At 60.7% G+C, this 57,671-nt stretch carries 34 protein-coding genes (1 of these 34 running past the window's edge); 15 read left to right on the top strand and 19 right to left on the bottom strand.

Features of this window, described 5'->3' with window-relative positions; genetic code table 11:
- The 11 genes from AC6R19_RS09825 to AC6R19_RS09775 all read left to right on the top strand — a co-directional run.
- Window positions 1–441, top strand: partial view of a glycoside hydrolase family 97 protein gene (locus tag AC6R19_RS09825; protein WP_500579629.1) — the end only. Its footprint begins 1,533 nt before the window's first position; only the last 441 of its 1,974 coding nucleotides appear in the window; the start codon falls outside the window, past its left edge; it ends in the stop codon at window positions 439–441.
- Window positions 442–467: 26 nt separating this feature from the next.
- Window positions 468–3,632 (top strand): glycoside hydrolase family 3 N-terminal domain-containing protein, encoded by a 3,165-nt coding sequence (locus tag AC6R19_RS09820; RefSeq protein ID WP_500579627.1) that lies wholly within the window; start codon window positions 468–470, stop codon window positions 3,630–3,632.
- A 10-nt stretch (window positions 3,633–3,642) separates the two neighbouring features.
- On the top strand, window positions 3,643–6,111 hold the full coding sequence (locus tag AC6R19_RS09815) for a glycoside hydrolase family 2 TIM barrel-domain containing protein (RefSeq protein WP_500579625.1): 2,469 nt from the start codon (window positions 3,643–3,645) through the stop codon (window positions 6,109–6,111).
- 53 nt (window positions 6,112–6,164) lie between these two features.
- Window positions 6,165–7,253: a glycoside hydrolase family 62 protein gene (locus AC6R19_RS09810; protein ID WP_500579624.1), complete on the top strand. Its 1,089-nt coding sequence runs from the start codon at window positions 6,165–6,167 to the stop codon at window positions 7,251–7,253.
- Window positions 7,254–7,298: 45 nt separating this feature from the next.
- The gene (locus tag AC6R19_RS09805) at window positions 7,299–8,348 is read left to right on the top strand and encodes an alpha/beta hydrolase (RefSeq protein ID WP_500579623.1); all 1,050 of its coding nucleotides are present in this window, start codon (window positions 7,299–7,301) and stop codon (window positions 8,346–8,348) included.
- Between the two features lie 22 nt (window positions 8,349–8,370).
- Entirely contained in the window at window positions 8,371–9,963 is a 1,593-nt protein-coding gene (locus tag AC6R19_RS09800) for an alpha-L-fucosidase (protein ID WP_500579622.1), read from the top strand.
- Between the two features lie 262 nt (window positions 9,964–10,225).
- Window positions 10,226–11,758: a hypothetical protein gene (locus AC6R19_RS09795; protein ID WP_500579621.1), complete on the top strand. Its 1,533-nt coding sequence runs from the start codon at window positions 10,226–10,228 to the stop codon at window positions 11,756–11,758.
- A 194-nt stretch (window positions 11,759–11,952) separates the two neighbouring features.
- On the top strand, window positions 11,953–12,471 hold the full coding sequence (locus tag AC6R19_RS09790) for a WD40/YVTN/BNR-like repeat-containing protein (protein ID WP_500579620.1): 519 nt from the start codon (window positions 11,953–11,955) through the stop codon (window positions 12,469–12,471).
- A gap of 40 nt (window positions 12,472–12,511) precedes the next feature.
- Complete coding sequence (locus AC6R19_RS09785) at window positions 12,512–14,929, top strand: dockerin (RefSeq protein ID WP_500579619.1); 2,418 nt, start codon at window positions 12,512–12,514, stop codon at window positions 14,927–14,929.
- A 334-nt stretch (window positions 14,930–15,263) separates the two neighbouring features.
- The gene (locus tag AC6R19_RS09780) at window positions 15,264–16,037 is read left to right on the top strand and encodes a polysaccharide deacetylase family protein (RefSeq protein WP_500579695.1); all 774 of its coding nucleotides are present in this window, start codon (window positions 15,264–15,266) and stop codon (window positions 16,035–16,037) included.
- 149 nt (window positions 16,038–16,186) lie between these two features.
- Window positions 16,187–18,100: a glycoside hydrolase family 97 protein gene (locus tag AC6R19_RS09775; RefSeq protein WP_500579618.1), complete on the top strand. Its 1,914-nt coding sequence runs from the start codon at window positions 16,187–16,189 to the stop codon at window positions 18,098–18,100.
- Window positions 18,101–18,201: 101 nt separating this feature from the next.
- Here AC6R19_RS09775 and AC6R19_RS09770 read toward each other — a convergent pair whose 3' ends face one another.
- The 14 genes from AC6R19_RS09770 to AC6R19_RS09705 form a co-directional block, all read right to left on the bottom strand.
- Window positions 18,202–19,164: an alpha/beta hydrolase gene (locus tag AC6R19_RS09770; RefSeq protein ID WP_500579617.1), complete on the bottom strand. Its 963-nt coding sequence runs from the start codon at window positions 19,162–19,164 to the stop codon at window positions 18,202–18,204.
- A gap of 175 nt (window positions 19,165–19,339) precedes the next feature.
- Window positions 19,340–22,684 carry an endo-1,4-beta-xylanase gene (locus AC6R19_RS09765; RefSeq protein WP_500579616.1) on the bottom strand — a complete coding sequence of 1,115 codons (3,345 nt, stop codon included), beginning with the start codon at window positions 22,682–22,684 and terminating at the stop codon, window positions 19,340–19,342.
- A 228-nt stretch (window positions 22,685–22,912) separates the two neighbouring features.
- The gene (locus AC6R19_RS09760) at window positions 22,913–24,580 is read right to left on the bottom strand and encodes a glycoside hydrolase family 43 protein (protein ID WP_500579615.1); all 1,668 of its coding nucleotides are present in this window, start codon (window positions 24,578–24,580) and stop codon (window positions 22,913–22,915) included.
- 109 nt (window positions 24,581–24,689) lie between these two features.
- The gene (locus AC6R19_RS09755; protein WP_500579614.1) at window positions 24,690–25,814 is read right to left on the bottom strand and encodes a family 16 glycosylhydrolase; all 1,125 of its coding nucleotides are present in this window, start codon (window positions 25,812–25,814) and stop codon (window positions 24,690–24,692) included.
- A gap of 240 nt (window positions 25,815–26,054) precedes the next feature.
- Entirely contained in the window at window positions 26,055–27,218 is a 1,164-nt protein-coding gene (locus AC6R19_RS09750; RefSeq protein ID WP_500579613.1) for a helix-turn-helix domain-containing protein, read from the bottom strand.
- Window positions 27,219–27,286: 68 nt separating this feature from the next.
- Window positions 27,287–27,484: a hypothetical protein gene (locus AC6R19_RS09745; RefSeq protein WP_500579612.1), complete on the bottom strand. Its 198-nt coding sequence runs from the start codon at window positions 27,482–27,484 to the stop codon at window positions 27,287–27,289.
- Window positions 27,441–27,779, bottom strand: a complete 339-nt coding sequence (locus AC6R19_RS09740) for a hypothetical protein (protein WP_500579611.1) — start codon at window positions 27,777–27,779, stop codon at window positions 27,441–27,443. The genes AC6R19_RS09745 and AC6R19_RS09740 overlap by 44 nt, the downstream gene beginning before the upstream one ends.
- Before the next feature lie 83 nt (window positions 27,780–27,862).
- The gene (locus tag AC6R19_RS09735; RefSeq protein WP_500579610.1) at window positions 27,863–30,436 is read right to left on the bottom strand and encodes a glycoside hydrolase family 3 protein; all 2,574 of its coding nucleotides are present in this window, start codon (window positions 30,434–30,436) and stop codon (window positions 27,863–27,865) included.
- 196 nt (window positions 30,437–30,632) lie between these two features.
- Window positions 30,633–33,839 (bottom strand): glycoside hydrolase family 3 N-terminal domain-containing protein, encoded by a 3,207-nt coding sequence (locus AC6R19_RS09730; RefSeq protein ID WP_500579609.1) that lies wholly within the window; start codon window positions 33,837–33,839, stop codon window positions 30,633–30,635.
- Between the two features lie 73 nt (window positions 33,840–33,912).
- Window positions 33,913–35,703, bottom strand: a complete 1,791-nt coding sequence (locus AC6R19_RS09725; RefSeq protein WP_500579608.1) for an IlvD/Edd family dehydratase — start codon at window positions 35,701–35,703, stop codon at window positions 33,913–33,915.
- Between the two features lie 224 nt (window positions 35,704–35,927).
- A complete protein-coding gene (locus AC6R19_RS09720; RefSeq protein WP_500579607.1) occupies window positions 35,928–37,130 on the bottom strand; it encodes a fumarylacetoacetate hydrolase family protein in 1,203 nt (400 codons plus the stop codon).
- Window positions 37,131–37,221: 91 nt separating this feature from the next.
- Window positions 37,222–38,118 (bottom strand): SMP-30/gluconolactonase/LRE family protein, encoded by an 897-nt coding sequence (locus AC6R19_RS09715; RefSeq protein WP_500579606.1) that lies wholly within the window; start codon window positions 38,116–38,118, stop codon window positions 37,222–37,224.
- A gap of 3 nt (window positions 38,119–38,121) precedes the next feature.
- Entirely contained in the window at window positions 38,122–39,558 is a 1,437-nt protein-coding gene (locus tag AC6R19_RS09710) for a sugar porter family MFS transporter (protein WP_500579605.1), read from the bottom strand.
- Between the two features lie 221 nt (window positions 39,559–39,779).
- On the bottom strand, window positions 39,780–40,805 hold the full coding sequence (locus AC6R19_RS09705; protein ID WP_500579604.1) for a LacI family DNA-binding transcriptional regulator: 1,026 nt from the start codon (window positions 40,803–40,805) through the stop codon (window positions 39,780–39,782).
- Between the two features lie 192 nt (window positions 40,806–40,997).
- Between AC6R19_RS09705 and AC6R19_RS09700 the strand changes: the two genes are divergently transcribed.
- Entirely contained in the window at window positions 40,998–41,822 is an 825-nt protein-coding gene (locus AC6R19_RS09700) for an SDR family NAD(P)-dependent oxidoreductase (protein ID WP_500579603.1), read from the top strand.
- A gap of 129 nt (window positions 41,823–41,951) precedes the next feature.
- On the opposite strand, the gene AC6R19_RS09695 is transcribed toward AC6R19_RS09700, so the two are convergent.
- Both AC6R19_RS09695 and AC6R19_RS09690 read right to left on the bottom strand, forming a co-directional pair.
- On the bottom strand, window positions 41,952–43,469 hold the full coding sequence (locus AC6R19_RS09695) for an MFS transporter (RefSeq protein ID WP_500579602.1): 1,518 nt from the start codon (window positions 43,467–43,469) through the stop codon (window positions 41,952–41,954).
- A gap of 317 nt (window positions 43,470–43,786) precedes the next feature.
- Window positions 43,787–45,937, bottom strand: coding sequence for an alpha-amylase family glycosyl hydrolase (locus AC6R19_RS09690; protein WP_500579601.1), 2,151 nt, complete (start codon window positions 45,935–45,937; stop codon window positions 43,787–43,789).
- Between the two features lie 247 nt (window positions 45,938–46,184).
- Between AC6R19_RS09690 and AC6R19_RS09685 the strand changes: the two genes are divergently transcribed.
- The 3 genes from AC6R19_RS09685 to AC6R19_RS09675 all read left to right on the top strand — a co-directional run bounded on the left by AC6R19_RS09685 (window position 46,185) and on the right by AC6R19_RS09675 (window position 52,560).
- The gene (locus tag AC6R19_RS09685; RefSeq protein WP_500579600.1) at window positions 46,185–48,047 is read left to right on the top strand and encodes a glycoside hydrolase family 13 protein; all 1,863 of its coding nucleotides are present in this window, start codon (window positions 46,185–46,187) and stop codon (window positions 48,045–48,047) included.
- Between the two features lie 157 nt (window positions 48,048–48,204).
- Complete coding sequence (locus AC6R19_RS09680) at window positions 48,205–50,640, top strand: glycoside hydrolase family 31 protein (protein WP_500579599.1); 2,436 nt, start codon at window positions 48,205–48,207, stop codon at window positions 50,638–50,640.
- Between the two features lie 78 nt (window positions 50,641–50,718).
- A complete protein-coding gene (locus tag AC6R19_RS09675) occupies window positions 50,719–52,560 on the top strand; it encodes an alpha-amylase family protein (protein ID WP_500579598.1) in 1,842 nt (613 codons plus the stop codon).
- Between the two features lie 94 nt (window positions 52,561–52,654).
- On the opposite strand, the gene AC6R19_RS09670 is transcribed toward AC6R19_RS09675, so the two are convergent.
- The 3 genes from AC6R19_RS09670 to AC6R19_RS09660 form a co-directional block, all read right to left on the bottom strand.
- Window positions 52,655–53,074 (bottom strand): hypothetical protein, encoded by a 420-nt coding sequence (locus AC6R19_RS09670; protein ID WP_500579694.1) that lies wholly within the window; start codon window positions 53,072–53,074, stop codon window positions 52,655–52,657.
- A gap of 466 nt (window positions 53,075–53,540) precedes the next feature.
- Window positions 53,541–54,815, bottom strand: a complete 1,275-nt coding sequence (locus AC6R19_RS09665) for an alpha-amylase family glycosyl hydrolase (RefSeq protein WP_500579597.1) — start codon at window positions 54,813–54,815, stop codon at window positions 53,541–53,543.
- Window positions 54,816–54,895: 80 nt separating this feature from the next.
- Window positions 54,896–57,307, bottom strand: coding sequence for an alpha-amylase family glycosyl hydrolase (locus AC6R19_RS09660; RefSeq protein WP_500579596.1), 2,412 nt, complete (start codon window positions 57,305–57,307; stop codon window positions 54,896–54,898).
- Window positions 57,308–57,671: the final 364 nt, after the last annotated feature.

The raw sequence follows: 57,671 nt of genomic DNA, 5'->3' as shown, positions 1-57,671 counted from the left end.
ATCTTTTCCCAGCCACCTGCCGGGCGCCACACCACCAATGCCCACGAAGCGGCACTGGCGGTGGTATTCGAATCCGGCATCCAGCATATCGCCGACAGTGTGGAATCCATTCGCGCCCTGCCGGCGGAATACCGCGAATACCTGCAACAGCTGCCCTCCGCCTGGGACGAAACCCGACTGCTCGCCGGCTTTCCCGGTGAACACGCGGTGCTGGCCCGGCGCAGCGGCAAGCGCTGGTTTATCGCCGGAATCAATGGCGAGGCAAAGGAAAAGACACTGCAATTAAATGTCAGTCAACTGGATGGCCTCGGCAACAGTGCCCTGCACCTGTACGACGACAGCGAGCGCCCCTTCGCCGCGGGCCAGGTGCAATTGAAATCCAGCGAGATGCTGCAGATTTCCATGGCAGCCAACGGCGGCTTTGTAATGATGGTCGATTGAGCAGAAGTTTTTGTAAGGAAGTTCCCATGAAGAAATCAACCATATCCGCCCGTCTTCTCTGCGCAGCGCTGCTGCTCCCGGCGAGCTGGGGACTGGCGCAGGCGGATAAAAGCCCGGGGCTTTGGCCACAGGTCGCAAGCCCGGCTGGCGACGAGAAGATCGAAATCCAGGTGGAAAAACTGCTCGCAAAAATGAACCTGGAGGAGAAAGTCGGGCAGATAATGCAGGCGGAAATCCAGTCGATCACCCCGGAAGAGGTAAAAAAATATCACATCGGCTCGGTCCTGAATGGCGGCGGCTCCATGCCCAACCGCGTGGACGGCGCCGGGCCGGACGACTGGGTGGCGCTGGCGGATGCCTTCTGGGACGCGTCCATGGACACCTCAGACGGCGGCACCGCCATCCCGGTTTTCTGGGGCACCGACGCGGTGCACGGCAACGGCAACCTGGTGGGCGCCACCCTGTTTCCCCACAATATCGGCCTCGGCGCCGCACGCAATCCGCACCTGGTGCGCGCCATCGGCGAGGCCACCGCCCGCGAAGTGCGCACCACCGGCGTGGAGTGGGTCTTTGCCCCCACCCTGGCGGTGGCCCAGAACGATTTATGGGGACGCACCTACGAGAGCTATTCGGAAAATCCCGAGGTGGTGCGCCAGTATGCGGCGGCCCTGGTGCAGGGACTGCAGGGTACAGCCGGCGCAAAGAGTTTCCTCAATGAGGACCGGGTCATCGCCACCGCCAAGCACTTCCTCGCCGACGGCGGCACCTACGGCGGCGACGACCAGGGCGATGCGCGTATCGGCGAAAAAGAACTGGTGCAAATCCACAACGCCGGCTACCCCGCCGCCATCCAGGCCGGCGTACAGACGGTAATGGCCAGCTTCTCCTCCTGGAACGGCGAGAAGAACCACGGCAACCGCTACCTGCTCACCGACGTGCTGAAAGAGCGTATGGGCTTCGACGGCCTGGTGGTGGGCGACTGGAATGGCCACGGCCAGGTGCCCGGCTGCACCAACGACAGCTGCCCGCAGGCGATCAACGCCGGCATCGACCTGCTGATGGTCACCTACGACTGGAAAAAAATGATCGAAAACACCCTGGCCCAGGTGCACGGTGGGGAAATTTCCCAGGAGCGGCTGGACGACGCGGTGCGTCGCATCCTGCGGGTCAAGCTGCGCGCCGGCCTGTTTGACAAAAAGCCCTCCGAGCGGGCGCTGGCCGGACGCGAGGATATCGTCGGCTCGCCGGAGCATCGGGCGCTCGCCCGGCGCGCAGTGCGCGAGAGCCTGGTGCTGTTGAAAAACAGCAACAATACCCTTCCTCTGAATCCGAAACAGAAAATCCTGGTGGCCGGCGACGGCGCCGACAGCATCGCCATGCAGTCCGGCGGCTGGAGCGTCAGCTGGCAGGGTGCTGGCATTCCCAACGAAAAATTCCCCGGGGCCACCTCGATTTATGCCGGCATCAAATCGGCGGCGGAAAAGGCCGGCGGCAGCGCCCTGCTGTCCGCCGACGGCAGCTTCGAACAGAAGCCCGACGTGGCGATAGTCGTGTTCGGCGAGCGGCCCTATGCCGAGGGCCAGGGCGACCTCAATACGCTGGAGTTCGAGGCGGGCAAAAAGCGGAGCCTGGAGTTGCTGAAATCCCTTAAATCCGAGGGCATTCCGGTGGTCTCGGTATTCCTCTCCGGCCGTCCGCTGTGGGTCAATCCGGAACTGAACGCCTCCGACGCCTTCGTCGCCGCCTGGCTGCCGGGTACCGAAGGGGCCGGCGTCGCCGATGTGATTCTCGCCAAGGAAAACGGCGAGCCCAAATTCGACTTCAAGGGAAAGCTGCCGTTTTCCTGGCCGAAACTGCCGTTGCAGGCGCGGCTGAACCCCCACCACCCGGACTACGATCCGCTGTTCGCCTACGGCTACGGCCTCGATTACGAATCTGCGGAACAGGGGCCTGAGAAGCTCGCGGAAAAGGTTCCCGGCCTTACCAGCGGCGAAAGCGACAGCATCGCCCTGTACGTCGGTCGCCCGCTGCAGCCCTGGGGAGTGCAGATCAAAGAGTACGAACAGACCCAGATGCTCAGCGGCGCCTTTGCCAAGCTGCCCAGCGGCCACGTCACCGTGGTGACCAGCGATAAGGACGTGCAGGAGGATGCCCTCACCCTCACCTGGCGGGATACGTGGAGTGCCGATCTCAGCTTGCGCCACGGCGATCCGCTGGATCTGTCCGGCTATGTTCCGGAAGGCGTGCTGTCCTTCGACCTCAAGGTGGACGATCTCGACAAGGGCGACCTGGAACTGGTACTGAGATGTGGCAACGAGTGCGAGCGGAAGCTCGATCTCTCCAGTGAGGGCCGGGCCACGGCCGGTCAGGGATGGCGGCATATCAGCGTCGGGCTCAGCTGCCTGGCCCAAGGCGACGATTTCTCTGTGGTATCCGTGCCTTTCGAACTGCGCGTCGCCGGCGCCGGCCAGGCGGCCGTGGCCAATGTCCGCCTGGACCGCAAAGGCGAGGCGAATCAGGCCTGCCCCGACTACCGCAAGCTCTCCGTCACCCCGGCGATACTCGATCACTACTGGTCGCGGGACTGGTGGCTGCCCCGCCACGAGGAAAAGCTGGCGCGCATCGGGCAGGGCAATGTGGACCTGTTGATGATCGGCGACTCCATCACCCAGGGCTGGGAAAACGAAGGCAAGGCCGTATGGGAGAAATTCTACGGCGGGCGCAACGCGGTCAACCTCGGCTTCAGTGGCGACAGGACTGAAAACCTGCTCTGGCGTTTGCATCACGGCGAAGTGGACGGCATAAACCCCAAGGCCGCAGTGCTGATGATCGGCACCAACAACACCGGCCACCGCCGGGAGCAACCGGAACTCACCGCCGCCGGCATCCGCGCCGTTCTGGACGAACTGCGCAGCCGGCTGCCGGAGACCAAAATCCTGCTGCTGGGCGTCTTCCCCCGGGATGCGGAACCCGGCACCCCGATGCGCAAGATCAACCGCAAAATCAACGGGATCATCTCCGGCTACGCCGACAACGAGACCATCTTCTATCAGGAAATCTATAACGAATTCCTGACCCGGGACGGCAAGTTGAGCAAGGAAATCATGCCCGATCTCCTGCACCCGAACGTAAGGGGATACGAGATCTGGGCCGAGGCGATGGAGCCGAAGCTCGCGGAACTCCTGCAATGAGGGAAGGATCATGATGTCTACCGAATTGAGGTCTTGCCGTCCCTACTCCGCTGTCTGCGTTGTGATTGTCACTGGACTTCTTTCGATCCTTGCACCTCGAAATGTGGTCGCGGAAGAGCGGGTACTGTCCCATGGCTGGCGGTTCTTCAATGGAGATGCCGCAGGTGCCGAGAGGACGGATTTTGACGATCGCAAGTGGAAAACGGTTGTCGTTCCCCACGACTGGTCGATCATGGATCGGGCGGGAACGGAATCCCCCTTCGATCCCGAGGCGGAGAGCGGCCAGGATTCCGGCTACCTGCCGGGTGGAACGGGCTGGTACCGCCGGCAGTTCACGCTGACCGGGGAGGAGGCTGCGAAGAGCATAAGGCTTAATTTCGGCGCCGTGTATATGGATGCCGATATCTGGGTCAACGGTCGGCACCTGGCATCCCATCACTATGGCTACACCGCCTTCACGGTTGACTTGGCGAACAAGGTGCGGGCTGGACGCAATGTTATTGCCGTGAGAGCGCGTCATGAAGATCCGTCATCCCGCTGGTATGCCGGTTCCGGAATTATCCGGCCAGTTACACTGGAGATACTGAACTGCGTTCATATCGATCCGGATTCCGTCTTTGTCACCACCCCAGTTGCGACAGATAAGGTCGGCAAGGTCAAGGTGAGTGCCCAGGTCAATCACTGTAGGACTGGTGCCCGGGACGCGCTCCTTTCGTCGCGAATACTCGATGGTTCCGGTGCGCTCGTAGCCTCGACGCGCGCAGAAAAGCGGCACCTGTCCGGCAAGCCCTCTCCTTGGGAGCTGTCTTTATCCATCGAAGATCCATCCCTTTGGTCGCTGGAGAAGCCGAATCTGTACACCCTTGTCCAGCAGGTTCAGGTTAATGGGCGTGTTGTGGATGAGCGTCGAACAAGATTCGGTATTCGCAGCATAACGATGGACGCGAAGAATGGCTTGCGCCTCAACGGCAAGCATATTGAGTTGAAGGGTGGGAATATCCACCATGACAACTACATGATTGGCGCCGCCGGGTTCCCGGATGCCGATGCACGGAAAGTGCTTTTGATGAAGCAGGCCGGATACAACGCTATTCGCAATGCGCACAATCCCGCCAGTCAGGCGACACTCAACGCGGCGGATGAGCTGGGGATGCTCGTCATCAACGAGGCTTTCGACAGTTGGAACAAGCACAAACGCGCAAAAGACTACTCGCGCGTCTTCGCCACTGACTGGAAGGCAGACATCGACAGCATGGTAATCAGCGGTCGGAACCACCCCAGCGTGCTGTTCTGGAGCATAGGAAACGAGATCCCTGAACAGGGCACGCCTCTGGGGATCGAGACGGCAGAAGCACTGGCCGAGCGTGTGCGTGAACTCGACCCCACCAGACCGGTTACGCAGGCTGTCAGTATTGACCCACCCGAAAGTGCGGACCAGTACGCCGTCACGGATGTGGCTGGATACAACTACCGGTCGCATCTGTTTGAGAGCGACCATGCCGATTATCCGGACCGCGTTATGTATTCCTCCGAGTCCCTGCCCAGGAATGCCTTCAAGGTCTGGCAAACCGTCGAGGACATGCCCTGGGTGATTGGCGACTTCGTATGGACGTCAGTCGACTACCTCGGCGAAGCCGGGATCGGCTGGATGGGTTATAGCCAGGACTGGCAGAAACTCGGGCCCTATCCCTGGCATCTGGCGTACTGCGGCGAAATCGACGCAGCGGGGCGGAAACGTCCCGCGGCCTATTATCGCGAAGTACTCTGGAAATCCGGACTCAACCCGATTTCGGCCTTTGTCCAGCAGCCGGAAGGCACAGCTGACTTGCCTGATCGCCACTACTTCAGAATCGAGCCTTCCCACCTGGATTGGTCACTGGAAGACGTCCACCCGAGCTGGACATGGCCGGGACAGGAGAAAAAAACCCTGACCGTCTTCGTATATTCCGAGTATCCCGAAGTTGAACTTTTCCTCAATGGCAGGAGCCTTGGGCGCAAAGCCGTGGGGGAAGCATCGGAGTACAAGGCCGCCTATACAGTTCCCTACCAACCGGGATTGCTGAAGGCGGTAGGTTATAACCAGGAACGAGAGGTCGGAATCTGGGAATTACGGACAGCAGGGTCACCGACTGCGGCAAAAGTATATACAGATCGCCATATGCTGCGGGCAAACGGCCTGGACCTGGCCTATGTATCCGTCGAACTCACAGACCAGAATGGTACGCCGATCTACGCGCGAAATGATGATCGCATTGTCGATATCCAAGTGGAGGGGCCGGCTGAGCTTATCGGCGTAGGAAATGGCAACCCCATGGATGCCAGCAGCTTCCAATCCGGACGCGAGAAGACTTTTCACGGCCGGGTCGTCGCTGTCGTCAGGGCGGGCACAGAGCCTGGCCAGGTCACCGTGCGCGTGACAGTGGAAGGGCAGCCGGAGCAGCGACAAGTACTTCACGTAACGTCGTCTGATCATCGCTAATGGATCACTGACGACAGTGGATAACAGTTGGTATGAGAATGGTAGTAAAACGAATGAAACCGGAACAGAAAAAGTATCTTAAGGGAATCTCCACGGCAATCGTGGCACTTGGTGCGACCTGCCTGACTGCATGTGCAACGACTGAACAACCAAATCCTGATCACGCGACGACATTTCAATGGGAGTCCAGTAACCCATTGATCCTGTCGCCAGCTGATGACTCGCAAAAGTACTACGGGGTCAAAGATCCATCGATAGTGCACTACGATGGAAGATACCACGTATTTATGACCACCGCCGGAAGCCAGGGCTGGGCTGTGGCCTATACCTCCTTCCACGACTGGGAGGATGCAGCAAAGGCGCAGATTACAAGACTGGACAAATCGCCGATGGGTCCGGGGTACCGGGCCGCACCACAGGTATTCTATTTTGCCCCCCAGAAACTGTGGTACCTGGTCTACCAGGGCGGCGACCCGCTTTATTCAACCAGTAACGATATCAGCGATCCACTGTCCTGGAGCGCGCCGACGCCCTTCTTCGAGACGCCACCCGAGATTGTAAAGCATGAAGATGGATACAACATGTGGTTGGACTTCTGGAATATCTGTGATGATGAAAACTGTTATCTCTTCTTTACCAACGACAACGGAGATTTCTTTCGCGCGGAGACTCCGCTGGAACAGTTTCCGAACGGCTTCCATAACACCACGCTGGTAATGAAGGGTGATACGCGGGATGACCTGTTCGAAGCCAGCAACACCTACAAGATTGCCGGCGCAGATAAATATCTCACCTTGATCGAGGCCATAGGTCCGAAGGGACGCTATTTCCGCGCATGGACGAGTGAAAACCTCGCCGGCGATTGGCAGCCCCTGACGCCCGCCCCCAAGAACGTATTTGCAGATGCCGGCAACGTACATTTCGAGGGTCGCGCCTGGTCCGAAGGCGTATCCCACGGAGAAATGATCCGCGCATCCTCAGACCAGACCCTGACCATTGATCCCTGTAGGCCATTGCAATACCTATACCAGGGCCTGGATATGCAAGAAGGAAAGACATACGAGTACATAGAGCTGCCTTACAAGCTGGGGATTCTGACGGCGTCCTCGTCCAACCCCATAAGCAACCTGTGTAAACAGTAGTCAGGGAAAACTGGCGTACAAAAATTCCACAAGGGAACGATAGCCATGATATTCCAATTAAAGTGGTCACTTTCCATTCTCAGCCTACTGATGATTTCCGGCGCACGCTCTTCGTGGTCCGTCGCCCCGCCTGCTGTCGAAGGCGCAGAGCCCGTAGTCATTGAGTACGTAAAGGTGCCTGGCCCTTCCCTGGAGGGAAATCTGGAAGGCGAAGCTACCGATCGCGATGTCATCATCTACCTCCCGCCCGACTACGACAAAGATCCGCAGCGTCGCTACCCGGTGATCTATGCACTGCACGGCTACAGCATGACCAGTAAAAGCTTTGCCGGCCTGCTCAAAGCCCCGCAAACCCTGGAGGGGGTCTTTGCCCTCGCCACCCCGGGCATGATTGTGGTAGTGCCCGATACGCAAACCCTGCACAATGGGTCTATGTACTCCAGCTCAGTAACCATCGGCGACTGGGAGGGCTTTATCGCCGATGATCTGGTGCACTACGTCGATAAGCACTATCGAACGCTGCCCGGCAGGGAAAGCCGCGGCCTCGCCGGCCACTCCATGGGTGGGTACGGAACCATACGCATCGGCATGAAGCGTCCCGATGTTTTCGGGGCGCTCTACATAATGAGCCCATGCTGCCTGTCCGCGCGTGATGCGCCACCTGCGGAGGTCCTGTCACAACTCACAAGTCTGAAAAGCCCTGACGACGTCAATCATCTGAGTTTTCTGCCACGCGCCACCCTTGCGGTGGCGGCTGCCTGGTCGCCGAACCCAGAGCGCCCGCCTTTTTACCTTGACCTGCCGCCAGCTAACGGTGCGGATACTCAGGCGGTTTTGTCCCGTTGGGCAGCCAATGCTCCCCTGGTTATGGTCGATCAGTACAGCTTTAATCTTCAGCAGTATCGGGCAATCGCCATGGATGTGGGGGATCAGGACTATTTGCACAAGGATGCCTCAGCGCTTTTCCAGCGCATGGAAGAGCTGGATATAGAGGTTTCATTTGATATCTACAAAGGTGACCACGGCAATGCGGTTGCCGATCGATTCCAGGATCATGTTCTGCCTTTCTTTGGCCAAAATCTGTTATTCGAATAAATTTTCTGAGAGGAAGTACATTATGAATACACGAAAAAGTGCATTATGGACTGCAAGTTTACTTGCGCTATCCATAGCTCAGACCCCAATTTCGGCTCACGCAAATAATACGGTAACAGATTCCTCGACTGTGGATAAGTCGCGGCAGTTAGACAAGAAAAACTACAATATTCCCTTAATTAAAGGACCTTTTGATTCCTCCGCCGAATCCCTGAAAAAGTACCAGACACCCGAATGGTTTCGTGATGCAAAATTTGGCATATGGGCACACTGGGGACCCCAGGCTGTACCACGTGCCGGAGACTGGTATGCCCGCAATATGTATATCCAGGAGTCTGCGCATTACAAGCATCATGTGAAAAACTACGGGCATCCATCAAAATTCGGGTACAAGGATATTATCCCATTGTGGAAGGCCGATAAATTTGATCCGGATGCATTGATGGATTTATACGCCAAGGCCGGGGCCAAGTATTTCGTCAGCATGGGCGTGCATCACGATAACTTTGATTTATGGGATTCCAAACATCATCGATGGAATGCTGTGGATATGGGCCCCAAAAGGGACATCGTGGGTGACTTCAAAAAAGCGGCGGAAAAGCAGGGATTACGCTTTGGCGTATCGGAACACCTCGGCGCCAGCTATACCTGGTTTACACCGAGTCATGGTTTTGACCGACTCTGGACGCCGGACGCCTACAGCGCCTACGACGGAGCCGATCCCGAATATAGAGATCTGTATCACAATGGCGATGAACCGTTTAAATGGAAAAAGGAAACCTGGTACGCCAAGAACCCAGACTGGCATCAGGAATGGTTCGACAGAGTCTCAGACCTGGTTGAACGTTATCAACCCGATTTGCTTTACACCGATGGGGGGATTCCATTCGGCGAAGTCGGGCGCACCCTGGTAGCCAACTTCTACAACCAGAACATTTCCACCCATAATGGCGACCTTGAAGCCGTTTACAATCATAAAGACCATGGTACTGGAGAATTCATTCGTGAGGCCGGGGTCCAGGATGTGGAGCGTGGCGTCATGTCTGACATTAACCCCCTGCCCTGGCAAACGGATACGTCTATCGGAGACTGGTACTACAGCGATGGATTTGAGTATAAACCCACTTCGCAAATAGTCCATATGCTCGCCGATATAGTGAGCAAGAATGGCAACCTGTTGCTGAACGTCGTTCAGTATCCTGACGGCAGTTTACCGCCGGAACCGCTTCAATTTTTGCGAGAAATGGCGGATTGGATGAAAGTGAATGGCGAAGCCATTTACGGAACCCGCCCGTGGACAGTCTACGGCGAGGGTCCTTCCGAGACAGCAGGGGGATCATTCAACGAAGGTACTTCCTACACTGCTGAGGATTTGAGGTTCACCAGTAAAGGGGAAGATCTTTATGTTATTACTTTGGGCTTGCCTAAAAATCAGGTCCGTGTCGACGCCTTGGGCCTAAGCTCACCGGTTGCTGATAAAAAAGTTAAATCTGTGCAGTTACTTGGTTATCGCAAACCTCTCAAATGGAAGCAAAAGGATGATGCGCTGATTATAGAGGTGCCGAGAAACCTGCCTAGCAAGCATGCCGTGAGTTTTAAGGTAGAGTTTATTTAAGGGGCCTCTGATGAACCTCATTCCGGCGCAGGCCGGAATCCAGGACCCCCAACTTCTCTGGGCCCAACCTACGCCGGGTTGGCGAAATGGACTTATTTAGAGATTCTTCAGTTTACTTGGAGAAGATACTAATAAGGCGGAAGGGAAGAATACCCCTCTCCCGGGACCGTATGAGGCAGGGATGCCGATTACGAGCGTACAGGGACGTATTCACAGCGTGTCCCGGGAGAGGGGTATTCTTTGCTTCCGACCCGGTAGTAAGATGATGATCAAAACGTTGTTTTTACTGTTGTCGATTATGACACTGTCATTGATGGGATGCGGCGGAGGGAGCTCCGGTGGTCCAGACCCCGATCCAGTGAGCGAATCCCCTACGCAACCTGAGCCTATGCCCGAGCCAACTCCGGAGCCCGAGCCAACTCCGGATCCTGATCCCGGTACCGCGGCAGAGGGGCCTTATACTTGGGGTAGCGTCGCTATCGGTGGCGGTGGTTTTGTATCCGGCCTGATTCCAAGTAAGACCGAATCCGATCTGTTGTACGCGCGGACAGATGTCGGAGGTGCATATCGCTGGAATGCCTTAACGGGCCGCTGGATACCTCTTATGGACTGGGTGTCTGAAGCGGACCTGGGCTATCTGGGTGTCGAATCACTGGCAATCGATGAATCCTCACCCAACAATCTTTATATTCTTGCCGGCACCAGTTACTTCAGCAGTGGCCGCACCGCTATTCTCAAGTCAACGGACTATGGCAAAACGTTTACGGTTAAAGAGGTTACGTCTCAGTTCCGTGCACACGGGAATGGAATGAGTCGCAATACCGGTGAAAAGTTGCAGGTCGATCCGAACAGCAACAACGTTTTATATACCGGTACTCGCTGGAATGGTATGTGGAAAAGTACCGATTCCGGTGAGAGCTGGAGCAAACTTACCGCTTTCCCGGTTGATACAACGGATAATGAAAATGGTGTTAGCTTCGTAGAGCTTGACACCCGGGGAGCTAGCACAAATACCTTGTATGCCGGAGTTTCGCAATACGACAACAACCTCTATGTCTCACATGACGCCGGTGCAAGCTTTACGCAGATTACCGGTAGCCCGACCGATTTGATGCCACTGCGTGCGAGGCTGTCGGACGATGGTTTTCTGTATATCACCTACGCGGACGGCTCGGGCCCGCACGGTCATTGGAGTCTATCCGAGCCAGTCGAAAATGGTGCAGTATACAAGTATGACACCAGTAATAAGCAGTGGACTGATATTACACCTGCGGGATTTACCGGTGCTTTTGGTGGTGTGTCCATTGATCCAAATAACCCGCAGCGCATTATTGTCTCTACATTAAACACCTGGCTGGAGCAGGCACAGGGTGAGTACGGTGAGCGATTCCTGATCACCACGAATGGCGGTGCAAGCTGGACTGACTTGATCGCTGAGAATGGCTATCAGCTGGATGATGACGGAAATGGCTGGATTAATGGTCGCTCAATCCACTGGGCTGGTTCCATTGAGTTTAATCCATTTAATACCGACGAAATATGGGTTATTTCAGGTAATGGAATTTTCCGGAATTCCCATATCAATGAAGCGCCCAGCACTTGGAAATTTGAGGTCCGCGGACTTGAAGAGGCCGTGCCACTTGAATTGACCAGCATTCCAGATGGTCCTGTTGTTTCAGTGATTGGCGATTATGACGGCTTTGTTCACTACGACGTAAAGAAGTACGCACCAACCCATAGCCCTTCTATGGGAACCACCACGGGGCTTGCGGTTGCGGCACAAATACAAATGTAATCGTTCGTGTCGGCAATTCAATGTATTACTCCAAAGATATGGGGAAAAGCTGGACGCAGACAGTCAGCATGAATGGATCCAAAGGTCGTGTGGGGATTAGTGCCGATGGAGCCGTGATTTTGCACTCGCCTGCCGACTCTGCAATCACATACCGCAGTGGGAATGATGGGAGCAACTGGTCGGAGGTCGGTGGCTTGAATATCACCAACGCACGTCCTACGGCTGACCCGGCTAATGTAAACGTTTTCTACGCATACGATCCGGCGGGAGGCTTTTGGAAAAGTACAGACAAGGGCATGACATTCTTCTTTCTCAGTGAAGTACCGGCCAATGGCGCGACTCGCCTCGCCTTGGCGCCGGGGCAGGAAGGGGATATTTGGCTGGCACTCAATGGCGGTGGTTTACGAAGATCCACCGATGGCGGTAGCTCTTGGATACAGATCGCCGGGCCCAGCTTTGTCGGTGCAGTGGGTATGGGTAAGGCGGCTCCAGGCAGCAGTTATCCCGTAGTTTATATCTGGGGGGATATTGATGGAGTGCGAGGCCTCTATCGATCTATTGATAAAGGTGCAAGCTGGGTTCGAGTAAATGACGATGCGCATGAATATGGTGGTCCCGCCAATGGTACTTTCGTAACCGGTGATATGAACGTTTATGGCCGTGTCTATATGAGTACCTCCGGTCGCGGCATTGTTTTTGGTGAGCCTTTATGAGTAACGAATTTTCCTGCAACACACTGGAGAGCATAAGAAGATGATCAAAACATTGGTTTTACTGGTGTCGGTTATGGCACTGTCATTGATGGGATGCGGCGGAGGAGGTTCCGGCGGTTCAGACCCCGAGCCGGTGAATGAGATTCCGCAACCTGATCCTATACCCGATCCGACCCCGGCCCCAGATCCGGACCCGGACCCAGATCCGGCCCCGCAGACTGCCGGTAATAACTGGACCAACGTCAAAATAGGCGGGCACGGTTATGTTCCGGGACTGGTTTTCCACCCGGTTACCCCGGATGTCTATTACGCGCGCACCGATATCGGCGGGGCCTATCGCTGGGATAAAGATACCTCGTCGTGGCATGCCATGACGGACGGCTTCGGCGTGACGGAAGCCAACTATATCGGTGCGGAAAGCATTGCGCTTGACCCCAACAATGATCACCGCGTTTATATGAGTACGGGGCTGTACATTGCCAATGGCAACGGGCGTCTCTACATTTCCTCTGACCGCGGTAACAGCTGGACACATACGGAGCTTCCCTTCCCGGTGGGCGCCAACGACCAAGGACGTGCCATTGGCGAGCGCATGATGGTAGACCCCAACCTGCCGTCGACCCTGTTCTATGGTTCGCGCACCGCCGGGTTGTGGAAATCCACCGATAGCGGCACGACCTGGACGCAAGTCACCAGCCTCGCTTCAACCGTCATGTCAAACGATACGGGTGTCACCCCCGCGGGTGTGGAATTTGTCGTGTTCGATACCGATACACTGGGCAGCGGATCGGCAACCCAGACGATCTATGTCGGCGTGGCTCCTGATTACGCCAGCGCAGCAGGCCTGGACAAAAAGGTCTACAGAACGACGGACGGCGGTGCTACCTGGGAAGGCATCGCAACCCCTGTTGACGGGGAAACCAATGCCGAGGGTGATCCCATTGATTACTTTATCCCGCACATGGTGCGCGCGGATGATGGTCGGTTCTATTTCGCATTCACTGGTTCCATGGGGCCTGGCGCTTCCGGACCCGGACGGCTTTACCGGTTTGACGGTGCCGACTGGACGTTACTGCGCAAAGTGGACCCGGGTGAGGGAGTAAACTTTGGCTATAGCGGTCTTTCGGTTTACGGCACGGGCAGTAATACCCGGATCGTCCTGGGCATCAGTAACTCCTGGGGTGAGTTTGAAGGCAAACCCGTCGTGGAGTTTTCGCAAGATGGGGGGATGACCTGGAGAGAGATTTCCAACGACAAACCCCATACGCCCGACGAACCTGTGTCGGGCTGGATCGATGACGTGGAGATAAACCCCTTTAATCCGGATCACGTACTGCACGTAACTGGCGGTGGCGTATGGGAGACCTACAATGCCACTGCCGCTGATCCGCACTGGAACAAGATGGTGGAAGGTCTTGAAGAAACCGCCACGCTCAACCTGACCACGCCGCCGGCGGGCGCACCCTACACGCTGTTGAATGCCTCGGGCGACATAGGTACGCATGTGCATACGGCACTGGATACAGAGCCCACCTTAACTCCGGACGGCGACCTAAAAATGGCCAATGGAGTCAGTGGCGACATGGCCTGGTCCGATCCGTCCTACATCGCGACCATTGGCACCAGGCATTGGGCCTTTGGCAGTGATAATCCGGCTGGCCGCTATTCGCGAGATGGCGGCTTGACCTGGTCAGCGTTCGGCTCGCTGCCCGAGGGCGTTGATCCTGGGAAAGGTTTACCCAATGCAAACAATATCGCGGTAGCGTCTCCTGACAACCTCGTGTGGTCAGTAGCCTTCAGCAAACCATATTACTCCACCGATAACGGCGACAGCTGGCATGAATCCAACCTGCCCGAGCTGGGTTCATTCGGTGTAGACCGCAGTTACCATGTGGCGGCGGATCGCCAGAACCCGAACAAAGTGTACGCCTACGACCACGGCGGGCACTGGTGGGGCACGCCCGGCAAGTTCTATTACTCAACAGACGGAGGCAAAACCTTCACCGAGAGTACAGATCCAACTTTGTCTCTTCGTGCAGGCCCTTACGCAGCAACTTCGCTCGCCGTCAATCCCAATGCGGAAGGTGACGTTTGGCTGATTGATGGCCATAGCATATTCCACTCCCTGGACTCCGGCGCGACCTGGGAAAAGCTGACGGTTACCCAGTCTATTTGGGGCGACAATGAAACCTGGAGCTACCCGGAAATTTATGGCGCGTCCAGCATTGCGCTGGGTAAGCCCGCCAATGGATCAGACTATTCGGCAGCGGTCTACTTGGTCGGTGTTATCGACAATGTGTGGGGCCTGTACCGGTCTGATGATATGGGAAGTAGCTGGGAGCGGATTAACGACGATGCGCATCAGTACGGCGGCATTGGCCAACTTGCCGCAGACAACAATATTTACGGCAGGGTGTATATCTCCGGAGTTGGGCGAGGAGTGATTTACAACTACTAGTAGGCTGTAGAAAAACATCTGCTAATCCGGGCCATGGATGGCTCGGTCGAAAATCAACTATTAGTGATCAAGTTCAATACTTGTACTACAGCACACTGAAAGGAATGACATCAAATGGAAAAAATTTTTCATTATTCATAGATCTCTTAATTCTTTCATCTAAATTGTCGCCTGTTTCGCAGACTGCACCAGCAGCACCATCCGACCGCCAAGGATGGGTTGGTGTTACAGATGGCGCGCTGGCGGTACTGGGTGATCCTGGATCGACATCCGTAATCGGACCGGTGTGTTTACGCTTGCATGGTGGTTTATGAAAAATTGGTCGTTGTCCGTAATGATATGCGGGTTTATTTCCGCTGCCACTCCGCCAGTGGTGCTGGCGCAGTCCAGTAGTGTGGAATCGGCGTGTGCGCCTGATGCCCTGGGCACCTCGCGTACCCTGACGCTGAAGCGCGAGTATGTGGGTTATGGCAGTGCGCAGTACGGCCGGCTTCCCCTGCAGCAGGGCGAGGTTGTGCTCACCTTCGACGATGGTCCGCTACCGGATACGCTGGACCGGGTGCTGAAGACACTGGCGGACGAATGTATCAAGGCAACCTTCTACATGACCGGCGCCAACCTGGCCAAGCATCCCGAACTGGGGCGGCGGGTGGTTCAGGCAGGCCATAGCGCGGGGCTGCACAGCTTTGCCCATCCGCCCCTGGCGTCGATGCCAGTGGCCGAACAGCTGGCCGACCTCGACAAAGGCCTGGAAGTCTTTGCTGATGTGTTCGGCAGTGAGCCGGCCAGCTACCGCTTCCCCTTCCTGGCGGAGACGTCGGCAATCCTGACGGTGCTCAAGGAAAAGCGGATCACCGTGGCCTCGACGGATTTTGGCATTAAAGACTACTGGCCCAATGACATGCAGGTCCCGGCCCTGGTGGGACGCCTGAAGGAAGAGCTGGACCGCTCGGGGGGCGGTATCCTGCTCATGCATGATGCGAATGGACCGACGGCCGACGCGCTGCCGGCCCTGCTCGAGGCTATCAAGGAAAAGGATTACAAGGTCGTGCACCTGCGCTGGGAAGGTGCCGACGCTACTCCCAGGCCGGCCAACTCCGACCTTTGAGCGCCAGATTGACCGGCGCACGGTGGCGTGGGCGCCGGCCAATGAATGAATGCCATTATCGCCATCGGGACAGGCAGATGGCGGTATCTCCTGCGTTGAAGCCGGTGGTGGCCACGCAGTACATGTTGATGTTTTGAGTAGAGAACATGATGAAAATGTATAGACTGAGTCTCCTGCTGGGCCTGGCTTTGGGCAGTAGCGCCGCGCTCGCCTTGCAGAGTCCAAACAAACAACTGGACGTGTCGGTGCTCGTCGATCCGGACAAGGTCCTGACTTACAGTGTCAGGCACAACGGCCAGCCGGTGTTGTTGTCTTCTCCGTTGGGGCTGAAGCTGGAAGGCGCGGATTTTTCGCGTGAACTTGAACTGGTGCACACCTCGCCGATCAAGACAATCACCGACCGCTACACGATGGCCGTCGGCAAGCGCCGTGTTATCCAGTACAAGGCGAACGAGCAGGTCTACTCGGTTGCGGATGCCGCAGGTCACAAGATGGACGTGGTCTTCCGCGTATCGGACGATGGTGTGGCCTTCCGCTACGTGGTGGCCGACGAGAAGCTCCCCACCAAGCGTTTTCTTGGTGAGGAGACCGGATTTGCTTTCAAGCCAACCACGCGCGCCTTCCTCCAGGCGATGACAGTCGCCAGGACCGGCTTTGGCAAAACCAACCCGTCTTACGAGGAGCGTTACCAAGTGGATATTCCGGTTGGCCAGCCGGCACCCATGAAAGCGGGCTGGGTCTTCCCGGCCTTGTTCAGAAGCGGTGATACCTGGGTGGCACTGACCGAAGCCAATATGGATGGCAGTTTCCACGCCTCACGCCTGGCTGTGGACTCCCCGAATGGTGTGTACCACATTGACGGGCCGACGCCGCTGGAGGTGTTCACCCATGGCAAACTGCTGGCGGAAACCACCGGCACCCTGACCACGCCCTGGCGCGTGATTGCGTTGGGCTCCTTGGACACCGTGATGGACTCCACCCTGGGCACCGACCTGGCGGCGCCGGCGATTCCCTTCGATACCAAACAGGTACAGCCTGGCCACGCGTCGTGGAGTTGGGCGTTGCTCAAGGATGGGGCCACCGTATTCGATGTACAAAAGAAGTTCATCGACTACGCGGCGGACATGAAATGGGATTACACGTTGGTGGATGCCGAATGGGACAAGCAGATCGGCTACGAGAAGGTGGCGGAGCTGGCCCGCTATGCCGGCAGCAAGGGTGTCGGCCTTCTCGTCTGGTACAACTCGGCCGGTGACTGGAATGAGGCCATGCAGACGCCGCGCACCAAGCTCCTGACCCACGCCTCACGGGTGCAGGAATTCGCACGCCTGCGCGAGATGGGCGTCAAGGGCGTAAAAATTGATTTCTTTGGCGGCGACGGGATCTCCATGATCCAGTATTACGTCGACATCCTGAAGGACGCGGCCGACGCCGGCCTACTGGTGAACTTCCACGGAGCAACCCTGCCGCGCGGACTGCAGCGAACCTACCCGAATCTGATGACGGTCGAGGCGATTCGTGGCCTTGAGTTCACGACCTTCGCGCAGACTGAGCACAATGCCGTTCCCGGGCACGTGGTCAATGCCACCATGATCCGAGGCCTGTTCGACCCAATGGACTTCACACCAATGGTGTTCGGAGACATCCCCAACATCCAACGCATTACCCGCAATGGTTTTGAACTGGCGCAATCGGTCCTGTTCCTGTCGGGCATCCAGCATTTCGCCGAAGTGCCGGAGGGCATGGCCACCGTGCCCGACTACGTCAAGGATTTCCTGCGCGACCTGCCGCGTAGCTGGGACGACAGCCGCTTCCTGGCCGGCTATCCGGATTCGCACGTCGTCATCGCGCGCAAGGCCGGTGAGCAGTGGTATGTGGCTGGCGTCAATGCCGAGGAAAGCGAGCGCACGATCTACCTGGACCTGTCCTTCATCGGCAAGCGCAAGGGCACCATGATCACCGATGGAGTAGGACAGCGCGAGTTCACCCAGGCCGAGCTGCGGGCCGGCAAGGCGCGGGTGACGCTGAAACCGCGTGGCGGCTTCGTCGCCGTATTTCACTGACCGTCGGCAGGCCGGCGCCACGGACTCCAGAATCCATGGCGCCCAGCGCGATTTCCCGCAGCGCAACGGCCGGGATATCCTGCAGTGATAGTCCGAAGGGCTCAGTTTTTCTCTCCTGAACTGGCAGCGAGAAAGCCGTTCACTTCCAGCCAGTGCATGAAGGCATCAAACCAGCGATTGCTGGTGCGGTCCGGATTCCCAAGGCCGAAACCGTGGCCGCCATTCTGATAGAGGTGAAACTCGACCGGTCGGCCCGCTTCGAACCAGGACTCGACCACGCCGAACTGGCCGCGGAAGAGAAAGTCATCTGTGGCGATAACATTGAACATGGGCGGGGCGTCCGCTGGCACCTCAACCGGGCCCATGCCGCCATAGATAGGGCCGATAAAGGCCAGGTCCATGGTCTTGGAGTTGAGCGTGGAGTGCATCGTGAGAGCGGCACCCGCCGAAAAGCCGATCATGCCCAGCCGCTCAGTATCGACGCCCCATTCCCCGGCGCGCTCGCCGATCAGGGCATAGGCAGCCTCGGCATCCTCGAGCTGATTGGACAGATCCCAGCGCGGCGGGTTCGGCGGTTTTTTATCTTGCGAAGCGTCGGAAGACGCCCCTGCCGCGGCGAAGAGTTGCTTCATCGATTCTCTGAAGCCGTCGAGCGATTCCGGAGTCGGCTGGAGACGATATTTGAGTACGAAGGCAGCGATCCCCCGTTCGGCCAGTGCCTCCGCGACTTCCCAGCCCTCATTGTCCATCGACAGCCATCGGAAACCACCACCGGGCGCCACTATCACGGCCGCACCATTGGCTTTGTCCGGTGCGGGCAGGAAGGGAGTAAGGGTCGCGGTGGAGATATTCCGGGCCATCGGGTCCCCCCACTGGCGGAACCACGTCTCGGGCGCTGTCTGCTTCTCGACCCCACCGGTACCCAGCGGAATGGCATTCGGCTCGGCGGGGGCTTCAAGCGGGTAGATGCTCCCGTCCTGCGCCACGGTGGGGGCAGCGAAGACGAGCAGGATTGTAACAAATACGAATAATGAGGCCAGGGTAGCTATTTTTGTCAGGCTCATAGATGTACCACTTATGATTGGCTGGGTGGCTGATGGTTGGAACTTATTAACCGCTACATAATTACTCAGTAACTACTCGCCCTAACAGTCACCCAACAGTACCCTCCCCCTTTTGGGGAGAGGGTTAGGGGTGCTGCTTTTCACGGGAGTTCAGGCTCGGCAATCACCTGAAGAGCTATCGTCCAAGGAAGTTCATCAGCCAGGTCATGGCCGGGCGGTGTGTACCGTCACTCCGGATAAGGCCGCTGTTGGGCACCCAGGTTCCGCCGACCACATAGCCCCACAGGGTAATCCCGACGACGGACGGATGGTTGGAAAACATCGGGAATTGCTCCTGCATGATCTGCAACTGTATCTGGTCGTCGGCATGATTGACGTCGTACTCGGAGATGTATATAGGCAGGCCCAGGGCGGCCACCGCGTCGAGTTTGCCCTGAAGATCATTCAGGGACCAGTCCTCCAGACCGTGCGCCTGCAAGCCGATGGCGTCCACCACGCCGGCTTCGACCGCCGGTCTGGCCATATCGATAAACTCCTGGGTATTCCAGCTCAGTACGTTGTAATCGTTCAGAATCAGAACGGCGTTCGGGCAATACTGTCTGGCGAGCTGGAACGAGCGGATGATCCAGTCATTGCCGAAAGCACTTTGCGCATAGCCGGCCGGCGCGTGGCCGGGGGTGGCCTCGTTGACCACGTCGATCATCTGGGTGTCCGGATAGCGTGCGCAGTAGTCGCGAATCCATTCTTCGATTTCCGCGGCCTGCTCCGAAGGGCTGAGATCATTGATCCAACCCGGGGACTGGTTTCCCCATACGAACGTATGCTGTTTGAACGGAATGCCATTCTGTTGGGCGAAGTTGTAGGCCGCATCCAGGCCACTCCAATTGTACTGGTCCCGAACGCCTTCCACACTGCTCCACTTGCCTTCGTTCTCGGGCGTGATCTGGTCCCAGTACTGCATAAAGTCGGGCCGGACCTGGCCGCCGGTGGTGATGTTGCCGACAAAGAAACCGGTGGGGGAAGGGCCTGGGTCGGCGCCGAAGACCGGGCCGAAGTTGATATGACCGTTGCAGTGCAGCCACTCGGAGTTCGAGCCGCCGCCACACTGGTCGTTGCCCCAGACGCCGGTGTTCTCGCTCTGGCCCTCGGCCTGGCGGACCTGGCCGTTGACCTCCACGTAATCAATCTGTACATCGGCGTCGCTGGCATCGTTGGTATAGGCTACGGTGAGATCGCCGTTCAGGTTAGTGGTAGCCGTGTAATCCATCATGCCGGTGGTCAGCGTCCAGCTTTGCACGTCGGAGCCGCCCACCCGCAGGGTGATGGATTCGGTACCGGTGGTACCCAGGGCGCGGACGGTGATTGTGCTGGCGATGGGACCGAAATTGATATGGCCGTTGCAGTGCAGCCACTCACTGCTCGAGCCCCCCCCGCACTGGTCATTGGCCCAGACGCCGGTATTCTCGCCCTGGTCCTCGGCCTGGCGGACCTGTCCGTTGATCTCCACGTAATCAATCTGTACGTCGGCCTCGCCGTTGTCGTTGGTGAAGGCCACGGTGACATCACCGGCCAGGTCGGTGGTGGCCGCGTAATCCGTCATGGCGGTAGTCAGCGTCCAGGTCTGTACGTCGGTACCGCCCACCCGCAGGGTGATCGACTCGGTGCCAGTGGTACCGAGGGCGCGGACCAGGATCGTATTGTCGCCCCCACCACCACTGCCGGAGCCGCTGATCTCTCCGGCGGATGCCGTCAGCGTAACCCGATCCAGCCCCGCGCCGTCTTCGCGCCGCAGAATCCGCAGCGTGTGCTCACCCGCCGCCAGGTTGTCGAAGGTCGCCGGCAGCAGCGTATCCCAGCCGCTTGTGGCGGTATTGTTTTGCGTAACCCAGGAACCCGAGTCCAGTTTGTAATAGAAGGAATCGTCATCGGCGTTCGGCAGGTTGGCCCGCACCTGGAACTGCACGTCCGCCGCTTGCGAGAGCGTAAAGCGGATCTCGACCTGGCCGGTTTCGCCGTCAGAAGGCGAACTCAGTATCTGAGTGCCGTTGTTCGGCCAGGCAATATACTGTCCGCCGGAAGCGGCCGAATCGAACTCCACATTGAACGGTGAAAAACTGCCCTGGCCGGAGAGGTTTTCCAGTTCCACCTCCAGCGTGCTGCCCTCGACCGCACCGCTAAACCGGTACCAGTCCAGATTAAACAGATAGTCGCTTCCGCCGGAGAACCGCAGGAAGAGGTCGTGAAGACCGGTCACGGTGTCGATCTGCGTCGAAACCGTCTGCCAGTTCTGCCATCCCCCGGTATTGCCGACGCTGAGGCTGCCGACCGGTGGATTGTTTACATCGTCGAGAATTATCTCAAGGTTGCCGCCGCTGGTGTCCGAAGCGACGGCCGCCTCGAAGCCGGTTGCGCCGGAGCCGAAATCGACATTGGAGATCTTCACCCAGTCGCCGTTTTCGATAAACGCCAGGTTCCGGGTGCCGCTGGTGGGGCCCTCGATCTCGATGCCCTGCTCTTTGTCGATGGTTTCCGCTTCGTTTTGGGTGAAGGGATCGACGTTCTTCAATTTCGGCACACCTGCCGATCCCGCATTGACCTGCTGTATGCTGCCGTCGCCGTTATAGAAGAGCCGGTCCACGTTGATGGAGCGCTGGAAGGTGCTGGCTCCCCGCGCATTGGCGACCGCCCGGTTGTGGTAGAAGAGGTACCACTGGTTGTTGAACTCCACGATAGACTGGTGATTGTTGTTATTGTTGTTTTCCCAGGGATTAGGGAGCACAGTACCGCGGTGCACAAACCCGGAAGTCGGGCTGTTGCTGGTCATGTAGTCTATCGCCAGCCCCGCCTCGGTATTGGTGGAATAGGACAGATAGTAGGTGCCGTTGCGCTTGTGCATATACAGCGCTTCAAAGAAATTGGGCACATCCAGCGTTATGGCCGCACCACTGGTGCTGATCATATCGTCGTTCAGGAGGATCACGCGGGCGTTGCCCGGTCCGCCGCCGCCGAAATACAGATAGGCCTGGCCATCGTCATCGATAAACACACCGGGGTCGAACACCCAGTCCACATTCGCATTGGGCGTATCCCGGTCGACCAGAGGGCGTCCCAGCGGATCGGTAAAGGGCCCGGTCGGACTGTCACTCACCGCCACCCCGATTGAACTGGCACCGTCGGGAAAGTACAGATAGTACCTCCCGTTGCGTTCGATGATATCGGGCGCATAGGCGAGGTTGGCCCAACTGGTGTCGGTGCGCGCATTGAAGACCACACCGTGATCCTGCCAGTTGATCATGTCGTCCGACGAGAACATATAGTAGTCGTGCAGCTCGCTGTAATCCGACTGGGTATCCTGGTCGTGAGTGACGATCACGTAAATCCGGCCGTCGAATACCCGCGCCGCCGGGTCCGCCGTGTAGACCTGGGATACCAGCGGATTGTCGGCGGAGCAGACGGCTGAAACCGATAACAGAACGGCTGTCAGAATGATTTTCCGCAGGGTTTTTATTCCATGCGTCATAAGAAAGTTTCCGTGCCCGTCCGCCGATCGCGGGAAGGGGACGATTGGCTTTGTGATTTTCATGCATTTTCTCCAGGATTGGTTTTATTTCTTTCGCCATTCTCTCTCGCGAAATCTCTTATTTTTCGTAACTAATCACCCCTGTAGGAGCCTGCCTGCAGGCGAACAAGAACAGATCTCCGTTGCCATTCGCCTGCAAGCAGGCTCCTACAAGATGGTTCCCCTGAATCAATGTGGCTCCCGATGCGCTTCCCCGTATAGAGCCAAGCCAAAATCGCCTGTTTCCGATTCGCTCTGAATCAGCGACCGATCCTGGTAAGCCGCTCCCGCCGAATAGGTATCCGCCCGTGTCCTGCGCCAGAAAAGCGGAGCCGCGCCACGCACACCCTGAAGTTCCATTACATAGTTTCTGCCCGTCTTCAAAACAGGCTGGCGGGATTCGGCCAGACGAAGCTGAAGCAATCCCTGTGGTTGGGGCTTGTAGTTTATTCGCAGTCCGTCGCTTGCCCCCAGAAGGTTCTCTCCCACTGTATAGGAAGAAACAGGGTTGCTTTTCGCATCGCCTTCGTCAATTTCATACAAAGCCAGGGTGACGGGTTTATCTTCGATGGTTCCGAACCCGTCCCCGGCATACAGGCCGATTTCCTGTAGTTTAAAATCGACATCGGGGCTGAACGTTTGTCCCAGATGGGTGACGCCGCTGTCGCCGCGATTAAAACTCTCCGAGACAATGGCGGTGTTATAGGGATCGTCGGTGGTCCGCAGTACAGGGCTTCCTTTCCACGCAGCGGCGGCGGTTGCCGTATTCTGTGCGACGTCTATGTCGCTTCCCACCGTGACCAGAGGACCGTGGGGATTGAGGATAGGTGTCTGATAGACTTCGGGTGAATGGGGCTGAATACTCACTCCGGCTTTCGTTTGTTTGATCGGCTTAATGGTCCCATCTTCATTATAGTGAAGATACTCCACGGCCACGGACCGCCTGCCCATGGCTCCCGGCACGCCCTTTATCGAGAGCCTGGCGTCGTGGTAGAAAAAGTACCATTGGTCCTTGTACTCGACGATGCCGGGATGGATGGTGTAGCTGTTTTCGGTGCGGTCGGTGAGAATGCCCCGATAGGTCCAGGGACCCGTAATCCGGGGAGCCGTGGCATAACACATCTTTTCATACATGTTCTGGTGCGCAAAGCAGGGATAGGTCAGGTAGACCACGTCCTTGCGCTTGTACAGCCACGGCCCTTCAGTATAGTTGGGCAGGTATATTTCCCGGATAGGACCGTCGAACTCGATCATATTGGGCTTGAGCCTGGCCAGGTACAAATGCATGTTGCCCCATGCCAACCAGGTAGTACCGTCATCATCGGTAAACGCGGTCGGATCGATATCGTCCCAGTCGTGTGGATCTTCCGGTGTTGGAGTCATTGCGTCATAAGCCAGGGCGGAGCCTTTTGCGTCCTTGAACGGTCCGAGCGGTGTGTCCGCAACCGCGACCCCGATGGCCTTGGCGTTGTGCGGGGGGCCGTGCTCCACAGTGGTGTAGAACCAGTACTTTCCGTCCTTTTCAATCACCTGTGAGGCCCAGGCATCCCTGATCGCCCAATCGAAATCGGTGGGCTTCATGACCGGACCGTGATACGTCCAGTGTTTCATGTCCGTGGTGGAATAGACGACCCATTCGGTGATGTTGAACATCTGGCCTTCGCCGGCTTCATCGTGGCCGACATAGACATACAAGGTATCGCCAACGACCAGCGGCGCGGGATCCGCTGTAAAAATATTCCTGAAGATCGGGTTTTCACCGGGCTCATACTCTTCTGCAAGTCCGGATACCGCAAGAGTCGTAAGTACGGACAACGCCAGCAGCGTTGTGGGGATCTTGAATTTTATCATATTCATACATATGCATTTGACTGGGCAGCAAGCTACTGCCAAGCGCATCAACTTGTAGTAAACCTGCCCGATCAGGGGTGATCGGGCAGGTTTCAGAGCAGAAGGAAAGTTTGTTCTACCACCAGTAAACCGAGGCCCACGGAAAATCCCCGGCGCTGGCTTCAAAAACGTAGTAGTCGCCGACACCCTTGGCCGGCAAGGGCGCGCCGGGGGAAGTGACGGCGGTGCCGGAGCCATTCACTGTCACGGAGATAGAGCGCCCGGAAAAGTTCGACACACCCCAGCCGGATATCATGTCCTGAGTGCGGAAGCAGTAGGCTCCGCTGGTGTTGAAATTGCCTGACTGCCCCCCTGATATCACCGGGCACTCGCCGCCGCCCGAGCTGCTGGAGGAGGAACTGCTGCTCGACGAACTGGACGATGAGCTGGAGGAACTGCTGGACGACGAACTCGAGCTGCCGCCGTTATCGGCGGGCGGCGTCCCGTTGAAGCCTTCCTGGCCCTCCCGGGTCAGGGACAGCACTAGGTAGCCGTTGGTGGTCACGGCGTTGGCCGACGCGAAGTCCGCGCGGTTTTCGGCGAAGGTCCAGTCGGCCTTTCCCCAGCGGCCGGTGTCGAACCAATTGAAGTCGTCCCGCCATTCAAAGTTGAAACCGCTACCGTTCCAACTGTGGTACTCGATCCAGTTGACGAACATATGCACCGGCAGGATGCTGTCGTTCCAGGGACCGACCCAGGCGGGAATATTCGGGGGCCAGAAGTTGAAGCGTGCCTGCGCGGGGTTGATCAGGTCGCTGGCCTGCCCCCCCTGCGTCTCACGCACCACCTGCCCGTCGACCAGCCATCGCACCCGCTGTGGCGTCCATTCAATGCTGTAGGTATGGTAATCCTCGGCGAGGGACACGCCGGCATTGTGCACCTGTTCGGAGGTAATCCGGCTGTCCAGGCCGGTGATGATATTGCTTTGCCACGACTGGGCGTTGTTCTGACCGAAAACCTCGATATCGACCTCTTCCCAGGCCACGCCCTCCAGTTCGGACCCGTCTTTCCACAGGAAGAAATTGGATATGATCCCGCTGCCCTCGGCCGCACGCATCCGGAATATGTACTTGCCGTAGAGTTGGCTATTGTTGGTGAAAATTTCCGCGGCTTTATACGGTTTGGCACCGGCGGCCAGCGGAGACAGCGCCACGACGGCAATCAATACCGTCCGCATGACGTAAAAAGTTGACTGAAACACGATTTCCCCTCCCTAGACTTTTATTTAAACCTGAGGCAACCGTCGCGGGCCGCCCGGACATGACTCCGGCATACCCGGCGGGACAATCAGGTCCCCATTACGCAACCGCTCGCCCGACCCTGCAAATAAAGGCAGGCTCAAGCAGAGGCTGAAAGTCTGTTACGGCCGCAGCCGCGGGTAAAGCTGCAATTTTTGCGAAGCAAAAATTGAGACGCGCCTGCGGTACGCGCGGCGCCACGGTCAACCGGGCAGGCCGGACATATGGCGGCGTCGGTATTCTGTGGGAGTAACGCCGGCAAACTTCTTGAAGAAGCGGTTGAAGGTGGCTTTACTGTTGAACCCGGACTTAGAGGCAATATCGAGCACGGAATCGTCGCGGTTCGCCGGGTCGGCGAGACACCGTTTGGCCTCCTCCACACGGTAGCTATTGACGTACTCCAGGAAATTGCGACCAAATCGGCGCTTGATCGCCGAGGATACCTGGCGAGGCGGCAGTTCCACATGCCCGGCAAACTCGTCCACAGTCAGCCTGGGGTTGAGGAACAACTTTCTGATTTCCATGGCCACGCGGATTCGGTCGACATGTTGCGGGTCGACTGGATCACAATCTTCGGGCCGATCGCGTTTTGTATCCTGGCTGATGCTTCCAAGAACACCCGCGTGGATCAGGCTGTAGAACACAAGAGTATTGATCAGCACAAAGATCATGTAATTGCCGATAATACCCATCATGTCGCTGATGCCGCCGGGGCGATACAGGCCGAAGATATGTGTGACCAGACTCCAGCTCCAAGCCAAAAGGAAACCGCCGATCAGCATATGTAACCATACAAAATCGATTTTCTCGATATTCGAGTAGCTGTCCTTCAAGAGGCCGCGATAACGGGCGAGCTGGAAAAGACAGGCCATGCCGTAGACGACCACAACGGACTTTTGTGCCGTAACAAATATATCGTGACAACCACCCGTGGAACTGAAAATCTCAAGGCCCAGAACGAGGTCGCCTTGGACAGCCGCAGGATAGCGGTGATAAACGAAGTAGAGATAAAACTGTGCGGCGATCACCGGGAGCAGGTGCCACATATTCAGCCGACGAAAGGAGAAGTCTCTGTAAATCATCGACCGGGTGTACCAATACAGCGCCGGGCCCTGTAGAAAATAGGCGAACCCGAAAAGGAAAAACAGGTTTGGCGAGATATAGAACACCCGGTAGCGAACCGCCTCTCCCCAGTATATGAGGGTATCGATTGCAATCAGCGCATTCAGAATCAGAAAAATTGCCAGCAGCCGGTGAGCGAGGGGCCTGGCGCCGCGATGCGCCAGAAACAGCACCGCGAGAATACTGCACTCGCCGGCGATCAACAGCAGGGCGACATCGTGGATGTTGAAAATTACCGCCTTCATATTGAGATCACCGTTCTCATCCCATGGGGCGGGGGAGCATCACTCGGTATGTATAGCCGTCATCCCGTTCAGAGCGCCTTGTAACTGAAGTCCCTGAGCCGGATACCGCCCTCGCCCGCGCTGTAGAGACCGATCCTGGGACTCAGGAAACCGCCGAAGACATTGTGGTGAATTCCGGATATCTCCATGCGGTGCCCGTGCAGGGTCCAGGCCTTGCCGCCGTCATGGGAATAACGATAAGTGATGACGTTGTTGTCGTTGGTCATCCTTACCCGCCGGCTGGCGGTACCAGCTCTGTTCCCCGGCGTACTGGAAGGTCTTGATATGCTCCCGGGAAAAGCCGAGGCCCACGAAGGCCTTGTCGCTGTAGAAGAGCAGCAGTCTGCCCTCGGCCCCGTCATCGAGCAGGTCGATGGTGACTTCCGCCTCGTAGGCGCAGTCGCCGACGGTACAGGTGAGCGGCGTACTGTCCGCGGGGCTTGTACCGCTGGCGGCGATACGCAGGCCTTTTTTTCCCGTAGCGGATGCGCTCCCTGTAGGAACCTGCTTGCAGGCGAACAAGAACGGAACTCCGTAGCCGTTCGCTTGCAAGCAAGCTCCTACAGCGTGACCTGACTCAACACATTGCTTTTAGCCGGGGGCGCCTAGCCCTCGCACCGCACAGTCGCGCTGTCCGCGCCGCCGGGTATGTATTTGATATTGGCCAGCGCCAGGGACAGGGGCCCCTCGCTCTCCAGCAGCAGGCTGCTGTCGACGCGAGAGAATTCCGCGCCCTGCTCGGCGAAGCACTGCAGGTCGATGGACAGGGGTGTCCACTGGCCCGGCTCGATTTTTTGCAGGGATTCGTTAAGCGGCAGCCTGCCCTGGCAGTCGCCGCCGCAGGCCACCGAGGCGAATACCTGTCCGCCGGGCTCGCTGTCCAGGCGGATATCCAGGCTCAGGGTACCGCCGGATTCCAGGTAGCGGCTCAGGTCCTGGGGCCTGTCTGCGCGCAGGGCCACACCGCCGGGGCGCAAGCCCTTCCACTGCACCAGGCGCGCGTCCTCCTGGTTGCGCATATCGATGGCGGACACACGGATATTGTCGTCGCCGCTCGCGGCGAGATTGCCCTCGACTTTAAGCGGCGCACTGCCCTCGTCGAGAATGGTCAGGTCCCAGGGCGCGCGCGGGCGCCACACCATCATCCAGGCGTCTTCCAGTTTTCCCGAAGCGTAGCTCTCGCCCTGCTCAGGCAGGTTGTTGGCGATTTCGACATCGTCGGCATAGCTGAGGCCGTAGCCGTAGGCGAACAGCGGCTCGTAACCGTCGTCCCCCAGGTTGAGCGGCACCTGGTCCACCAGGCGCGGCCAGCTGAAGGAGAGCTTTCCGGTAAAGTCGTATCGTTTTTTGCCTTCGGCGTCGGTGAGAATCACATCGGCCACCCCGGCGCCCTCGGAACCCGGCAGCCAGGCGGCGACGAAGGCATCGGAGGCATTCAGCTCCTTGTTGATCCACAGCGGGCGACCGGAAATGAAAATACTCACCACCGGAATATTCTGCGCTTTCAGTTTCTTCAGCAGCGCCAGGTCGCGCTTGCTGCCGAACTGGTATTCGAGGCTGGTGATATCGCCGTGCCACTCGGCGTAGGGCTCCTCGCCGAAGACCACCACGGCCACATCGGGCCTGTCCCCTTCATAATCTCCGTCGACCGAGAGCAGCGCCTCGCCGCCGGCCTTCTCCACCGCGCTTTTGATGCCGGCGTAAATGGAGGTGGCTCCGGGGAAGTCCGCCGCCGTATTGCCGGTGCCCTGCCAGGAAATGGTCCAGCCGCCGCTCTGCTTGCCGATATTGTCCGCGGCGTCGCCAGCCACGAGGATTTTCTGTTTCGGGTTTAGCGGCAACAGTTGGCCGTTGTTTTTCAGCAACACCAGGGATTTGCGCACCGCCTCGCGGGCTATGGCCCTGTGCTCGTCGCTGCCGAGAACGCCGGCCTTGCCCGCCAGGGGCTTGGTTCGGGGATTGTTGCGTTCGAACAGGCCCGCGCGCATCTTGACCCGCAGTATGCGCGTCACCGCGTCGTCGATGCGGCTCATCGGTATCTCGCCGCTTCTGGCCTGGGCCAGGGTGTTTTCGTACAGCGGCTTCCAGTCCGATGGCACCATAAACATATCCAGGCCGGCGTTGATCGCCTGGGGACAGCTCTCCAGGGTGCAGCCGTCCACGAAGCGGTGGCCGTTCCAGTCGCCGACGACGAAACCGTCGAAGCCGAGCCGGCCTTTCAGCACATCGGTGAGCAGGTGTTTGTGCCCGTGCAACCGCTTGCCGTTCCAGCTGTTGAAGGAGGCCATCACCGTCTGCACGCCGGCGTCCAGTGCGGCGATATAGCCGGCGGCGTGTATCTCCGCCAGTTCCCTTTCCGACACCTTTGTGTCGCCGCGATCCATGCCGCGCTCGGTGCCGCCGTCGCCGATAAAATGCTTGGTGGCGGAGATCAGCTTGTGGCCGCCGAGAAATTCTTTCGAGGCTTTGCCGCCCTGTATGCCCTCGACCATGGCGCGGGCGTATTCACCCACGATTTTCGGATCCTCGGAGTAACTCTCGAAGGTGCGCCCCCAGCGGTCGTCGCGCACCACCGCCACCGTGGGGGCGAAGGTCCAGTCAATGCCGGTTACCGCCACTTCCCGCGCGGTGGCCTCGCCGATGCGCCGGATCAGCTCCGGGTCCTGGGCGGCACCCAGGCCGATATTGTGCGGGAACAGGGTCGCGCCTATGACGTTGTTGTGGCCGTGCACCGCGTCACTGCCCCAGAGCACCGGGATGGCCACACCGCCGTCGGAGGTGTCCATCGAGGCCGCGTGGTAGGCCTCGGCCAGCGCCAGCCAGTCTTCCGGCGTGGCGAACTTGTCGTTGTTCGGGTAGGTACCACCGCCGTTCAGTATCGAGCCCAGGTGGTATTTCCTGACGTCCTCCGGGGTGGCGTACTTGATCTCCGCCTGGATCAGCTGGCCGACTTTTTCCTCCAGGGACATTTCTTCCAGCAGTGCGGCGATCTTTTTCTCCAGTGCGGGATCCTTTGCCAGCGCCGGTTCGAGTTTCGGCCAGGGGCTCGGGTCCGCGGCCGCCGCTTCCTTTTCCGCAACTTTCGCTTCCGCACCTTTCTTTTCCGCACTTTGCTGGTCCACACCGCAGGCCGATAACAGCACCGCCAACGCCGACGCGATCAGTCTATGCTTGTACATAATTTTCTCCAGTTTCACTTTTGTCATTGTTGTGGTGCTGTTTTTTTCTATTCGGATTTCGGCTGGTGGATGCGTCCGGCGTGGATGCGCCTTACCGCTGCCCCAGATTGGAGGATGCGCTTATCCACCCTACCGCTCGTCCCGGGTCCCGAGTCCCGAGTCCCGAGTCCCGAGTCCCGAGTCCCGAGTCCCGGCATCATTGCATCAGCTCCGCCAGAGTCGGCTCCATCGCCTCGGCCCAGATCTCGTAGCCGCGCTCGTTCGGGTGCAGGAAATCGGGCATGATCTCCTTGCTCAACCTGCCGTCCTCGTCGAGGAATTCGCTGTAGATCTCCTGGTAGAACACGTGCTCGCTGTCGGCGTAGCCGGAAATGATTGCGTTGATGTCGCGGTTGATCTTGCGCATTGGCGTGCCCGGTTCGGCGTCCCGCGGGAAGATGCTCAGCAGCAGGATTTTCATCTGCGGCTGGCGCGCGCGCAGTTCGTCCAGCACCGCGCGGATGCCGGCGGCGGTCAACTCCGGGTCCTCCCGGCGGTGGCCAGTGTTGTTGGTGCCTATCATCAGTACCGCGACCTTGGGTTCTATGCCGTCGACTTCACCGTGGCGCAGGCGCCACAGCAGGTTTTCGGTCCTGTCGCCGCCGAAACCCAGGTTGACGGCATTGCGGTCCGCATAAAATTCCTCCCACACGGCCTTGCCCGCGCCTTCCCAACCCTGGGTGATGGAGTCGCCGATCATCAGCAGGTCCACGTCCCGCTCCTCGATGCGCGCCAGCTTTTCCTCGTGGCGGGGCAGCCACCAGTCCCGCGCCCAGTAGGTATCGAGGGTCGCCGGGGTGACGGAGAGCTTGCGGTAGTCGGGGCAGGCCTCGCTGGCCTCCCCCTCCTTCTGCAGGCGGATATTGGCCACGGCCACCTGGCCGGCGCCGCCGCCGCGCAATTCGAAGGGTACGGACACCGCCGAGAGGTCGTCGCCGTCGCGAACGAAGCAGCTGAGCTTGACGCTCAGGTGCTGCCAGCCCTGCCCGGCCATGACTTCGGCCCGCCTGGAGAGTTCCAGCTTCCGCTCGCACTCGCCGCCGCCTTGTTTATTGCAATGGAGCACCAGGTCCAGGCCGCCCTTGTCCAGGTCGTCCACCTTGAGATCGAAGGACAGAACGCCCTCCGGCACATAGCCGGACAGGTCCAGCGGGCCGCCATGTTTGAGGCTCAGGCCGGCCAGCCAGGTGTCCTGCCACTTGAAGGTGAGCGCATCTTCCTGCACATCCTTGTCGCTGGTCACTACGGTGACGCGGCCGCTGGGCAGTTTGGCAAAGGCACCGCTCAGCATCTGGTTCTGCTCGAAATCATTGATCTGCACACCCCAGGGCTGCAGCGGGCGGCCCACATACAGGTTCAGTAAGTCCGGCTGGCCGCGCATCAGGCCGGGGACATTTTCCGCGAGGCTTGAAGGTCCCTGGTCGGCGGACTCATAGTCCAGGCCGTAGCCGTAGGCGAAGAGCGGGTCGTAGTCCGGGTGGTGGGGATTGAGGCGCGCCTGCAGCGGCAGTTTCGGCCAGGAGAAGGAGAGCCTGCCGTTGAAATCGAAATTCGGCTCGCCGTTTTCTTTCGCGATAATCACGTCCGCCACACCGGCCCCTTCGGTGCCCGGCAGCCAGGCGGCGACGAAGGCGTCGGAGGCGTTCAGTTCCGGATTCACCCACAGCGGGCGGCCGGACAGGAATACGGAAACCACCGGAATACCCGCCACGCGGAATTTTTTCAGCAGCGCCAGGTTTTTCTTCTTGCCGGCCTCGAATTCCAGTGTATTCAGGTCCCCCTGGCCCTCCGCGTAGGGCTGCTCGCCGAACACGACAATCGCCACATCCGGTTTCCGCTCGAAGCTGCCGTCAACCGAGAGCTGCGCGCTGCCACCGGCCTTTTCCACCGCAGCCTCAATGCCGGCGTAAATCGAGGTGGCACCGGGGAATTTCTCATTGGGAATACCTGCGCCCTGCCAGCTGACGCTCCAGCCGCCGGACTGCATGGCGATGCTGTCGGCGCCGTCGCCGGCCACCAGGATTTCCTGTTTCGGGTTCAGGGGCAGGATATGGTTGCGGTTTTTCAGCAGCACCAGGCTCTCGCGCACGGCGCGCCGCGCCAGGGCCCGGTGTTCCGGGGAGCCGACCAGATCCTCGCGGCCGGCCAGCGCGCGCTCGGAGGGCTTCTTGTCGAACAGGCCCGCGCGCAGCTTCACCCTTAAAATGCGCCGCACCGCATCGTCGAGTCTCTGCATCGGGATTTCCCCGGCGCGCACTTGGGCCAGGGTATTTTTTATCATTGCCTTCCAGTCGTAGGTGACCATCAGCAGGTCGATGCCGGCCTCAATCGCCTGGGGACAGCTGTCATTGGTGCAGCCGGGTACCTGGCCGTGGCCGTTCCAGTCGCCCACAACCAGGCCGTCGAAGCCCATGCGCTTTTTCAACACCTCGGTCAGCAGGTAGCGGTTGCCGTGGTGTTTCTCGCCGTTCCATGAGGAGAAGCTGGCCATCACCGTCTGCACCCCGGACTCGATGGCGGCCGGGTAGCCGGCATTGTGGATCTTCACCAGCTCGCGCTCGTCGATGCGCGCATCGCCCTGGTCGTCGCCACCGAAGGTGCCGCCGTCGGCGAGGAAGTGCTTGGCGGTGGCAATCACGTGTTTTTCGCCGAGGAAATTCCTATCGCCGGCAGGGCCCTGCAGTCCCTCCACCATGGCCGCGGCGTATTCGCGCACCAGCTCGGGCTTCTCCGCGTAGCTCTCGTAGGTGCGGCCCCAGAGGTCGTTCTGGGCCACTGCCAGGGTCGGGGCGAAGACCCACTCGACGCCGGTGGTGCGCACCTCTTCCGCGGTGGCCGCGCCGATTTCCCGAATCAGTTCCGGGTCGCGTGCGGCGCCCAGGCCGATATTGTGGGGAAACAGGGTGGCGCCGACCAGGTTGCCGTTGCCGTGTACCGCATCGGTGCCCCAGAAGACCGGTATCGCGGCGCCGCCATCGGCCGTGTCCATGGACGCCTCCCAGTAGGCGTCCGCCAGCGCCAGCCAATCCCTGGGAGCGGCACCGTCCACACGGTTGGGCATGGAGCCGCCGCCGTTCAGGACCGAGCCGATATGGTATTGCTTCACTTCTTCCGGGGTGATCGACTGGATTTCCGGCTGCATTATCTGGCCGACTTTTTCTTCCAGGGTCATTTTCGCGAGCAGTTTTTCCACCCGCGCTTCGACGTCCCGGTCGGCGGTGGGGCTGGAGGCCCGGGGCCAGTTGTCCAGGCCTTTCTTTTCCACAGTGCCGCTGGGTTCCACTGTGCCACAGGCGCTCAACAGCAGCAGCGCCGCGGCCAGGATGGTGTGCCGGGGTTTGGCGGCCGGGTCGATCTTTTTCATGGCAATTATCTTTTTAACTCGGTACATCTTCTGTGTTCTCCTGTAGGAGCGCTCCTCAGTTTCATTCCCCAATTCAGTGCGAATTCCGCGGCGTACCGTGGCGCTCGACGATACGCAGGTGCTCTTTCCCCATGGCCATATCGCCGCCATCGGCGAGCTGGGTGGCTGTGTTGCGGTAGATCTCCTGCCAGGGGGTCTGGTTGACCAGTTGCGGCGACTGCAACTGCGCGCGGCGACGCTCCAGTTCCGCATTGTCGAGCAGCACATCGACGCGGTTGTTGTTCAGGTCTATCTCGACCATGTCGCCGCTCTGCAGCAGCGCCAGGCCTCCGCCGGCGGCCGCCTCCGGCGAGGCGTTCAGTATCGACGGGCTGGCGGAGGTGCCGCTCTGGCGGCCGTCGCCGATACAGGGCAGGCAGTTGATGCCGCGCCTGATCAGGTAGTTGGGCGGGCGCATGTTGACCACTTCCGCGGAACCGGGATAGCCGAGAGGGCCGCAGTTGCGGATCACCAGTATGCAGTTGCCGTCGATATCCAGGGCAGGGTCGTCGATGCGGTGGTGATAGTCCTCGGGGCCGTCGAAGACGATGGCGCGGCCGCGCAGCACATTGGGACTTTCCGGATTGGACAGGTAATTCCTGCGGAAGTCTTCGCCGATCACGGATTTCTTCATGATCGCCGAGTCGAACAGGTTGCCGCGCATCACCGCGAAGCCGGCGTTTTCCAGCAGCGGATTCGCATAGGGGCGAATCACATTCTCGTTGCGGGAAAACTGCTTGCCGTAATTCTCGCCGATGGTCTTTCCGCTTGCGGTCTTGCAGTCGCCGTGAATGAGGCCGGCGCGCAACAGTTCGCCCATCACCGCGGGCACACCGCCGGCGCGATAGAAATCCTCGCCCAGGTATTCGCCAGCCGGCTGGCAGTTGACCAGTAGCGGGATTTTTTCGCCGAATTCCTGCCAGTCGTCGATGGACAGCTCGACACCCATGCGGTTGGCGATGGCCTGCAAATGGGGCGGCGCATTGGTGGAGCCGCCGATGGCGGAGCAGAGGCGCACGGCGTTGAGGAAGGCCTCGCGGGTCATGATGTCGGAGGGCTTCAGGTCTTCCCACACCATATCGACGATGCGCATCCCGGTGTAGTAGGCGATGGCCGGGCGCTCCTTGTAGTTCGCGGGTATCGCCGCACAGCCGGGCAGCGACATGCCCAGTGCCTCCGCCAGGCTGTTCATGGTCAGCGCCGTGCCCATGGTGTTGCAGTGACCGCTGGAGGGCGCCGACGCTGTGACGTTTTCCATGAACTGTTCGTAGTCGATATCGCCGCGGGCATAGTCCTCCCGCGAGCGCCAGATAATGGTACCGGAGCCCACGCGCTGCTCTTCATTGTTTTTTGTATCCCAGCCGTTGAGCATGGGGCCGCCGGAGAGCACGATTGAGGGAATGTTGACCGCCGCCGCGGCCATCAGCGTGGCCGGGGTGGTCTTGTCGCAGCCGGTGGTGAGCACCACGCCGTCGAGGGGGTAACCGTAGAGGATTTCCACCAGCCCCAGGTAGGCGAGGTTGCGGTCCAGGGCGGCGGTGGGGCGCTTGCCCATTTCGGCGATGGGGTGCACGGGAAACTCGAACGGAATGCCGCCGGCATCGCGGATGCCCTCGCGCACCCTTTTCGCCAGTTCAATATGATGGCGGTTGCAGGGCGTCAGGTCGCTGCCGGTCTGGGCGATGCCGATAATCGGCTTGCCGGACTGCAGCTCCTCGCGGGTGAGGCCGTAGTTCAGGTAGCGCTCGATATAGATGGCGGTCTGGTCCGGTTGCGAGGGATCGTTGAACCAGTCGGCGCTGCGGAGTTTTCTCTTTTTGTTCATCTGCCAAATCTTATAAGTGAGTTCGAGGCGAGGTTTCCCCCTCCCCCGCCCCGTGGATTCGGGCCATCCATGGCCCTCACCCGCTTCGCGGGCGCCTTCGGCGTCCAAATCGGCAGTCCTGCCGATTTGTCCCCGCAAGCGGGAGAGGGGAGCTAACCTTTCGGATTTCGGGGAGCCGCAGTGTGCGCCCGCACGCACCACCCGAGTTCCCAGTTCCCAAAACCCTACAGCAGCCCCCGCGCCGCCAGGTTGCGCATCAGCGCGGAGATGCCGAAGGTCCAGGGGGGCGCCTTGTCGCTGGTGGTGACGGTGTTGACCAGGGCACCCAGCTTGGGCGAGCGGATGGTCACCCTGTCTCCGTCTTTGTGGGTAAACCCCTGGCCGGGCTGGTCGCGGTCCCGGGTCGGCGCGAAGAGGGTGCCGGTGAACAGGGCTATGCCGTCCGGGTACTGGTGGTTGGCGCCCATGGTCTGGGACACCAGGTCCAGGGGGTCGCGGCTGATGGCGGTCATAGGGCTGACCTCGCGCAGATGGAAACCGTCCTCGCCGGCTATCTCCAGGGTCACTTCGGCTGCTCGCACGTCGTCGATCGAGAAGTTGTCGTCGAACAGGCGCACGAAGGGGCCAAGGGCGCAGGAGGCGTTGTTGTCCTTGGCCTTGCCCAGCAGCAGCGCGCTGCGGCCCTCGATATCGCGCAGGTTGACGTCGTTGCCGAGGGTGGCCCCTACCGTCTCGCCGTGGCTGTTCACCACCAGCACTATCTCCGGCTCCGGGTTGTTCCAACTGGAGATGGGGTGCACCCCCACCTGGTCGCCGGGACCCACCGCGGACAGTGGCTGGGCCTTGGTGAACACTTCCGCCAGCGGGCCTATGCCCACTTCCAGGTACTGGGACCAGATGCCCTGCTGCTGCAGTGCCGCCTTCAAGGCCTCCGCCTCATCGGAGCCGGGTACCACGCTGCCGATATCGCCGCCTATCTGCGACCCCAGCAGTTCGCGGATCTCCCGCGCCCGCGCCGGGTCGCCACCGGCGCGCTCCTCGATCACCCGTTCCAGCATGCTGCAGGCAAAGGTGACGCCGCAGGCCTTGATCGCCTGCAGGTCCACCGGCGCCAGCAGGTGGGGGATGCGCGGGTCGCGACGGCCGCCGGAGAGCGGGGCCAGGCTGTTGCGCAGCAGTTCGTTGACGCCGCAGAGGCGCCGCAGTTTGTCCGCCTCCACCGCCCGCGGGCTGAATCCCACCTCCACCAGCCCGGCCAGGGTCGGGGCCAGGGCGGAGAGGTCGAAGACGCCATCCTCGCACAGCCAGATGGGGCTGGGACCGGGCACCTCGGACAGCGCTTCCGGCACCCAGGCGCGGCCGAGCAGTGTGCCGGTGAGGCCGTCTTCCGGCAGCAGGGCTTGGCGCAGGTTCTCGATTTCGTTCATAGATTTTTACCGATTTCGAGATGTAATCGTTTACATCTATATTCAAAAAATACTCGCGCTGTAGGAGTGGCACAGTGGCGACTTCCAGGCCTCATCCGCGAAACAGCGGCGTCTCCAGCCCGCGCACGCCCGGGCGGCAGTGGAAGAGGCCGCCGGCCAGGGGCTGCCGGGCCAGCTCTTCGTCGCTCACCCCCTTGCGCGCGCTGGTGATATACAGCTGGTCCAGGTTCTCGCCGGCGAAGGTGCAACTGGTCACATTGGCCACCGGCAGCTCTATCCGCCCGATGGCCTCGCCCTCCGGCGAGAAGCGGGTGATGCCCCAGCCGCTCCAGTGGCAGACCCACAGGCAGCCCTCGCTGTCCACGGTCATGCCGTCCGGGTAACCGGCGGATTCCGGCAACTGTAATAAGACGCGCTTGTTGCCCAGTTCGCCGCCCCCGCCCAGGTCGAAGGCGTAGATACGCCGCTGCAGTGTGTCCGTGTGGTAGAGGGTGCGGCCGTCCGGGCTGAAGGCCGGGCCGTTGGTGATCACATAGTCGGCGTCCTCCTGCTGCCAGCTGAGGTCCGGGTCCAGGCGGTAGAGGGCGCCGGTGGGCTGCGCCTCGCCGTCGTCCATGCTGCCGGCCCAGAAGCGGCCGGCGGCGTCCGCCTTGCCGTCGTTGAAGCGGTTGCCGGGCAGGTCCCCCTCGGGGTCGCCGAGTATTTCCAGTTGCGGGCGGTCGTCGTCCAGGAACAGCAGCGCGAAGCCGTCGCGGGTCGCGCAGACGAAGCCGCCAGCCGCGCGGGGGGCCAGGGCCGACAACTGTGCCGGTATCGGCCAACTGGTCTGCTCACCGGATTCGGGTCTGTAGCGGTGCAGGCTGCGGCCCTTGATATCCACCCAATAGATGGCACTCTCCCGCGCCACCCACACAGGTCCCTCGCCGAGGGTGGCCCCGGCGGGCCAGACACACTCCACCGCCACCTTGTCCGCTTGCAGCTTCGGCACGGCTCAGCCCTCCATCTGCTCCAGTTCGCGGCCCTTGGTCTCGCGTACCATGCGCGCCACGAACAGGATGGAGGCGAAGGCGCCCAGGGCGTAGAGGCCGTAGCTGCCGGACAGCTGGATGGAGACCAGCAGCATCGGGAAGGTCCAGGTGATCAGGAAGTTGGAGCCCCACTGGGCCAGGCCGCTGACCGCCAGGCCGGAGCCGCGGATCTGGTTGGGGAACATCTCGCCCAGCATCACCCACATCACCGGGCCCCAGGAGGCGTTGAAGAAGACCACATAGGCGTTGGCGGCCAGCAGCGCTATGGTGCCCACGCCGTCGGAGAGCTGCAGGGAACCGTTTTCCAGGGTGGCTTGGGAGAAAGCCGCGGCCATGATCGCCAGGGTCACCGCCATGCCCACCGAGCCCCAGAAGAGCAGCGGCTTGCGGCCCACCTTGTCGATCAGCAGCAGCGCGGTGATCACCGCGGCGATACTCACCGCGCCGGACACCACGTTGATCAGCAGCGCATCGCTCTCGGTAAAGCCCACCGACTGCCAGAGCACGGCGCCGTAGTAGAAGACCACGTTGATACCCACCAGCTGCTGGAAGGTGGCCAGGCCTATGCCCACCCAGACGATCTTGCGCAGGCCACCTGTGGGAGCCTTCAGGTCGGAGAGTTTGGGGCGGTGATCCGCGGACAGGGAGCGCTCGATTTCCGCAACCTTGTCGCCGCCCTCGCGCTCGCCGAACAGCTTGGTGAGTACGGCGCCGGCCTGCTCCTTTTTACCCTTCACCACCAGGAAGCGCGGGCTCTCGGGAATAAAGAAAAGGCCAACCAAAAAGATGGCCGCCGGCAGCAGCTCCATCCAGAACATCCAGCGCCAGGTCTCGAAGCCCAGCCAGAACTCGCTGGTGGAGGAACCGGCCCAGCGGGCCAGCAGGTAGTTGCTGACAAAGGCGCCGAACAGGCCGCTGATGATCGCCACCTGCTGCACCGTGGCCAGGCGCCCGCGGTAGGCCGCCGGCGCCACCTCGCTGATATAGGCAGGCGTCATCACGCTGGCGGCGCCCACCGCCAGGCCACCGAGCACCCGGTAGATCACGAACTCCACCGATCCGGTGGCGATGCCGGAGCCCCAGGCGCTGACGATAAAGAAGACCGCCGCCGCCATCAGCAGCGCGCGGCGCCCGTAGATATCCGCCAGGCGCCCGGCGAAGAAGGCGCCCAGGGCGCAGCCGAGCAGCATCGAGGCCACATTGAAGCCGGTGCCGGCGCTGTCTGAATTGAAGGCCGCCTGCAGGCCGTCCACGGTGCCGTTAATCACACCGCTGTCGAAGCCGAACAGGAAGCCGCCGATGGTGGCCACCGCACTGATGGCGATGACGAGGAAGTGGTTGGTCTCGGAAACCGAGCCGGGCGCCTGGTCCAGGACCGCGCTGGTTGAAGTGGGATTCATTGTTCTATTCCCTCACTCGCTGTGTGGCCCTGGGGCCTGATTATTTATTGTTCTACGATTGTGACCTGTAATTCAACAGCCGACTCCACCGCTGCAGGCCACTTTTCGCTGCTTCGACAGCACATTAGTGTAAACGTTTACATCCAGTCAAGAGGGGCCGGCGAAGCCGGCTGTGGTCGGTGGCTAGCGGTGAAGCGCGATCACTCACCACTCACCACCTATCACTCCGCAGGCGGCGCGCCGGTGGATTCGCGTACCACCAGCCGGTGCGGCACTATCTCCGGCTCCGCGCCAATGTCGCCGCCGTCGATGGCGCGGCACAGGCGGCGCATAGTGTGCTCGCCGATTTCCTCGGTGGGCTGGGCGATGGTGGTCAGCGGCGGGTCGAGGATCTCCGCGTAGCGGATATCGTCGAAGCCCACCACCGAGATGTCCTCCGGAATGCGCAGGCCGGCGCGGCGTAACTCGTGCATCGCGCCCATGGCCATCTCGTCGTTGGCGCAGAAGATGGCCGTGGGCCTGGGGCTCTGCGCCAGCAGCCGACGCACGGCCTCGCGGGCGCCCTCCAGGGTCTGGCGCCCCTCCACCACCCAGTCGTCGGAGACCGGCTGTCCGGCGTCGGCCATGGCCTGCCGGTAACCCTCTTCCCGGTCCCGGGTCAGCAGCGAGGTGGCCAGCCCGGACACGAAGGCGATGCGCCTGTGCCCCAGGCCGATCAGGTGCCCGGTGGCCTCGGCGGCGGCGCGGGCGTTGTCCACCCGCACGCTGGGGAAGTGGCTGAGCTGCGGCGCCACCGTCTCACAGCCGATCACTATCGGCGGTATGCGGCCGCCGTTCCTGCCGGCCCGCTCGGCGCGGTCCGCCATGAACGGCGAAATACTTGCCAGCAGTACTATGCCATCCGCCTGCTTGGAGAAGACGATGTCGCTGTACTCGTCGAACTCGTGGGTATTGAACTGGGTCTCGCGGATCAGGATGCTGTAGCCCTCCTCGTCCGCCACCCGCCAGATGCCGCGCATCACCCCGGCGAAGAAGGGGTCCCCCACCGACGGCAGCACCACCACCACCAGGCTGGTCTTGCCGCGGCGGAAGTTGCGCGCCAGGGTGTTGGGCGCATAGCCGGTCTGGCGGATCGCCTCCTGCACCTTCTTCCGGGTCTTCTCCCGCACCGCCTCCGGGCTGTTCAGGTAGCGCGAAACAGTGGCGATGGAGACACCGGCAATCTTGGCCACATCTTTGATCGACAAGGGCAAAAGTCCTGTAGCTGCAAATATGATGCGGGATGGTAACGTTTTCGGCGCGGGAATGCCCGGATTAAGAATCCCCGGTGTTTTATCACACAATTAAATTGTAAACGTTTACATTCAGTGGTAACTTTGCCCTATCCACAGCTGATAAGGACGCGCGGCCTGCCGCGCACCACGCAGAGTAGTTAGGACATGACAAATAACAACAAACTGGCAGTGGTCACCGGCGGCACCACCGGCATAGGCCGGGGCATAGCCCTGCGGCTCGCCGAGGCCGGCTGGGCCGTTGCGGTCAACAACCTGGAAGCCGAGAGCGAGTCGGCGCGCCAGTTGCTGGCGGAGATCGAGGCCCTGGGGGGAAACGCCTGGTACGCGCCCTGCGACGTGGGCGACAGCCGCTCGGTGGACGACTTCTACCGCGGCCTCGTCGAGCACTTCCAGCGGGCGCCCGGCCTGCTGGTCAACAACGCCGGCGTACAGACCTGGGCGCCGCTGCTGGACCTGGCCGAGGACGACTGGGACAGGGTGATCCGCACCAACCTCAAGGGCTGCTTCCTGAACACCCAGCGCGCCGCACGGCTGATGGTGGAGGCCGGCAGCGGCGGCAGCATCGTCAACATAGGCTCCGGCTGCAACAAGCTCGCCTTCCCGCGCCTGGTGGACTACGCTGCCAGCAAGGGGGGCATAGAGATGCTGACCAAGGCCTCCGCGCTGGAACTTGGGGAATACGGCATCCGCGTCAACTGCGTGGCCCCGGGGGGTGTGCTGGTGGAGCGCACCGAGCGGGAGGCGCCGGACTACGCGGCATCCTGGTCGGCGATCACCCCGCTGGGCCGGGTCGGCTACGCGAAGGATATCGCCGACGCGGTGCTCTTTCTCGCCGGGGACAACGCCTCCTTCGTCAGCGGCCAGACCCTGTGGGTGGATGGCGGCGCATTCAGCAAGGCCAACTGGCCCTACGAGAAGACGGAGGAGACGGTGCCGGAACTGGTGCAGGTGGAAGTGGCGGAGGGCTAACCCTCCCGGGAGTAGTGGCGCAGGGTGCGCTGTGCGCACCAACTCAGAGCAAGTGTGGTCTCCAGCCCCTTTCGGTGCTCATGGCGCACCCTACGAAGCCCCCGACCGGGGGCTTTCTGCTTTCTGGAATCAGGCGGCGACCGCCTCCCCTGCAGCGCCCCGCTCCGGCAGCTCCTCCCTCACGAAGAACACCGACACGGCGCCGAGCACCATAAATACCCCGGCCAGCACGATGATGTAGATGGCCTGGTTGTCGAAGATGCCCTTCAGTATCTGCCCCGCCACCAGCGCCGACACTATCTGCGGCGCGGCGATGGTGAAGTTGAAGATTCCCATGTAGACGCCGGTCTTGCTGGCCGGCAGTGAGTCGGAGAGTATCGCGTAGGGCATGGCCAGAATCGCCGCCCAGGCGATACCCACCCCCACCATCGGCAGCAGCAGGCCCAGCGCACCGCTGGGCACGGTAACTTCGGTGATCAGCAGGTCCACCCGGGTCGGCGCGCCGCCCTGGAACAGCAGGAAGCTGATATAGCCCAGACCGCCCAGCAACAGCGACACCGCGTAGGTGGGCTTTCGCCCCAAGGTGTTGGCGATCTTCGCCAGCACAATGGAAAAGATGGCCGCGAACAGCGAGTAACCCGCGAAGAGTATGCCCACCCAGTCGCCGGCGGCACCCTTGGCCGCGGCGATATGCGCGGGCACCTGGCCGACGCTCTCCAGGTAGTGGGAGTCGAACCACTGGGCCTCCACACCCCACACATGCTGGGTGATGGCCGGCGTCGTGTAGACCCACATGATAAAGAGCGCGAACCAGGAGAAGAACTGCACCACCGCCAACTGGCGCATGGTCCTGGGCATGGTGACCAGCAGCCTGAAGAAGCCGCCCAGGCGCTGGGGCAACGACTTGCGCTCCGCCTGCTCGCGGGCCAGCTGCTCTGTATCTATACCCTTGTAGGCGTTGTACTGCTCCGGCGCGTACTCTTTGGTGCGGAAAACCGTCCACAGCACCGAGCCCAGCAGCACTGTGCCGCCGATATAGAAGGCCCAGATCACCGAAGGCGCCACCGCGCCCGCCCGGGAAGTGTTTTCCAGGCCGATCACGTTGGTCAGCACAAACGGCAGCATGGAGCCGCACACGGCGCCGATATTGATCAGCAGCGACTGCACCGAGTAGCCCAGGGTGCGCTGCTCCGAGGGCACCATGTCGGACACCAGCGCGCGGAAAGGCTGCATGGTCACATTGAAGGCGGCATCCATCAGCGCCAGCATCACGCCGCCGAACAATATCGGCGCGACGAAGGCGACCACTATGCCGGCATTGGGCATAAACGCCATGCCCAGGGCCGCGGCGATGGCGCCGAACAGGATATAGGGGTTGCGGCGGCCGAAGCGGCTCCAGGTGCGATCGGACGCGGAGCCGACGATCGGCTGCACTATCAGCCCCATCAGCGGCGCCACTATCCAGAACAGCGACAGCGAGTGCAGGTCCGCCCCCAGGTCCGAGAGGATACGGCTGGCGTTGGCGTTCTGCAGGGCAAAGCCGAACTGCACACCGAGGAAGCCGAGGCTGACATTCCAGACCTGCCAGAAGGGCAACTGGGGCTGTTTCACTGGCCGCGCGGAGGCGCCGGGGGAGGATTCGGTCATGGGATCACCGCTGATAACTGATTATGGTTATGGGGGGATTGTGGCAGGAGTGTCGAGGGGGGCCCTCCTCCCCCGGTGGGGAGGAGGGCGTTACAGGGGAAACAGTGGCGCCCCTGCTGCCGGGGGGGGGGGGTGCGCGACGCGGGCTAGGCGCCCCCCCTTAAATACACCCTGTACGCTCTCCACGGCCATCCGTGGCCGCAGAAGGTCCCGCAAACCGCCCCCGGCATCAGGGCCTTCGCTCTAACCCGCAGTGCCACTTGCTGGCTACGCTCCCTATCCCCTTGACGAGAGGACCAGTGAGAGGGGCGTCGGGATCAGTGCAGGACAATCACCTCATTGGCATCCAGGTTCAGCGTGGCCGTACCGCCGCTCACATTCACCGAATCGGAACCCACCAGGCTGGTGTAGCTGCCGTCGGCCAGGCCCAGGTTGCTGACGGAAATCGACGTACTGCCGCCGCGGTTCACCGCCACCATCACCACATCGCTGCCGGACTGGCGCTCGAACACCAGGATATCGCCATTGACCCAGCGCTGGGTGTAGCTGCCGCCGGCGAGTGCCGGGCTCTGGCTGCGCAGTTGGGCCAGGGCGCTGATCAGTTGGAAGGCCTCTGACGTCTGCGCGAAGGACGGCATGGCCTCGCGGTTGTAGGGATCGTGCCCTACCTGGCCGTCGCCGTTGGCGGTGAACCAGGTGGAGTTCTGCTCGGTGCCGTAGTAGATGGTGGGAATGCCCGGCAGGGTCATCACCAGGGCCATTCCCAGGTTCTGGCGCGCGTCCGCCAGCGCCTTGGAGAAGCCCTTGCCCGTGCGGCCGTTGTCCACCGGGCCGGTGGTCTGCAGGTAGACGCTGGTGCGGGTGGCGTCGTGGTTGTCGAGGAAGATCGGCTGCCAGCTGTCGCGGCCACCCATGGCGGTGGGGCGCGACTCGATATGGCTGTTCAGCGCGGTCATGGTGATATCGCCGGCGATGGCCTGCTCGATATGGTTGCGCAGCTGGAAGTCGAGCAACTCGGAGCCGTGGCCCTCGTTGAGGAAGGTCATGGAGTCGCCGTGGCCGGCGCCGGCCCCGTACCACTCGCCGAAGATATACACATCCGGGTCCTGTGCACGCACCGCGGTGCTGAAGCGGTCGATAAAGCCCGGCTCTATATGCTTGATGGCATCGATGCGGAAGGCGTCCACGCCGTGGCTCATCCACTTCAGTGCCGCGTCTATCAGGTACTGGTCCGCCGCGCTGTTGCTACTGGTGCCATGGTTGAAGTCGGTGAGGTTGAACAGGGTCTTGTTGCGGTAGGCCCAGGGATCGTCCCACTCTTCCGGGCAGCTGGTAGACGGATCGCTGTCGTAGCAGTCGGCGATGGCGCCGTTGTGGTGATACCAGGTGCCGTTGTCGGAGGCGAAGTCGGTGATGAAAGTGCCCTCCTTGTACAGGGCGCCGAACTCGTACTGGTCGTCCTGGTTGGAGTGGTTCAGGGCGATATCCAGCACCAGCTTCATGCCCCGCGCCTCCATGGCCGCGTCCAGTTGATCCACCAGCGCCCAGTCGCCCAGGTGTTCGTCCACTTCGTAGAAGTCGCGGCCCCAGTAGCCGTGATAGGCACCCTCGGTATTGGAGTTGTCGATATTGTCGTTCAGCGGCGTGACCCAGATGGCGGAGACGCCCAGCGCCTGCAGATAGTCCAGCTTGTCGATCAGGCCCTGGATGTCGCCGCCCCAGTACTTCTTCCACTCGGACAGGTCGCCGTCCTGCCTGACACTGGAGGTGGCATCGGGGTTATTACCGCTGTCGTTGCCTGTGTCGCCGTTGGCGAAGCGATCCACGAATACGAAGTAGATGCTGCGATTGCGGAAATCGGCGGTGGTTTCCGGCTCACCGCAGTCGGTACCCAGGTCGGTGGTCACACTGACCAGTGCATTGCTGCCGCCGTCGACGACAATATGGGTCCAGCCGCTGGCGGCCTGGTCCTGGGCCGGGAATTCGTCGCCGCCCCAGCCCCCGTCCGGGTCCACCTTGAAGCGCGGGCCGCCGTTGGCGTCGCCGTCGGTGAAATTGCGGCAGGCCTCGTATTGGCTGGTACCGCTGACCTGGGTCATCAGGTCGCCCTCGGCCCAGCCGTTGTGGGTGCCGCGCAGGTGGTATTCTGCCCCACCCTGGGTGGAGGCCGTGATTTTGTAGTCATGGGTATCGGTGTAGAACTCTATATCCCAAGTGCCGGCCTGAACTGGAATATTATCCCCGTCGCGCTCGCCGTTGAGGCCGTAGTTCTCACTCCAGTCCCCCCAGCGATCGAACTTGAACTCGCCGTCCGCAGTGAATACCACGTCGTCCGCCAACATGGTGTTGTTGCCCATGTCCAGCATCTGGTCGCTGCCCCAGTCGTTGTGGGTGCCGCGCAGGTACCATTCGGCCTGGGCGCCGAGGCTGATCGCCATCAGTACCGCCATCAAAGGAATCTTTTTCATAGTGGTCTCTCTTATCGTTGTCATCGCTTCTCGATAGTGCGGGACGACCTCTCCCGCACAGTCGCAACAGATATAAACCCACCGGCCGGGGCGAACATCCTCCCCCGAGGGGTAGTGGATAATTAACGCGCCATCCTCCGCATCACACAGGGGCATTACCCTCCCCCTTGGTCGAGGGGGATATCAGCTGCGGCGAAAGTCTGCACAATGGAGTTTGGGGCATTGCGAATAATTAAAGGAGCCCGTTATGAAACGCCTGTCAGCACTGTCTGTGCTAATAACAGCCGCGCTAGCCTGCACCTCGCCCGCAGCGGCCGAAACCGCGGTGGACCGCGTGGAACCTCCCAACTGGTGGACCGGTATGGCGGTGCCAGACCTGCAGCTGATGGTGCACGGGAAGGATATCGCCGGACTTGAACCGGAGCTCGATTACCCCGGCGTGACCCTGCTCGGCAGCGAGCAGACGGAGAATGCCAACTACCTGTTTATCGACCTGCAGCTGTCGCCAGAGACCCGGCCGGGCACCCTGGAAATCGCCCTGCGGGGCGACGACGGGACGCACGCCGTCATCCGCTACCAACTGAAAGCGCGCGCCCCCGGCTCCGCGGAGCGCCGCGGCTTCGACTCCACCGACGCCATCTACCTGATCACCCCGGACCGCTTCGCCAACGGCGACCCGGGCAACGACAGCACCGCAGACACCCTCGAGCGCGCGAATCGCGAGCATCCCGGCGGGCGCCATGGCGGCGATATCGCCGGCATGCGCGCACATCTCGATTACATGGCAGATATGGGCTTCACCCAGATCTGGCCCAACCCGCTGGTGGAAAACGACCAGCCCAACTACTCCTACCACGGCTACTCCGCCACCGATCACTACCGCATCGACCCGCGTTTCGGCAGCAACGAGGACTTCCGCGAGTTTGTCGCCGCCGCGCGGGAGAAAGGCCTGGGCGTGATCCAGGACGTGGTACTGAACCATATCGGCAGCGGCCACTGGTGGATGGCGGACCTCCCCGCCAGCGACTGGCTGAACGGCGCGGGCACAGAGAAAGGTGAGTACGCGATCACCAACCACAGCCGCTTTACCCCGGTGGACCCCTACGCGAGCGAGATCGACAAGCAGGGCTTCGTCGACGGCTGGTTTGTGGACTCGATGCCCGACCTGAACCAGCGCAATCCGCTGCTGGCCAACTACCTGATCCAGAACAGCCTGTGGTGGATAGAGTATGCCGGCCTCTCCGGCATTCGCGCCGACACCTACGCCTACTCCGATGCGGATTTCCTCCAGCAGTGGGCCGCGCGCATCCGGCGCGAGTACCCCAATTTCAATATCGTCGGCGAGGAGTGGACCCGCAATCCCGCCCTGGTGGCCCACTGGCAGCGCGGCGAAAACGACGAGGTCAGCGGCGGGCGCCTGAAGAGCATGATGGACTTCCCGATGCACTACGCCCTGCGCGAAAGCCTGGCCGGGCCTGACAGCTGGGACAGCGGCCTGGTCCTGCTCTATGAGGGCCTGGCCAACGACTTTCTCTACCCGGCACCCAACCGCCTGGTGATCTTCGGCGGCAACCACGACACCAGCCGCCTGTACAGCCAGTTGGACGAGGACCCGGCCCTGTTCAAGATTGCCGTGGCCTATATCGCCACCATGCGCGGGATACCGCAGTTCTACTACGGCGACGAAGTGCTGATGCAGAGCCCCAAACAGCGCGACGACGGTATTGTGCGCAGCGACTTCCCCGGCGGCTGGACCGACGACATGCGCAATGCCTTTACCGGCGCGGGTCTGGGCAAACAGCAGAAAGCGGCGCAGGAGACGGTGCGCAAGCTGTTCAACTGGCGCAAACAGACCCCGGCAATCCACCGCGGCCGACTGAAGCACTATGCCCCACAGAACGGCACCTATGTGTACTTCCGCTACGACGACGAGAGCAAGGTCATGGTGGCCCTCAACAAATCCGAACAGCCGCGGAAGCTGGGCATGGAGCGCTTTGCCGAAGTGATCGACAGCGAAACCCGGGGTACAGACGTGATCAGCGGCCGCCGTTACGATCTCGACAAACTCACTGTGCCCGCACGGGACGTACTGGTCCTGGAACTGAATTGATTCCGCAGGGTGCGCCGTGGCAGATAACTGCTCCATGCGTGATCTGCATGACCGCCATCCATGGCGGCCTCGCACCAAATACAGTCGAGCTTGTTACAGAGCCCGATGGTGCGCACGGCGCACCCTACATAGAAGCCTTAAAAATAGAGCGATGACGATGCAGAGAATTTTATTGCGCAGCTGCGCACTGCTTTTCCTGCTGTACACTACCCTGGCCAGTGCGGCCGAGGTGCGGCAGTACCAGAAGCACCTGTTGAGTGAAAGCGGACTCACCGTCCACACCAGCGACGGCAGCGTCACCCTGACGCCGCTGAACGATGCGGCCATGGAAGTGCACTACCGGCGCGAGGGTCTGAAACAGCTGCCGTCCTTCGCCATCGACGGCTCGCGGAAGCACGCCGCGGCGGCAAAGCTAAGCGAAGATAAAAATGCGCTGACCTACAGCACCGCCAACCTCACCGCGGTGATCCACAAGTCGCCATTGCGCATCGAGTACCTGCGCCGCGGACAGCCGCTGATCGGCGAGGAACTCGGCTTCTTTGCCAACGAGACGATGCGCGGCTTCCGTTTCGCGCTGGCCCCCGGGGAAAAACTGCTCGGCGGCGGCGAGCGGGTGCTGGGCATGGACCGCCGCGGCCAGCGCCTCCCGCTTTACAACAAGGCCCACTACGGCTACACAACCGAATCGGACCAGATGTATTTCTCCCTGCCGGCGGTAATGTCCAGCAACAAATACCTGCTGCTGTTCGACAACTCCGCCACTGGCGCCCTGGATCTGGGGGCGAGTGAAAAGGATGTGTTGCAGTTCGAGGCCATCGGCGGCCGCACGTCCTACATCATCGTCACAGGCAGAAGCTATCCGCAGCTGATCGAAAACTACGTATCGGTCACCGGCAAGCAGCCGCTGCCGCCGCGCTGGGCGCTGGGCAACTTCGCCTCCCGCTTCGGCTACCACACCGAGCAGGAAGTGCGCGCTACGGTAGACAAGTTCGCCGAGGAGGATTTCCCGCTGGATGCGGTGGTGCTGGACCTCTACTGGTTCGGCGCGGATATCCAGGGCCATATGGGCAACCTGGCCTGGGACAGTAGCGCCTTCCCGCAGCCGGAAAAGATGATGGCCGACCTGAAGGGGCGCGGCATCAATACCATCCTGGTCACCGAGCCGTTTATCCTCTCCACCTCCGAGCGCTGGGGCGACGCAGTGGCCAACAATGCCCTGGCAAAAAACCTCGCCGGCCAGCCCAAGCGCTTCGATTTCTATTTCGGCAATACCGGCCTGGTCGACGTCTTCTCCAAAGACGGCCGCGACTGGTTCTGGAATATTTACCGCGGCCTCAGGGAACAGGGCGTGGCCGGCTGGTGGGGCGACCTGGGCGAGCCGGAAGTGCACCCGTCGGACACGGTGCACGCGATCGGCATGGCGGATGAAGTGCACAATGCCTACGGCCACCGCTGGGCGCAGATGCTGTACGAAAACGAAAAGGCCGAGAACCCGACCGAGCGCCCGTTTATCATGATGCGCGCCGGTTTCGCCGGCTCCCAGCGCTTTGGGCTGATTCCCTGGACCGGCGACGTGGCCCGCGAGTGGGGCGGCCTGCAGCCGCAGGTGGAGCTGTCCCTGACCATGAGCCTGCTGGGCTTCGGCTATACCCATTCCGATCTGGGCGGCTTCGCCGGCGGCGAGAAGTTCGACCGCGAGCTCTATATCCGCTGGCTGCAGTACGGCGTCTTCCAGCCGGTCTACCGCCCCCACGCCCAGGAACACATAGCGCCGGAACCGGTGTTCCACGACCGCAGGACCAGAAATATCCTGCGCGAGTACGTGAAACTGCGCTATCGGTTGCTGCCCTACAACTACACCCTGGCGTTCGAGAACAGCCAGACCGGCATGCCGCTGATGCGCCCGCTGTTCTTTGAAAACGAAAGCGACACTGCACTGATCGACTACAAGGACGCCTACCTGTGGGGCAGCGACTTCCTGGTGGCGCCGGTGACCGAAGCCGGTCTCGACGAGGTGGAGGTGAAACTGCCCGGCGGCGTCTGGTTCGATTACTGGAACGACGACCAGTATTCGGGCGACGCGGCGCAGGTGGAAGTGGACCTGGAAACCATTCCAGTGCTGGTACGCGCCGGGGCCCTTATCCCGACCATCGACGATATACCCACCACCCGCGATTATTCCAGCGAACACCTGACCCTGGATTACTACGCACATCCGACCGCGACTCAGTCCAGCGGCTACGTCTACGAGGACGACGGCGAGACAGTCGATGCGTTTGCGCGCGGACAGTACGAGAAGCTGGACTTCTCCGCCCACAGAAGCGGCGACGGCGTAGCGTTTGATTTCCAGCGCAGCGGCAATGGCTACAAAGGCATGCCAGAGCAGCGGAATATCACGCTGAAGATTCACAACTGGCAGCAGGCACCGGCGGCGATCGAGGCCGACGGCCAGGCGATCGAACTGCACCGGCGCGAGGAGGACTTCACCCAGTCACGGCAGGGCGCCTGGCATGACAAGCGCAATGACCGGCTGCTGGTGAAATTTGCCTGGGGCAAACCGCCGCTGCAACTGACCATTAAGAACTCGTTGTAGGAGCCTGCTGTGACCGCCATGGATGGCGGTCACAGCAGGCTCCTACACCAATAGCAAGATCAAGGGGCACACAAACCAATGAAGAAATTCCCATCCCTATTCGCCGCCGCCCTGCTCGCCACCGCGACCGGCTGTGCGGAAAAACAACAAAGCAAGCCCGAAATCACCACCGCAGAGAAGCCGGTGATCTACCAGGTGCTGCCGCGCCTGTTCGGCAATACCAACCCCACCAATAAACCCTGGGGCACCCTGGAAGAAAACGGTGTGGGCAAGTTCAGCGACTTTACGCCGGAGCGTCTCGAGCAGATCCGCGATCTCGGCGCCACCCATATCTGGTATACCGGAGTGCTGCACCACGCACTGGTCGGCGACTATACAGAGTACGGCATCTCCGCCGACGACCCGGACGTGATCAAGGGCCGCGCCGGCTCCCCCTATGCGGTCAAGGACTACTACAGCGTCAACCCGGACCTGGCCGGGGATCCGGCCAGGCGTATGGACGAGTTCCGCGCGCTGGTCGAACGCAGCCACGCCCAGGGCCTGAAAGTCATCATCGATATAGTGCCCAACCATGTGGCGCGGGACTACCAGTCCCTGGGCAAGCCGGAGGGCGTGCGGGATTTCGGCGCCGACGACGACACCTCGGTCACCTACGCCCGGGACAACAACTTCTACTATGTCACTGGCGAGGATTTCCGGGTACCGCTGGCGAAAGACGGCTACCGCCCCCTGGGCGGCGAAGCCCACCCGCTGGCGGACGGCAAATTCCAGGAATCCCCGGCCAAATGGACCGGCAACGGCGCGCGCGACGCTCAACCGAAACAGGACGACTGGTACGAGACGGTAAAAATCAATTACGGCGTGCGCCCTGACGGCAGCCTGGATTTCCCCGAACTGCCGGCCGAGTGGGCGCAGAAGGACTACCGCGCCCACGCCGACTTCTGGGCCGAACAGGACGTGCCCGACTCCTGGGAAAAATACCGGGATATCGCCCACTTCTGGCTGGACCAGGGCGTGGACGGCTTCCGCTACGATGTGGCCGAACTGGTGCCGGTGGAGTTCTGGAGCTACCTGAACTCCTCGATCAAGCTGCGCAAACCGGACACACTACTGCTGGCGGAAATCTACCAGCCGGAGATCTACCGGGACTTCATTAGCCTTGGCAAGATGGACTACCTCTACGACAAGGTTGGTCTCTACGACGGGATACGCGCGGTGATGCAGGGCGAGGGCAGCACCGACGAGCTGGTGGAAATCCAGGCCGGGCTGCTGGATATAGCCCCGCATATGCTGCACTTTATGGAAAACCACGACGAGCAGCGTATCGCCAGCCCGGAATTCGCCGGTGACGCAGAGGCGGGCAAGCCGGCGATGCTGGTCTCCGCGGCCATTTCCGCCGCGCCGACCCTGGTCTACTTCGGCCAGGAGCTGGGTGAGCCGGCGGCGGAGGATGCCGGCTTCGGCAAGGCCAGCCGCACCACCATCTTCGACTACTGGTCAGTGCCCAGCGTGCGCCGCTGGCTGCAGGGCGAATCCACGGACGAAGAAAAGCAGCTGCGCGACTTCTACAGGCGCCTGATGAACTTCTCCACCGAAAGCGCAGCGCTGCGCGGCGACTACAGGGAGATACATGGCTACAACCGCGAGCAGGGCGAGGGCTACGACGAGCAGCTGTTTGCGTTTGCGCGCTGGGCGGGCGACGAGAAGCTGCTGGTGATCGCCAATTTCGGTGGCGAGGAAAAGGCGGTGAAGCTGCAACTGCCTCCGGAGCTGCTGCAGCAGTGGAAGTTGCAGGATGGCATTTTTGAAGTGGCTGACCAGATAGGTCCGGCAAAGAGCGAGCTGCTTGTCGGCGGGGGCAAGGGCGAAATCGCGCTGCAGCTTCAGCCGTTTGCCGGCCATATTTTCCGCGTAAACTGAAAGCGTCATTGCGGCGTAGGCCTGCGCCGGCATGGCTAAACAGTCACCCTTGTAGGAGCGGCCGCTGGCCGCTCCTACAAGGGTGGCCCCCATCTCAATCGCGGTAGAGCACGGTTACCGCAGTGCCTTCGGCAACTACCGAGCCGCTCACCACCCGCCCATTGCCGGCGGAGGGATCCGACTTTTCCATCGCCACCTTCCACTCACCGGCCGGCAGGCTGTAATTGTAATTGTCCGCGCTGTTGTAGATCACGATGATCTCGCTCCAGCTGTCCCCCACCGCGGCGCCGTTTATGTGATGCACCACCACACCGTAGCGCGGCCGGCTGCTGGTGACATGCTGGTCAATTGCGTCCCAACTGGTCAGGCGCAAGGCCGGGTGGGCGCGGCGCAGGGCGATTACATCTTTGTAGTATGCGTAGATATCCGCGTTGTCGATCTTCCACTGCCAGTAATACTGGTTGATCGAATCCGGCGAATCGTAGCTGTTGTGGTCGCCCTGTTTGTCCCGCATCAGCTCGACGCCGCCGTGCAGGAAGGGAATGCCCTGGCTGGTGAGCACTATGCCGTTGGCGAACATCTGGATGCGGCGCAGGTAGGGATCCGCACGGTTGCGCCCATTGAGGTCCGCCCACTGCAGTATCTTGTCGCGCAGGGTCAGGTTGTCGTGGGCAGAGACATAGTTGATGCTCTGCTCCGGGTCCATCGCGAACATCGGGTCCCAGGTGTCGATCACCGTATCCTTGTTTTTCGTATAGCGGATGGCCCCGCGGCTGCCCACCTCGATGCGCCAGGTGTCGGGGTTGCTGTTGAAGGCGAAGCAGTCGCCGCTGTTGCAACCGCCATTGTCGTTCTGGCCCTTGATCGCCTCGCGGAACCTGGGGTTGAACACCCCGGCGTGGGACTCGTAGATACGGCCGATGGTACCCAGGCGCACCCGTTCGGATTCACGCGGATCCGCGGCGAAACCGTTCCAGGGCTCACCGTAGATCAGCAGCTTCCGGTCCGGGAATCGGCTGTTCAGATGATTGGCCCATTCCTCCACCTCGTCGTAGTCGAAGATGCCGATCAGGTCGAAGCGGAAGCCGTCGATGTTGTACTCGTCCACCCGGTACATTGGCGTCGATGCTGTTGCCGGTGCCGGACAGATCGGTGGGCGTGTAGTAGCTGCTGGTAACCGGCTCGAACACCGCTTTGGAATAGGTGTGGTTGTAGACCACGTCCATGATCACGCGGATACCCGCCTCGTGGAATTCGTCCACCATCTGCTTGAACTCGCGCACGCGATTCTCGTAGTCGTGGGGCGTCAGTGAGTAGCGCTCTTCCGGCACGTTGAAGTTGCGCGGGTCGTAGCCCCAGCTGTAGCAGCTGGTGTCGGCGGGATCGGCGCAGGCATTGAAGTCGTATACCGGCAGCAGCTGCACATGGGTCACCCCCAGTTCCTTCAGGTGGTCGATGCCGGTAGTGACACCATTGAAACTGGTTCCACCCTCCACCATGCCCATGAACTTGCCGCGCTTGTCACTGCTGACGCCGGACTCGGGCGCGATGGTGAAGTCGCGCACATGCACCTCGTAGATCACCGCATCCTCGCGCTCGGCAAGCGCCGGCCGAGGCGACCAGCCGCCGGGCAGCTGGGTGCGGGAAAGATCCATGACGATGTTGTTGTCGGTGTTCGGCTCCGCCATTTTTCCGTAGGGGTCGCGTACGACAATACCGTTGACCACGAAGTAGTAGGGCTTCAGGTGGTGATCGCCGGCAACCGTCACCGAATAGACGTCGGTCAGGCCGTTCGCGTCCGGGGTTCTGCCCATGCCGTGAGACTGTCCATCCAGCACCAGCTGCACATCGCTGTGATCCGGCGACCAGAGGGAGAAGGTGGTTTCGGTGGGCGAGTAGACAGCGCCCAGCTCCTCGACACTGGCATCGCAACTGACCACCTCGTCCACAAAGATCGACTTGGTGTCGCTGTAGAAGGTGATCTGGTAGCTCCTGTTGCTCCCCACACCATAGTCGGAAGACGGGTAGGATTCCTGCCAGTTGGCGTAGCGGTCTATCTTGAAGCGCGGCCCGCCGTTGCTATCGCCGCTGGCGAAGCTCTGGCAGGTACGGTATTCGGTGCCGCCGACAGATTCCAGCGCCTCGGCCCCCCAGCCGTTGGGGGTTCCGCGAAAATACCAGTCGGCGTTGGCATAGGTGCTGAAGCAGGCGCTGCTCAACAGCAGTGCCACTATCGTTAACGTTTTTGTTTTCATCGCTCTTGTCCTTTTATTTTTATCGTTTCTTTGTAGGAGCGGCGGGGCGGCCATGGGCCGCTCCTACGGGGGTAGAAGCTCTAGCGCAGATAGGCGCCGTCGGCTCCGATCTTGCCCGGGCCGTTCAGCACGTAGATACCGGCGGAATAGGCCTTGACGGTAAAGCTGATGCTGCCGTTGCTCACCTGTATCTGCGCACCGGTAACCGCGTCGGTGTAGGTACCGTTGGGTATAGCGGAGACCGAAATCCCCTGGTCGCTGCCGGCAGCCAACCCCACCACCGCATAGGAATTGCCCGCTGAGTAGTTGCGCACAAAGCTGATGCCCACCCCCCACTCGCTGACCTTTTCCATCTGGCCCTTCTGCAACGCCGGTATGGCGTGGCGAATCTGGTTCAGGCGCTGGATATGCCGGTACAGGTTGTGGTTCTGGGTCGCGGCCAGGTTGTCCAGGTGCGGGCCATAGTAGGCGCGGCCCGTCTGGTCGACGGTGTCGTTGGACGACTGGATATCCTGGGGCAGTCCGGCCTGGAACATGATTTCCTCGCCGTAGTAGAGCGTGGGAATACCGCGGATGGTCCACATAAGGTTGTAGGCCATGGCCGCATCGCTTTCGGCGCCGCCGAAGCGGTACTTGAAATCGTTGTCCGGGCCCACGTCGTGGTTCTGGAAGAAGGTCACCAGTTCGGTGGGATCGGCGTAGGTCCAGTCCATATCCAGTGCGCCCTTGATGCCGCCGAAGCTGCCGCGCGTGACGTTGTCGCGGAAAGTGGAGAAGAGCGAGAAGTCAATCATCGCGAAATCGGAATCCCCCTGGGGATTGGACGGGTCGGAACCGGTGCGGGTATACCACCAGGGGCGGATCACCGCCGAGGCGTTGTCGTTGCCGAGTTCGGAGCCGAAGCCGAGGCCTTTCACCAGTGCCTCGCCGAATACGAACAGATCCGGCTTGTGGGCCTGCCATTCGTGCACATAGCTGAGCAGCTCGTCGCGCTCCACGTGCTTGACGGTGTCCACACGGATGGCGTCGACGCCCATGTCCAGATACTGCTCGATGGCGCTGTTGAGGTAATCCTTGACGTTCTGGTTGCCGGTAGCCAGGTCGATGGTATCGCCGGCCATATGCTTGGTCTGCAACGCCTCCGGGTTTTCCCAGTCGCCGCCGGCCATAAAGCCGTCCTGGTGGTACCAGGCCGGGTCCAGGTTGTTGGCGTCTATGCCGAAGAAGCGGTTGGGGTCGTAGCCGGCCTGCGGCACAGTGACGCCGGTCTTGGGGTCCACCAGCGGCACTGTGCCGTCGGGATCGGAATTGTGGCGGTCGCGGAACCACTGGGGGGCCACCGGGTTGTCGTTGTCGTCGCGGAACTGGCTCTGGTAGTCGCCCAGGTTGCCGAAGTAGGGGTCGTTGCTGATCATCCCCTGGCTGCTGCCCTGGGGCACGTAGTACTTGATCGGCAGGTGGTCGATCCACACCTGGTTGCGGATGCCGTACTGGCTGGAGTGATTCACCACCACGTCCTGGATCACCTTCAGGCCTTTGGCGTGGGCGGCATCGATAAAGTCCTGGTAGCTCGCATCGGGGGATTCCAGGCGCGGGTCGACCCTGGTCCAGTCGTAGGCGTGGTAGCCGTGGTAGTCGAGGCCGCTGCGGTTTTCCACCGGCGGGGTTATCCAGATGGCGCTGAAGCCCAGGTCCACAATGTAGTCGAGTTTTTCGATCAGGCCCTTGAAATCGCCGCGCCAGTGGGGGTCGCCGGGCATGATGCGGTCGCGGTTGTAGTAGTTGTTGCCCGGGTCGCCGTCGTAGAAGCGCGCGGTGAGCAGGAAATAGATCGTCTCGGAGCGGAAGTCGCTGCCTTCGCCGGGCGGATCCACCGGTGGCGGTGCGCCGGTTTCGGTTAGGGTAATCGCGTGACTGTTGGCGTCGAAGCAGATTTCGTAATCCGTGTTCGGGTCTACTCCATAGTCGGCGGCCGGGTAACTTTCCGCCCAGTTCGCATGGTGGTCTATCTTGAAGCGCGGGCCGCCGCTGGCATCGCCGTTGGCGAAGCTCTGCTCGGTGCAGAAGTTAACGCCGTCGCTGCTCTCCATGGCGGTCGCGCCCCAGCCGTTGGGCGTGCCGCGGAAATACCAGCTGTCCGCGCCGCCACTGCAGCTGGCCACTTCCGTTACCTGGATATTCTTGCTGTCGCTGTAGAAGGTGATTTGATAGCTGGTGTTCCCGCCCACGCCGTAGTCGGAGGCCGGGTAACTCTCCTGCCAATTGGCATAGCGGTCTATCTTGAAGCGCGGCCCGCCCCCCGCGTCGCCGCCGGCGAAACTCTGGCAGATCTGGTATTCACTCCCGCCGATATGAGTCATCGCATCGGCGGCCCAGCCGTTGGGGGTCCCGCGGAAATACCAGTCCGCCGACGCATGGGGTGAGGAACAGGCAAATAGCAGGCAGGGAAGGACGAGCAGCCGGGTCCGGCCGCCGGAAAAGGGCTCTTTCATCGCTGTATACCGTTATTATTTATTGGATTTATTGGCCGAACGGCACGGTACAGCTGTGGCTTCGGCTTGTGGCTACCGCAGTTTCACAGCCTAGGCGAGCACTGGAATGGGGCGCATCCTCCCCAAAAGGGGGCGTAGGGGAAAAGGATGACGGAATTCGATGGCAGAGGGTCTTCAACAAGAAATCAGATTTTTAGGCTCCCGGTAGGAACGGCCCATGGCCGCGATCGATCTTTGGTTTACCCGGCTTGTCCGATCGCGGCCATGGGCCGCTTCTCTAAAGCGGCTCCTGATGTCAACCACTAATCTGGTTTCCGCTGTCCAACCATTACTGAGTTTCAGGCTTCTCTACGTGGTCGCTCAA

It is taken from the genome of Microbulbifer sp. SE14 (genome assembly GCF_059834885.1).
The sequence above is the reverse complement of the archived record's forward strand: the minus strand, read 5'-3'. Positions and strand labels throughout refer to the sequence as shown.

Bases quoted from the DNA above. Each gene is read 5' to 3' on its own strand.
- AC6R19_RS09820 (WP_500579627.1), top strand. From the start codon at position 468: ATGAAGAAATCAACCATATCCGCCCGTCTTCTCTGCGCAGCGCTGCTG.
- AC6R19_RS09815 (WP_500579625.1), top strand. From the start codon at position 3,643: ATGATGTCTACCGAATTGAGGTCTTGCCGTCCCTACTCCGCTGTCTGC.
- AC6R19_RS09810 (WP_500579624.1), top strand. From the start codon at position 6,165: ATGAAACCGGAACAGAAAAAGTATCTTAAGGGAATCTCCACGGCAATC.
- AC6R19_RS09805 (WP_500579623.1), top strand. From the start codon at position 7,299: ATGATATTCCAATTAAAGTGGTCACTTTCCATTCTCAGCCTACTGATG.
- AC6R19_RS09800 (WP_500579622.1), top strand. From the start codon at position 8,371: ATGAATACACGAAAAAGTGCATTATGGACTGCAAGTTTACTTGCGCTA.
- AC6R19_RS09795 (WP_500579621.1), top strand. From the start codon at position 10,226: ATGATGATCAAAACGTTGTTTTTACTGTTGTCGATTATGACACTGTCA.
- AC6R19_RS09785 (WP_500579619.1), top strand. From the start codon at position 12,512: ATGATCAAAACATTGGTTTTACTGGTGTCGGTTATGGCACTGTCATTG.
- AC6R19_RS09780 (WP_500579695.1), top strand. From the start codon at position 15,264: ATGATATGCGGGTTTATTTCCGCTGCCACTCCGCCAGTGGTGCTGGCG.
- AC6R19_RS09775 (WP_500579618.1), top strand. From the start codon at position 16,187: ATGAAAATGTATAGACTGAGTCTCCTGCTGGGCCTGGCTTTGGGCAGT.
- AC6R19_RS09770 (WP_500579617.1), bottom strand. From the start codon at position 19,164: ATGAGCCTGACAAAAATAGCTACCCTGGCCTCATTATTCGTATTTGTT.
- AC6R19_RS09765 (WP_500579616.1), bottom strand. From the start codon at position 22,684: ATGACGCATGGAATAAAAACCCTGCGGAAAATCATTCTGACAGCCGTT.
- AC6R19_RS09760 (WP_500579615.1), bottom strand. From the start codon at position 24,580: ATGAATATGATAAAATTCAAGATCCCCACAACGCTGCTGGCGTTGTCC.
- AC6R19_RS09750 (WP_500579613.1), bottom strand. From the start codon at position 27,218: ATGAAGGCGGTAATTTTCAACATCCACGATGTCGCCCTGCTGTTGATC.
- AC6R19_RS09745 (WP_500579612.1), bottom strand. From the start codon at position 27,484: ATGACCAACGACAACAACGTCATCACTTATCGTTATTCCCATGACGGC.
- AC6R19_RS09735 (WP_500579610.1), bottom strand. From the start codon at position 30,436: ATGTACAAGCATAGACTGATCGCGTCGGCGTTGGCGGTGCTGTTATCG.
- AC6R19_RS09730 (WP_500579609.1), bottom strand. From the start codon at position 33,839: ATGAAAAAGATCGACCCGGCCGCCAAACCCCGGCACACCATCCTGGCC.
- AC6R19_RS09725 (WP_500579608.1), bottom strand. From the start codon at position 35,703: ATGAACAAAAAGAGAAAACTCCGCAGCGCCGACTGGTTCAACGATCCC.
- AC6R19_RS09720 (WP_500579607.1), bottom strand. From the start codon at position 37,130: ATGAACGAAATCGAGAACCTGCGCCAAGCCCTGCTGCCGGAAGACGGC.
- AC6R19_RS09710 (WP_500579605.1), bottom strand. From the start codon at position 39,558: ATGAATCCCACTTCAACCAGCGCGGTCCTGGACCAGGCGCCCGGCTCG.
- AC6R19_RS09700 (WP_500579603.1), top strand. From the start codon at position 40,998: ATGACAAATAACAACAAACTGGCAGTGGTCACCGGCGGCACCACCGGC.
- AC6R19_RS09695 (WP_500579602.1), bottom strand. From the start codon at position 43,469: ATGACCGAATCCTCCCCCGGCGCCTCCGCGCGGCCAGTGAAACAGCCC.
- AC6R19_RS09690 (WP_500579601.1), bottom strand. From the start codon at position 45,937: ATGAAAAAGATTCCTTTGATGGCGGTACTGATGGCGATCAGCCTCGGC.
- AC6R19_RS09685 (WP_500579600.1), top strand. From the start codon at position 46,185: ATGAAACGCCTGTCAGCACTGTCTGTGCTAATAACAGCCGCGCTAGCC.
- AC6R19_RS09680 (WP_500579599.1), top strand. From the start codon at position 48,205: ATGCAGAGAATTTTATTGCGCAGCTGCGCACTGCTTTTCCTGCTGTAC.
- AC6R19_RS09675 (WP_500579598.1), top strand. From the start codon at position 50,719: ATGAAGAAATTCCCATCCCTATTCGCCGCCGCCCTGCTCGCCACCGCG.
- AC6R19_RS09670 (WP_500579694.1), bottom strand. From the start codon at position 53,074: ATGCGGGACAAACAGGGCGACCACAACAGCTACGATTCGCCGGATTCG.
- AC6R19_RS09665 (WP_500579597.1), bottom strand. From the start codon at position 54,815: ATGAAAACAAAAACGTTAACGATAGTGGCACTGCTGTTGAGCAGCGCC.
- AC6R19_RS09660 (WP_500579596.1), bottom strand. From the start codon at position 57,307: ATGAAAGAGCCCTTTTCCGGCGGCCGGACCCGGCTGCTCGTCCTTCCC.